This window comes from Winogradskyella sediminis (assembly GCF_003387355.1).
GTDB classification, from domain to species: Bacteria; Bacteroidota; Bacteroidia; order Flavobacteriales; family Flavobacteriaceae; genus Winogradskyella; species Winogradskyella sediminis.
Window position 1 is genome coordinate 173,015 of record NZ_QUNH01000003.1, and the last position, 57,671, is coordinate 230,685.

At 32.9% G+C, this 57,671-nt stretch carries 54 protein-coding genes (2 of these 54 running past the window's edge); 32 read left to right on the plus strand and 22 right to left on the minus strand.

The window, feature by feature from the left end; all coding sequences use genetic code 11:
• The 4 genes from C8N41_RS13500 to C8N41_RS13515 form a co-directional block, all read right to left on the minus strand.
• On the minus strand, positions 1–517 hold the 5' portion of the coding sequence (locus C8N41_RS13500) for a DUF937 domain-containing protein (protein WP_115839660.1). 122 nt of this gene lie to the left of the window's left edge; the window shows 517 of its 639 coding nt (coding positions 1–517); the start codon lies at positions 515–517; the stop codon falls past the left edge of the window.
• A 104-nt stretch (positions 518–621) separates the two neighbouring features.
• Positions 622–1,572: a D-2-hydroxyacid dehydrogenase gene (locus C8N41_RS13505; RefSeq protein WP_115839661.1), complete on the minus strand. Its 951-nt coding sequence runs from the start codon at positions 1,570–1,572 to the stop codon at positions 622–624.
• 74 nt (positions 1,573–1,646) lie between these two features.
• The gene (gene serC, locus C8N41_RS13510) at positions 1,647–2,708 is read right to left on the minus strand and encodes a 3-phosphoserine/phosphohydroxythreonine transaminase (RefSeq protein ID WP_092443180.1); all 1,062 of its coding nucleotides are present in this window, start codon (positions 2,706–2,708) and stop codon (positions 1,647–1,649) included.
• Positions 2,709–2,983: 275 nt separating this feature from the next.
• On the minus strand, positions 2,984–4,045 hold the full coding sequence (locus C8N41_RS13515) for an acyl-CoA reductase (protein ID WP_115839824.1): 1,062 nt from the start codon (positions 4,043–4,045) through the stop codon (positions 2,984–2,986).
• Positions 4,046–4,198: 153 nt separating this feature from the next.
• Here C8N41_RS13515 and C8N41_RS13520 point away from each other — a divergent pair, with 153 nt between their 5' ends.
• Positions 4,199–4,552 (plus strand): 4Fe-4S dicluster domain-containing protein, encoded by a 354-nt coding sequence (locus C8N41_RS13520; RefSeq protein ID WP_092443178.1) that lies wholly within the window; start codon positions 4,199–4,201, stop codon positions 4,550–4,552.
• A 106-nt stretch (positions 4,553–4,658) separates the two neighbouring features.
• Here C8N41_RS13520 and C8N41_RS13525 read toward each other — a convergent pair whose 3' ends face one another.
• Positions 4,659–5,390 (minus strand): NUDIX hydrolase, encoded by a 732-nt coding sequence (locus C8N41_RS13525; protein ID WP_115839662.1) that lies wholly within the window; start codon positions 5,388–5,390, stop codon positions 4,659–4,661.
• A gap of 264 nt (positions 5,391–5,654) precedes the next feature.
• On the opposite strand from C8N41_RS13525, the gene C8N41_RS13530 reads away from it, so the two are divergent.
• The 16 genes from C8N41_RS13530 (at position 5,655) to C8N41_RS13605 (ending at position 22,089) form a co-directional block, all read left to right on the plus strand.
• Positions 5,655–6,533 carry a hypothetical protein gene (locus tag C8N41_RS13530; protein ID WP_249033283.1) on the plus strand — a complete coding sequence of 293 codons (879 nt, stop codon included), beginning with the start codon at positions 5,655–5,657 and terminating at the stop codon, positions 6,531–6,533.
• A gap of 48 nt (positions 6,534–6,581) precedes the next feature.
• Positions 6,582–7,646 (plus strand): substrate-binding domain-containing protein, encoded by a 1,065-nt coding sequence (locus tag C8N41_RS13535; RefSeq protein WP_115839664.1) that lies wholly within the window; start codon positions 6,582–6,584, stop codon positions 7,644–7,646.
• A gap of 17 nt (positions 7,647–7,663) precedes the next feature.
• Positions 7,664–9,184: a sugar ABC transporter ATP-binding protein gene (locus tag C8N41_RS13540; RefSeq protein ID WP_115839665.1), complete on the plus strand. Its 1,521-nt coding sequence runs from the start codon at positions 7,664–7,666 to the stop codon at positions 9,182–9,184.
• 25 nt (positions 9,185–9,209) lie between these two features.
• A complete protein-coding gene (locus tag C8N41_RS13545) occupies positions 9,210–10,178 on the plus strand; it encodes an ABC transporter permease (protein WP_115839666.1) in 969 nt (322 codons plus the stop codon).
• 14 nt (positions 10,179–10,192) lie between these two features.
• Positions 10,193–11,689, plus strand: a complete 1,497-nt coding sequence (locus tag C8N41_RS13550; protein ID WP_115839667.1) for a mannitol dehydrogenase family protein — start codon at positions 10,193–10,195, stop codon at positions 11,687–11,689.
• A gap of 1 nt (position 11,690) precedes the next feature.
• Positions 11,691–12,578 carry a carbohydrate kinase family protein gene (locus C8N41_RS13555; RefSeq protein ID WP_115839668.1) on the plus strand — a complete coding sequence of 296 codons (888 nt, stop codon included), beginning with the start codon at positions 11,691–11,693 and terminating at the stop codon, positions 12,576–12,578.
• Positions 12,579–12,787: 209 nt separating this feature from the next.
• Positions 12,788–14,116 (plus strand): TolC family protein, encoded by a 1,329-nt coding sequence (locus C8N41_RS13560; protein WP_115839669.1) that lies wholly within the window; start codon positions 12,788–12,790, stop codon positions 14,114–14,116.
• Between the two features lie 11 nt (positions 14,117–14,127).
• Positions 14,128–15,333, plus strand: coding sequence for an efflux RND transporter periplasmic adaptor subunit (locus tag C8N41_RS13565; RefSeq protein ID WP_115839670.1), 1,206 nt, complete (start codon positions 14,128–14,130; stop codon positions 15,331–15,333).
• Between the two features lie 5 nt (positions 15,334–15,338).
• Positions 15,339–16,082: an ABC transporter ATP-binding protein gene (locus tag C8N41_RS13570; protein WP_115839671.1), complete on the plus strand. Its 744-nt coding sequence runs from the start codon at positions 15,339–15,341 to the stop codon at positions 16,080–16,082.
• A 2-nt stretch (positions 16,083–16,084) separates the two neighbouring features.
• Positions 16,085–17,305, plus strand: a complete 1,221-nt coding sequence (locus tag C8N41_RS13575; protein WP_115839672.1) for an ABC transporter permease — start codon at positions 16,085–16,087, stop codon at positions 17,303–17,305.
• A gap of 27 nt (positions 17,306–17,332) precedes the next feature.
• Positions 17,333–18,631 carry an Lcl C-terminal domain-containing protein gene (locus C8N41_RS13580; protein WP_115839673.1) on the plus strand — a complete coding sequence of 433 codons (1,299 nt, stop codon included), beginning with the start codon at positions 17,333–17,335 and terminating at the stop codon, positions 18,629–18,631.
• A gap of 4 nt (positions 18,632–18,635) precedes the next feature.
• A complete protein-coding gene (locus tag C8N41_RS13585; RefSeq protein WP_115839825.1) occupies positions 18,636–19,034 on the plus strand; it encodes a DoxX family protein in 399 nt (132 codons plus the stop codon).
• Between the two features lie 14 nt (positions 19,035–19,048).
• On the plus strand, positions 19,049–20,083 hold the full coding sequence (locus C8N41_RS13590) for a sensor histidine kinase (protein ID WP_115839674.1): 1,035 nt from the start codon (positions 19,049–19,051) through the stop codon (positions 20,081–20,083).
• 3 nt (positions 20,084–20,086) lie between these two features.
• Positions 20,087–20,815: a LytR/AlgR family response regulator transcription factor gene (locus C8N41_RS13595; RefSeq protein ID WP_115839675.1), complete on the plus strand. Its 729-nt coding sequence runs from the start codon at positions 20,087–20,089 to the stop codon at positions 20,813–20,815.
• A gap of 131 nt (positions 20,816–20,946) precedes the next feature.
• Positions 20,947–21,246, plus strand: coding sequence for a hypothetical protein (locus C8N41_RS13600; RefSeq protein ID WP_115839676.1), 300 nt, complete (start codon positions 20,947–20,949; stop codon positions 21,244–21,246).
• 237 nt (positions 21,247–21,483) lie between these two features.
• Positions 21,484–22,089 carry a DUF6515 family protein gene (locus tag C8N41_RS13605; RefSeq protein WP_115839677.1) on the plus strand — a complete coding sequence of 202 codons (606 nt, stop codon included), beginning with the start codon at positions 21,484–21,486 and terminating at the stop codon, positions 22,087–22,089.
• 112 nt (positions 22,090–22,201) lie between these two features.
• Here C8N41_RS13605 and C8N41_RS13610 read toward each other — a convergent pair whose 3' ends face one another.
• Entirely contained in the window at positions 22,202–22,474 is a 273-nt protein-coding gene (locus C8N41_RS13610; RefSeq protein WP_249033284.1) for a winged helix-turn-helix transcriptional regulator, read from the minus strand.
• 159 nt (positions 22,475–22,633) lie between these two features.
• Between C8N41_RS13610 and C8N41_RS13615 the strand changes: the two genes are divergently transcribed.
• From C8N41_RS13615 to C8N41_RS13650, 8 genes are all read left to right on the plus strand, one after another.
• Positions 22,634–23,146, plus strand: a complete 513-nt coding sequence (locus C8N41_RS13615; RefSeq protein WP_092443169.1) for a lactoylglutathione lyase family protein — start codon at positions 22,634–22,636, stop codon at positions 23,144–23,146.
• Between the two features lie 144 nt (positions 23,147–23,290).
• Positions 23,291–23,668: a hypothetical protein gene (locus tag C8N41_RS13620; protein ID WP_115839679.1), complete on the plus strand. Its 378-nt coding sequence runs from the start codon at positions 23,291–23,293 to the stop codon at positions 23,666–23,668.
• Between the two features lie 438 nt (positions 23,669–24,106).
• A complete protein-coding gene (gene ychF / locus C8N41_RS13625; RefSeq protein ID WP_115839680.1) occupies positions 24,107–25,201 on the plus strand; it encodes a redox-regulated ATPase YchF in 1,095 nt (364 codons plus the stop codon).
• 9 nt (positions 25,202–25,210) lie between these two features.
• On the plus strand, positions 25,211–26,623 hold the full coding sequence (locus tag C8N41_RS13630; RefSeq protein WP_115839681.1) for a glycosyltransferase family 39 protein: 1,413 nt from the start codon (positions 25,211–25,213) through the stop codon (positions 26,621–26,623).
• Between the two features lie 29 nt (positions 26,624–26,652).
• Positions 26,653–27,129, plus strand: a complete 477-nt coding sequence (locus C8N41_RS13635) for an SRPBCC family protein (RefSeq protein ID WP_115839682.1) — start codon at positions 26,653–26,655, stop codon at positions 27,127–27,129.
• Between the two features lie 251 nt (positions 27,130–27,380).
• Positions 27,381–29,240, plus strand: coding sequence for a DNA topoisomerase IV subunit B (locus C8N41_RS13640; RefSeq protein WP_115839683.1), 1,860 nt, complete (start codon positions 27,381–27,383; stop codon positions 29,238–29,240).
• Positions 29,237–29,713, plus strand: coding sequence for a hypothetical protein (locus tag C8N41_RS13645; protein ID WP_092443160.1), 477 nt, complete (start codon positions 29,237–29,239; stop codon positions 29,711–29,713). The genes C8N41_RS13640 and C8N41_RS13645 overlap by 4 nt, the downstream gene beginning before the upstream one ends.
• Positions 29,714–32,374 (plus strand): DNA gyrase/topoisomerase IV subunit A, encoded by a 2,661-nt coding sequence (locus C8N41_RS13650; RefSeq protein ID WP_092443158.1) that lies wholly within the window; start codon positions 29,714–29,716, stop codon positions 32,372–32,374.
• 136 nt (positions 32,375–32,510) lie between these two features.
• Here C8N41_RS13650 and C8N41_RS13655 read toward each other — a convergent pair whose 3' ends face one another.
• Both C8N41_RS13655 and C8N41_RS13660 read right to left on the minus strand, forming a co-directional pair.
• On the minus strand, positions 32,511–32,897 hold the full coding sequence (locus tag C8N41_RS13655) for a hypothetical protein (protein WP_115839684.1): 387 nt from the start codon (positions 32,895–32,897) through the stop codon (positions 32,511–32,513).
• 41 nt (positions 32,898–32,938) lie between these two features.
• Positions 32,939–33,325: a helix-turn-helix domain-containing protein gene (locus C8N41_RS13660; RefSeq protein ID WP_115839685.1), complete on the minus strand. Its 387-nt coding sequence runs from the start codon at positions 33,323–33,325 to the stop codon at positions 32,939–32,941.
• Positions 33,326–33,629: 304 nt separating this feature from the next.
• On the opposite strand from C8N41_RS13660, the gene C8N41_RS13665 reads away from it, so the two are divergent.
• The 3 genes from C8N41_RS13665 (at position 33,630) to C8N41_RS13675 (ending at position 35,908) form a co-directional block, all read left to right on the plus strand.
• Entirely contained in the window at positions 33,630–34,772 is a 1,143-nt protein-coding gene (locus tag C8N41_RS13665) for a M14 family metallopeptidase (RefSeq protein WP_115839686.1), read from the plus strand.
• A gap of 74 nt (positions 34,773–34,846) precedes the next feature.
• Positions 34,847–35,326 (plus strand): Lrp/AsnC family transcriptional regulator, encoded by a 480-nt coding sequence (locus tag C8N41_RS13670; protein WP_092443151.1) that lies wholly within the window; start codon positions 34,847–34,849, stop codon positions 35,324–35,326.
• Positions 35,327–35,392: 66 nt separating this feature from the next.
• Positions 35,393–35,908, plus strand: coding sequence for a DinB family protein (locus C8N41_RS13675; protein ID WP_115839687.1), 516 nt, complete (start codon positions 35,393–35,395; stop codon positions 35,906–35,908).
• Here C8N41_RS13675 and aroB read toward each other — a convergent pair.
• On the minus strand, positions 35,905–36,975 hold the full coding sequence (gene aroB, locus C8N41_RS13680) for a 3-dehydroquinate synthase (protein WP_115839688.1): 1,071 nt from the start codon (positions 36,973–36,975) through the stop codon (positions 35,905–35,907). The two genes, C8N41_RS13675 and aroB, sit on opposite strands and share 4 nt — an antisense overlap.
• 99 nt (positions 36,976–37,074) lie before the next feature.
• Here aroB and C8N41_RS13685 point away from each other — a divergent pair, with 99 nt between their 5' ends.
• Entirely contained in the window at positions 37,075–38,247 is a 1,173-nt protein-coding gene (locus tag C8N41_RS13685) for a proline dehydrogenase family protein (RefSeq protein ID WP_092443145.1), read from the plus strand.
• A gap of 117 nt (positions 38,248–38,364) precedes the next feature.
• Here the strand turns inward: C8N41_RS13685 and C8N41_RS13690 are convergent, their stop codons facing one another.
• The 4 genes from C8N41_RS13690 to C8N41_RS13705 are packed head-to-tail and all read right to left on the minus strand — an operon-like array spanning position 38,365 to position 44,590.
• Positions 38,365–40,734 (minus strand): GumC family protein, encoded by a 2,370-nt coding sequence (locus tag C8N41_RS13690; protein ID WP_115839689.1) that lies wholly within the window; start codon positions 40,732–40,734, stop codon positions 38,365–38,367.
• A 25-nt stretch (positions 40,735–40,759) separates the two neighbouring features.
• Complete coding sequence (locus C8N41_RS13695) at positions 40,760–41,536, minus strand: polysaccharide biosynthesis/export family protein (protein ID WP_092443141.1); 777 nt, start codon at positions 41,534–41,536, stop codon at positions 40,760–40,762.
• Positions 41,537–41,573: 37 nt separating this feature from the next.
• Complete coding sequence (locus C8N41_RS13700) at positions 41,574–43,469, minus strand: polysaccharide biosynthesis protein (RefSeq protein WP_115839690.1); 1,896 nt, start codon at positions 43,467–43,469, stop codon at positions 41,574–41,576.
• Positions 43,466–44,590 (minus strand): DegT/DnrJ/EryC1/StrS family aminotransferase, encoded by a 1,125-nt coding sequence (locus tag C8N41_RS13705; RefSeq protein WP_115839691.1) that lies wholly within the window; start codon positions 44,588–44,590, stop codon positions 43,466–43,468. The genes C8N41_RS13700 and C8N41_RS13705 overlap by 4 nt, the downstream gene beginning before the upstream one ends.
• A 383-nt stretch (positions 44,591–44,973) precedes the next feature.
• On the opposite strand from C8N41_RS13705, the gene C8N41_RS13710 reads away from it, so the two are divergent.
• Complete coding sequence (locus C8N41_RS13710) at positions 44,974–45,939, plus strand: glycosyltransferase family 2 protein (RefSeq protein ID WP_115839692.1); 966 nt, start codon at positions 44,974–44,976, stop codon at positions 45,937–45,939.
• Between the two features lie 160 nt (positions 45,940–46,099).
• Here the strand turns inward: C8N41_RS13710 and C8N41_RS13715 are convergent, their stop codons facing one another.
• A complete protein-coding gene (locus tag C8N41_RS13715; RefSeq protein WP_115839693.1) occupies positions 46,100–47,110 on the minus strand; it encodes an endonuclease/exonuclease/phosphatase family protein in 1,011 nt (336 codons plus the stop codon).
• Between the two features lie 226 nt (positions 47,111–47,336).
• On the opposite strand from C8N41_RS13715, the gene C8N41_RS13720 reads away from it, so the two are divergent.
• On the plus strand, positions 47,337–48,308 hold the full coding sequence (locus C8N41_RS13720; RefSeq protein WP_115839694.1) for an ATP-grasp domain-containing protein: 972 nt from the start codon (positions 47,337–47,339) through the stop codon (positions 48,306–48,308).
• Entirely contained in the window at positions 48,292–48,948 is a 657-nt protein-coding gene (locus C8N41_RS13725; RefSeq protein WP_115839695.1) for an HAD family hydrolase, read from the plus strand. Before C8N41_RS13720 ends, C8N41_RS13725 begins: the two co-directional genes overlap by 17 nt.
• Here the strand turns inward: C8N41_RS13725 and C8N41_RS13730 are convergent.
• The 8 genes in view from C8N41_RS13730 to C8N41_RS13765 are tightly spaced (at most 24 nt apart) and all read right to left on the minus strand, a layout consistent with a single transcriptional unit that may run on beyond the window.
• Positions 48,935–49,546 (minus strand): sugar transferase, encoded by a 612-nt coding sequence (locus tag C8N41_RS13730; RefSeq protein WP_092447681.1) that lies wholly within the window; start codon positions 49,544–49,546, stop codon positions 48,935–48,937. The genes C8N41_RS13725 and C8N41_RS13730 overlap by 14 nt on opposite strands.
• Positions 49,547–49,558: 12 nt before the next feature.
• Complete coding sequence (locus C8N41_RS13735) at positions 49,559–50,695, minus strand: glycosyltransferase family 4 protein (RefSeq protein WP_115839696.1); 1,137 nt, start codon at positions 50,693–50,695, stop codon at positions 49,559–49,561.
• A 6-nt stretch (positions 50,696–50,701) separates the two neighbouring features.
• The gene (gene asnB, locus C8N41_RS13740; protein WP_115839697.1) at positions 50,702–52,606 is read right to left on the minus strand and encodes an asparagine synthase (glutamine-hydrolyzing); all 1,905 of its coding nucleotides are present in this window, start codon (positions 52,604–52,606) and stop codon (positions 50,702–50,704) included.
• Positions 52,607–52,630: 24 nt separating this feature from the next.
• Complete coding sequence (locus tag C8N41_RS13745) at positions 52,631–53,776, minus strand: glycosyltransferase (protein WP_115839698.1); 1,146 nt, start codon at positions 53,774–53,776, stop codon at positions 52,631–52,633.
• Positions 53,773–54,870 carry a glycosyltransferase gene (locus C8N41_RS13750; protein WP_115839699.1) on the minus strand — a complete coding sequence of 366 codons (1,098 nt, stop codon included), beginning with the start codon at positions 54,868–54,870 and terminating at the stop codon, positions 53,773–53,775. Before C8N41_RS13750 ends, C8N41_RS13745 begins: the two co-directional genes overlap by 4 nt.
• Complete coding sequence (gene asnB / locus C8N41_RS13755) at positions 54,857–56,704, minus strand: asparagine synthase (glutamine-hydrolyzing) (RefSeq protein ID WP_115839700.1); 1,848 nt, start codon at positions 56,702–56,704, stop codon at positions 54,857–54,859. The genes C8N41_RS13750 and asnB (C8N41_RS13755) overlap by 14 nt, the downstream gene beginning before the upstream one ends.
• 3 nt (positions 56,705–56,707) lie before the next feature.
• On the minus strand, positions 56,708–57,655 hold the full coding sequence (locus C8N41_RS13760; protein WP_115839701.1) for a hypothetical protein: 948 nt from the start codon (positions 57,653–57,655) through the stop codon (positions 56,708–56,710).
• Positions 57,656–57,657: 2 nt separating this feature from the next.
• Positions 57,658–57,671, minus strand: the final stretch of a protein-coding gene (locus C8N41_RS13765; protein ID WP_115839702.1) for an MBOAT family O-acyltransferase. It continues 1,420 nt past the right edge of the window; the window shows 14 of its 1,434 coding nt (coding positions 1,421–1,434); the start codon falls outside the window, past its right edge; the stop codon is at positions 57,658–57,660.

The following is a 57,671-nucleotide window of genomic DNA, read 5'->3' on the forward strand; positions in this document are numbered from 1 at the left end:
TTTCTAAGAAACTTTGCTCATTTTGTGTCTTGCTTCCTCCCAGTAAACCACCTAAAAGTCCGCTAATATCAGATTGCGAACTCACATTATTTTGGCTGGCTTGTTTTCCTAAAACTCCCATTAAAATTGGAGCTGCCACTTTTAATATATTAGCTACAGAACTAGAGTCTAAACCTGCTTTTTGTCCTATAACTTGTTCCACTCCTTGTTGTTTACTACCTAACACATGGCTAAGAATTTTGGCTCCATCATCTTTTACATTGTCGTCTACACCACCACCAAATAAACCACCAAGGTTATCTAAGATACTGCCATCGTGCTTGGTATTTAATGCACTCATAAGTCCGGCTGCTCCTTCTGGAGTAGACGCATTGCGTTCCATTGCTTTCATAAGTACAGGTAAAGCCATGGTTAGCACACTACTTGTTTTGCTTTGATCTGTTCCGGTAGATCCAGAAACACCACTAATGATGTTTTTTCCTAAGTCGCTGTTTAATAAGTCTAAAATTCCTGCCATTTTGTTTATTGTATAAAATTAATAATATTAAGTATTTCAAGGTACAAAAAAAGTCCCACAATAGTAGGACTCATTTTATTCAGTTTGGTCACATTTTTTTTATGCTAACCTAATATAGATATAATTTGTTCAGCTAATTCACTACCAATTCTATCTTGTGCTTCGTTGGTTGCAGCACCAGTATGTGGAGTTAATGATAAAGCAGGATTCATTAATAATTGAATTTCTGGTTGTGGTTCTTTTTCAAAAACATCTAAAGCAGCTCTAGAAACTTTACCACTTTGAATAGCTTGTACTAAAGCCACTTCGTTAACTACACCACCACGCGCTGCATTGGCGATAATAACACCATCTTTCATTTGTTTAAATTCAGCTTCGTCAATGACATATTCTTTTTGAGCTGGTACATGTAGAGTTAAAAAATCTGCTTGTTTTAATACCTCTTCTTTTGAAACGGTTTTTATTTCAAAATTTAATTTTTGGCCATCAAAGAAATCGAGTTGAAGGTCTACTTTTTCTATAAATGGGTCGAAAGCTACTACTTTCATTCCTGCTCCGATTGCTACTTTAGCTGTGGCTTGTCCTATACGTCCAAAACCTAAAACACCTAAAGTTTTACCTTTAAGTTCGGTTCCTTTTGCATAAGCTTTCTTTAAGTTTTTAAATTTAGAATCACCTTCTAAAGGCATATCGCGATTAGAGTTGTGTAAATAACGCGCTAAACCATAAAAGTGTCCAAATACCAATTCGGCAACAGAGTGTGAGGATGCGGCAGGTGTATTAATAACACTCAGTCCTTTGCTGCGTGCATAATCTACATCTATATTATCCATGCCAACTCCACCACGACCTATAATTTTTAGGCTAGGGCAGTTGTCAATTAAATCTTTTCGTACAGTTGTGGCACTTCTCACTAACAAAACATCGATGTCATTTTTATTAATGTAGTTTTCTAACTGTTCTTGTGCAACTGTGGTTGTAATGACTTCGTAACCTGCTGCTTCTAATGCATTAATTCCACTTTGAGAAACTCCGTCGTTTGCTAATACTTTCATTGAGAAATATGTTTATCATTTCCGTAGCTACGGAAACTTATTAAATTTTGATATTATTGTTTTTGCTGTGTGACTTAAGCTTTGCTTTCTAGTTCACTCATAACTTCAACCAATGCTTTAACACTGTCTAAAGATAAAGCATTATACATAGAAGCTCTATAGCCACCAACACTTCTATGGCCGTTGATACCATTAATGCCTGCTTCTTTTACCATAGCCTCAAAAGTTTCTTTTAAGTTTTCGTTTTCTAGAGTAAAAGTAGCGTTCATCATAGAACGGTCTTCTTTAACGGAATACCCTTTAAATAATGGGTTTAAATCAATTTCAGAATAGATTAATCTCGCTTTCTTTTCGTTTTCTGCTTCAATAGCTTTAATACCACCAAGATTTTTTAACCACTCTAAAGTTAGCATTGATGTATACACAGCAAATACAGGAGGAGTGTTAAACATACTTCCTTTGCTAATATGTACTTTATAATCCATCATTGATGGGATTTTGCGCGATACTTTTCCTAATATATCTTCTTTAACAACCACTAAGGTTGTTCCTGCAGGTCCCATATTTTTTTGAGCACCAGCATAAATTAAATCGAATTTTGAGAAGTCTAATTGACGCGAAAAGATATCACTACTCATATCACATACCATAGGAACTGGTGAGTCTGGAAAACTTTTCATTTGAGTTCCGAAAATAGTGTTGTTAGATGTACAATGAAAATAATCGTAATCTTCTGGAATCTCGTAACCTTTTGGTATATAATTGTAGTTAGCATTTTTAGATGAGCCTACTTCGTAAATATCATCGTAAATTTTTGCTTCCTTAATGGATTTGTCTGCCCAAGTTCCGGAGTTTAAGTAACCCGCTCTTTTTTCTAGTAAATTTAAAGCTACCATTAAAAATTGAGTACTTGCTCCACCTTGAAGAAACAACGCTTTGTAGCCTTTACCCTCGAGGCCTAACAGTTCTAATGCTAAGGATCGTGCGTTTTCCATCACATCTACAAATGGTTTACTTCTGTGAGAGATTTCTAACAAAGATAACCCGTCGTCAAAGTTTAAAACTGCCGCTGCTGCTTGTTCAATTACCGTTTTTGGTAATACACATGGTCCTGCACTAAAATTATGTTTTTTCATTCTACTATGAATTTAATTCAGAATCTTAACAAATAAATTCTGAATCTATTATTTTTTGATAGCTACAAAGGTGCTAATTAATTGCCTAAAATGTGTTATGAAAATGATAATTTTTAAGCCTTGTTTTGACGATTTTGTTTGAATATTTTCTATATCCTAAAAAATCTTCATTTCGTAATCAGGCTTTATATTTTTACAGGTATTGACAGCAGAAAATAGATAACTGGTTTACCAATATGTTCACTAAAAATGCAATGGTCACTATATATGTGACTTTAAGATAAGCTTAATAAGAAATCAATAGAATCTACATTGTCTGCATAATCCCAAAGTTGAGGATTTTGAGTCTCGCCAAATGCGACCTCATTATTAGAAAAGCCATTAGCAACTACACATTGAATCTTATCTGAATCCGTCTTAAGCTTCTCCTGTAATTCTGCGATATCATTGTATTTTTCGTAAAATAATGTTGCAATAGGTGAGGCATAACTGTCGTCTTCTTTAATCATTAGAAAACCATTTTCTAACATATCAAACTCACTCATTAAATACACAGCCTTATTGTAGTCGTAATTATTAGCGTATTTAGATTCGTTAATAATAGGATGCCATTTGTACACAGCATTAAAAAAAGCATCAAAATTATAATCCTTTGGGACAAAGAATTTTGCTACATTTCTACAGCCTAATCCATAATATCTAAAAATATCATCCGATAGACCTTCTAATTCTTCTTTAGTTTCGTTTCCTTTAAGTACTGCAACAGAATTTCTGTTTTTTCGTATAATCGATGGTTTATTTTTAAAATAGTATTCAAAATAACGTGCTGTATTATCACTTCCGGTTGCAATAACAGCATCGAAGTTTTCCAATCGGTCTTCTGTGAATTTAATTTTACCTTTAAATTCGGGTTCTACTACCTCTAAATATTTTGCTAAAAAAGGTAGTAAATGTTTATCATTAGAAGATTGTTTTACTAACACATGATGACCAGAAATGAGCACACTTAAAAAATCATGAAACCCGACTAACGGAATATTTCCGGCCATAATAATAGCCACTGTTTGAGGTGTTTTTAGATTAAAGTTATAAGCGCTGAGCCATTGGTTTATATTTTTATTGGTAAGTGCGTTAGACCAATTGTTAGTAGCAAAAGTGATGTTCTTTTTTGTAAACCAACCATTGTGTTCTTGTGCCAGTTTTATTTGATGTTTAAAGCCGTCAAAAAACAAATCATTTGCTTGTACGTTATCATTTTTAATATATCCGTCTTTTTGAAATTGATTTAAAAAGGCGCCTAATTTTACAAATGCGTTAATTCTTTGTTGTAAATCCATAATGGGTTTGGTTATGCGATGTTTTGGCTTTATTTTTGCAACTGCAAATTTAAGCAAAGCAAATGAGCAAGAAAAGGTTTGATTTTGATAATAAATTAAATTTTTTAGAATTAAGTAAGACTCATTTTTAATGATCAATAAAAATAGAAATTTATGGCAATTATAATCACTGACGAATGTATAAATTGTGGAGCATGTGAGCCAGAATGTCCAAATACTGCTATTTATGAAGGTGCTGACGATTGGAGATATTCTGATGGTACAAGTTTAAATGGTAAGGTGGTGTTACCAAACGGAGAAGAAGTTGATGCTGATGAAACACAAGAACCAATAAGTGACGAAGTATACTATATTGCGCCAGATAAATGTACGGAATGTGTGGGCTTCCATGAAGAGCCGCAATGTGCTGCTGTTTGTCCGGTAGATTGTTGTGTTCCTGATGAAGACCATGTAGAGTCAGAGGAGACCTTACTAGGAAAGCAACGTTTTATGCATCCTGAGGACTAAGTTCGTCCTTTAAATGACATTAGATAAAAAAATCCTGAGTCTTATAGACTTAGGATTTTTTTGTTGAGACCTTGTGGTCCAAGTATATGTGTTGTGAGAGCGAAGGTTAAATGCTAATGAGATAATTTTTCTGAAACATTTTGTCATAAATATCTTTACTAAACATATAGAGTTGTGCTGGTCGTTTAGATACACCAACTTGTTTTTCGTCTAAGGCAATAATATATTTTTTATTAATGAGTTTGCGCCTAAAATTACGATTGTCTATTTGAATTCCTAAAATGGACTGATATAAATCTTGTACATCATTAATTGTAAATTTGTCAGGCAATAGCTTGAATATGATGGGTTCTGATAAACATTTAATTTTTAAATCTTCATAAGCTTCCTTAATGATTTTTTTATGATCAAAACCTAACTCGGGTAAGTCATTTACAGGAAACCATTGGGCTTTGTGCTTGTTATGTCTAAGATCTACGTCTTCAGTATTAAGTAAGAAATAATAGGCAACCGTAATGGTTCTTAAATTAAATTCTTCATTTTTAATCCATATTAAATCCTTTTCATTAGTGAGACGATTGGGGTTACCAAAGGCCTTAAATTGTTTTTTATACTGGTTGGTTAATCCTGTTAATTCTTTTAAGACACGTGTAGCGGTATCGTCTAATGTTTCGTGATTATACACGTGGTAACCTGTTAATACAAAATCATCAACCAGTACTTTACCTTTAGATTCTAAATAACGAGGAATCAGTAAGATATTTAATGTTTTGGTGTTAACATCATATCCAAATACTACACAATCTACAGAGATATTTAATATTTTTTCGGGCTTCATAAATGATTTCTATTTAGTAATGATGTTCTAATAATACAATAAAATAAATAAAGTTGTTTGTTATTAAACGTCATATTTACATTAGCAATATTAGTAATTTTTATTCAATATTTAGCATAAATATATCAATATAACATACCTAAATGATAAAATAATAAAGATTTATTTGAAAAATATTAGGTTTTTTATAAAATTTTATAATACATTTGAAAAATAAACGTACAAATGACGTTTATAATTTTTATTATTTTTAATCAAGTTATTATGAGAAAAAATCTAAAAATAGAGTTCAATGACAGTTCAAGTAGTTATTCTCGTATAGGGTTATCTAAATCTTATGTAATATTTGCAATTATACTCTTCGGAATGTTTAACTTTAGTGCTGCGCAAGTTGATGGAAAGCAAACTAATAAGGATGAGTATACTCCATTTAGCTTGAGCGCTCATATCAAAAATATGCATACATGGCATGGCTTTGTGGTGCATCCTGGTGCTATGATAGCGAGTAGTTTAGAATACAATTCCCGAAACAAGAAGTTTACATTTGGCTTTTGGGGAGGTGCAAGTTTTTCTACAGTAGACGTTAAAAATGTATCCACCGGTGAAAATGAAAGTGCTTATTATAAAGAGGTGTCTATCTATACTAAATATCGTTTTTCTGATAAATTTTTTATAGAAGCTGTATCGCATAATAATTACACAGGAGTAGAAGAAAGGGGAGATAAGTTAGAGTATTGGAGCTATGATAAAACACAAGGTTACAACTTTGTAGATCTTAATTTTGGCTATAATATAACACCGAATACCTTACTGTATTTTGCTACTATTATAAATGGTGGATCTGGTGATTATGAGATTCAAGAGGATGGGCAATTAAAAGATTCTTGGACCCATTATTTTGAAGTTAATAGTAGGGTCTGGCAAAATACAGATTCTAGTCTGTCATTATTTGCTGGTGGCGCATGGTCATTTATAACAGATAAAACATTTTATACTGAAGGTGCCGGAAATATAATTAAGGTAGGCGCTACTTATAATAAGCAGTTTGACGTATTGCAACACACCATCCCAGTAGATGTCACGCTGATGTGGAACCCAGAACAGGAAAAAACAGTGATACAATTAGACATCACTCTATTCTAAATAAATTAATAAGCAAATTACGAGATCGTAATTATAAAATCTAGAATTATGAAAACACTTAAAATTGAATCCAGTATTCAGAAGCGACTTTTTCAGCTGCTTTTTATGGTATTGATTTTTAATTTCTATAGTTGTGCGGAACAACTTGCCGATTCAGAATCTTCAGCTGAAGCAGCGGGAACCTCTGGTGATGTTATAGAAAGTGAAATTGATCTTCGAGGTAAAAAAATTGGTTATTGTTCTCCAACACTTAATGCTCCATATTATCAGGCTTTATGGCAAAGTATAAAGGCTACTTCAGAAAAAAATGGTATGGAATTTATTTCAGCTGATGGTCAAAATGATATTTCTAAGCAAATCGCAGCTGTAGAAGATTTAATTACAAAAGGAGTAGATGCTTTGTTGTTAAATCCTATAGATCCAGAAGCGTTAGTTGGTGTTACTAAAATGGCTAAAACTGCAGGAATTCCTGTGTTTATTATAGATGGCTCTATAAATCCTTCTGCAGAATATGTAACGACAATACAGGCTAATAATTTGGCTAACGGCAAATTAGCAGGTGAGTGGTTGGCTAAAAAGTTTGGCAAACAACAAATGAATATAGCCTTATTAAGTGGTAATGCTGGTAATCCAGTAGGACTTAAACGCAAACAGGGTTTAATGCTAGGAATTACTGACGAGCAATTACGGACCCAAGGAAAAATTAACTTAAATGTGAAAACACAGGCGTATACAGAATGGTCTTACGCTGGTGGATTAAAAGCTATGGAAGATATTTTGGTAGCGCATCCAGATATTAATGTGGTAATTACAGAATCTGATGTTTGTGTTTTAGGTGCTATTAAAGCAATCGCTCAAGCAGGAAAAACAGATGATATTTTAATCGTCGCAGGTGCTGACGGCCAAAAAGAAGCCATAAAGTATATTATGGAAACTGATTTTTACGGTTGTACTGCAATGAATAGTCCTGTTCAAATAGGAAAGAATGCGGTAAAATACGCTGTTCAGTATATGAATGGTAAGCGCGATTTTGATAAGAATTCTTATACAGCTCCATTATTGATTACCAAGGAGAATGCAGCCAAATATTACAATCCTGAAGCTATATTTTAATAATTAAAACATTTGATATGAAAAATTCAGAATATGAATACCGTCTTGAAATGACAGGAATATCAAAAAGTTTTGGTGTTGTGTCTGTACTTAAAAATGTAAACCTCAAAGTTAAAAAAGGAGAAATACATGCCTTATTAGGAGAAAATGGTGCTGGAAAATCTACATTAATCAAAATATTGAGTGGAGTGCACCAAAAAGATTCGGGTTCAGTGGTTTTAGATGGCACAGAAATTACTCCTAAGAATACACATCAAGGACAGATTTTAGGGATAAATGTCGTTTATCAAGAATTATCGTTGGTAAATGATTTATCTGTAGCCGAAAATATTTACTTGCACAAATTAGGCGCGAACAAAACTTGGATGAACTGGAAAGGCCTAATTCAAGACGCTCAAGAATTATTGGATTCTTTAGGATTTAAAATTGATGCTAGTGTTAAGGTGAAGCAACTGAGTATTGTTCAGAAGCAAGTAGTTGAAATAGCGAAGGCCATATCAGAAGACACAAAGGTTTTAGTTTTAGATGAGCCTACTACGGTATTTGACCCTAACGATATTCAAAAGTTATTTAAAATCCTTTTTAAACTTAAAGCACAAGGAGTTTCTATAATTTATATCTCTCACCATTTAGATGAAGTGTTTACAATTGCAGATGCCGTAACGGTATTAAGAGATGGTGTGGATACAGGTAGTATGCCAATTGCCGAAACCGACAAAGACGGAGTAATTCGCTTAATGATAGGGCGCGAATTAAAAGATTTATATCCAAAAAGAGATGTTAAAATTGGAGATGTACCGGTATTTGAAGTTAAAAATTTAACAGCAAAGGATACCATGGTACATAATGTGTCATTCAATGTAAAACCAGGTGAAGTTCTTGGAATCGCAGGTTTGGGTGGTAGCGGAAGAACAGAAACAGCGAAGCTTATTTTTGGTGCTGATAAAAAGAAATCGGGCACTTTAATTTTAGAAGGTGAAGAAATAAAAACCAATTCACCTGTAGACGCGGCAGGTTATCAAATTGGTTTTGTGTCTGAGGACCGAAAGGAAGAAGGGGTGTTTTTGCCTTTATCCATAAGACGTAATATCAGCGTTACAAGTTTTGATTCTATTTCTAGTAAGCTCGGATTTATTAATATAGAACATGAGTACAAAAAAGTTTTAAACTTAATTGAGAAACTGAATATAAAAACGCCAAACTCGGAAGTTGATGTAAAGAATTTAAGTGGTGGAAATCAACAAAAAGTAGCATTAGCCAAGTGGCTAAGTATTGATAGTAAAGTTATTTTCATTGATGAGCCTACAAGAGGAGTCGATGTTGGTGCTAAAATTGAAATTTATAATCTTATCAATGAGGTCGCTAAAAAAGGTGTGGGTGTTGTAGTGATATCTTCAGATATGCCAGAAATTATGGGTATCTCAGATCGTATTCTCGTAATGCACGAAGGAACGTTATACGGCGAACTCAAAAAAGAACAATTTTCGGAAGAAAACATATTACGCTACTCTATTGGCGAACCTCTAAAAGCAATCTAAACAAACTAATAAAAACAAACATATTATGGCACTAACATTAAAACAACAACTGAGCAGTCCAGGTGGTATTCTAAAGTTTTTAGTGAAATATAATACAATTTTCATATTTATATTACTAGTTATTTTTTCGGCACTAATATCTGATGTGTTTTTTACTTCAGTAAATCTTTCTAACTTATTAAAACAAGTATCTGGTATAGGTATTATTAGTATCGGAATGTTAATCGTTATTCTTACAGGTGGTATTGATTTGTCTGTGGGATCTATGGTAGCTCTGCTTGCCGTGACCTTTGCGATTTTAATTAATATTTTTATAGCTCCAGTAGCTATTTTATTAACTATAGCTATTGGCTTTGGGTTAGGAAGTATTTCTGGTTATCTCGTTGCCTATCAGAAAATGGCGCCATTTGTTGCTACGCTAGCCTTAATGACAATTGCTAGAGGTATGGGTTTTATTTACTCCAAAGGTTCACCTGTAACGTTTACAACGGTTGGTGGTCAATTTATGTCCGACTTTGCAAACAATTCCACTTTAGGTATTCCTAACATCGCTATCGTCTTTTTTTTAATCGTTATTATGGCTATGGTAATGTTGCGTTACAATGTTTTTGGACGATTAATTATAGCGATAGGAAGTAATGAAGAAGCTTCGCGATTATCGGGAATTAAGGTTAATAAGTATAAATTTTTAGTCTATGCTATTTCCGGAGCTTTAGCTGCAACCGCTGCTATTATTGTGGCATCAAGAACCAACTTAGGATCACCTAATATGGGAATGGCATGGGAATTGGATGCTATTGCAGCCGTAGTTATAGGTGGTGCTAGTTTAAATGGAGGAAGAGGTACCGCCATTAATACGCTTATGGGAGTGCTCATTTTAGGCTTAATAGGAAACATTTTAAACTTATTGAACGTGCCTTCTTATCCGCAGCAAGTTGTTAAAGGTGCTATCATCATTTTCGCAGTATTATTACAGAGATTCGAAAGTAAATAAATATAAAAGCAGTTATGAAAAGTTTAAAATTAAATGCTAAAAACCTATCTGCAATTTCAGAAAGAATTGCTACACCAAAATACGATAGATCTGCTCTAAAAACAGGAATTGTTCATGTAGGGATTGGTGGATTTCATAGAGCGCACGAAGCGTTTTATACAGATCAATTGTTACATGATAATAATGTAAAAGATTGGGGGATTTGTGGCGTGGCATTATTAGATTTTGATACCAAAATTTACAATACTCTAAAAGCACAAGATGGTTTATATACTTTAATTGTAAAAGAATTAGATGGCACGCATACCAAACGCGTTATTGGGTCTATTGTAGAGTGTTTATTCGCACCAGAAAACCCTAAAAAAGTCATTGAGAAAATGGCCAGTCCAGAGGTTAAAATTATCACCTTAACCATTACCGAAGGAGGTTATAATTACAATGAAGCAACAAAAGCTTTCGACTTTACAAACCCACTTATTAAGCATGATTTAAAAAATCCAGATCATCCAAAAACCATCTTCGGATATCTCACTCAGGCTTTAAAACTACGACAAGCACGTGGTTTAGCTGGTATAACTATTCAGTCTTGCGATAACATTCAAGGGAATGGTCATATGATTGAGAAAATGTTACTAAGTTATGTGGAGAAAGCTGCTCCCAATTTGGTAGAATGGCTAACGGCTTATGTTGCATTTCCTAATGCTATGGTAGATCGTATTACACCTAAAACTTCAGAAGAAGATATCGCAACTTTAGTCGCAGATTCTGGAATTGAAGATGCTTGGCCTGTTGTTTGCGAACCTTTTAAGCAATGGGTTATTGAAGATCATTTTAGTGCAGGTAGACCTGCTTGGGAAAATGTAGGCGCACAATTTGTTGAAGATGTGGTGCCTTATGAAAAAATGAAACTTAGTTTATTAAATGCAGGGCATTCAGTATTGGGAATTTTAGGAGCATTAATGGGCTACTATACCATTGATGAAGCGGTTAATGACCAAGAACTTAAGACGTTTCTAAAAAATTATATGGATTTTGAAGTAACACCTACCTTAGGTGATTTAGAAGGTATTGATATAGAGGCTTATAAGCAATCGTTATTACAGCGTTTTGGAAACGTAAATATCAAAGACCAAATTGACCGAATTTGTTCTGAAACCTCAGCGAAATATCCCATTTTTATTTTGCCTACTATTAATTCGCAACTAAAACATCAAGGAGTTGTACAGTTAGCAGCTTTTGTAACAGCTGCTTGGGCACTTTACAGTTTGGGGACAGATGAAAGAGGAACGCAACTCAATATCAACGATGTGTTACAAGAGGAATTACATGCCAAAGCCAAAATTGCCGTAAATGAACCTGAAGCATTTCTAGATATAGAATCTGTTTTTGGGGACTTAAAATCTTCGAGCACCTTTGTGTCAGCATATAAAGAGGCTTATAATAACATTACAAATTTGGGTGTGGCAGCAAGTATAGCCTCATATAATCTTAAATCTATAAAACAGTATTAATATGAAAAATATAGTTTGTTTTGGAGAAGTGCTGTGGGATGTTTTTCCTAAGCATAAGAAAATAGGAGGTGCGCCATTGAATGTGGCATTGCTCTTGAAATCATTAAAAAACCAAGTATCTATAATAACGAGAGTTGGACGAGATTCTGATGGGAAAAAAATCGTTTTTCATATTGTAGAACATGGTATTAATACAGAAAACCTTCAAGTAGATGATACACTTAAAACAGGTGAAGTAGAAGTGACTTTGGATAATGCTGGTTCAGCTACTTACGAAATTAAACAGCCAAGAGCGTGGGATAATATTCAACTTACTGAAGAAGTTAAGCTTGTAACGGAAATTGCAGACGTATTTATTTATGGAAGTTTGGTTACAAGAGATGAAACATCGAGACATACCTTGTACAAATTACTAAAATTGGCAAAGTTTAAGATTTTTGATGTCAATTTAAGGGCTCCGTTTTATACCGGTGAAATCTTAAATCACTTAATGAGAGAAGCAAGTTTTATAAAGTTTAATGATGATGAGATTTTTGAAATTTGTAAGAGTTTAAATTTTGACTCAATGTCTTTAGAAGAAAATATAAAGTTCATCGCTAAGCACACCTATACGAAGACCATATGTGTTACAAAAGGAGGTGATGGTGCTATTTTATATTTGGATAATGCATTTTACTATAATGCAGGTTATAAGGTAAATGTTGTAGATACTGTTGGAGCTGGAGACTCATTTTTAGCGACTCTAATAAATAAATTATTGAAGAATGCAGCACCGCAAGAGGCTATAGATTATGCCTGTGCGGTTGGTGCTATAGTTGCAGGAAGTGAAGGTGCTAATCCTGAAATAAAACAAGAAGATATAGGTAAATTTATTAGCTCAGGCTATTAAATTGTACTTGTTTTGATTAATAGCAATTAAAGCCTTATGTTTTTATAAGGCTTTTTTTATGTCCTTTTGTGGTGCTTTATGGGAAATTTGAAAAATCTCATCGATACAATAGGGGTTTTGGTATAGGCAATCAAGCCAAACATATATTGTACTTTATATAATAAGCATATCGTTTCAAATTTGTAGTGTAAAATCATAAACACTCAAACATGAAACGTTTTTTTATCATATTAATCTTATTAATTGTTCAGATTGTTCCGGCACAGGAAACGAATCCGGATACTTCTAATATTTGGAGTTTAGATGATTGTTTAGAATATGCTTTAGAAAATAATATTACTATAAAGGATGCCTCTTTAAATAAGGGTCAAGCCGAAGTAGATTATAGTAAAGCGAAGTCTTCAAGATTGCCCAACCTTTATGGTTCTGCTTCTCAAACATTTTCCAATGGTAATTCTATAGATCCTATTACGAGTGATTTTGTTAGTGAACAAATTCACAGTACAAATGTAAGTTTGAATAGTTCTATGACCATATTTCAAGGTAATCAGATAAATAATCAGATAGCTCAAAACGAGTTATTGCTTAATCAAAGCGTGTTTCTTGAAGAAGAAGTTAAAAATAATATCATTATAAGCATATTAGAAAACTATTTACAAATTCTGTACGCTAAAGAAGGTATTACCATCGCTGAAAATAATTTAGCGGCTTCAGAGAAGGAAGTTGAACGCGCTAAGGCCAGATTAGATGCAGGCTCTATTGCATTAAGCGATTATACCGAAGCTCAAAGTCAAGCAGCGTCTAATAAATACGCCATAATAACAGCGAAAAACACGTACCAACAATATGTTATTGCGTTAAAGCAGTTATTAGAATTAGATCCTACTCAAGATATAGAAATTGAGACCTTAAGTTCTGATTTGGATTATGTGACTATAGAACTCGATAAAATGAAGATTTACAATAATGCGCTGGGCATTCTACCAGAAGTAAATGCAAGTAAAATAGGAGTAGAAGTCAGTGAAAAAGAATTAGAAATTGCTAAAGGTGCTTATTTGCCAACCTTGTCTTTGGTAAGTAGTTTAGGATCTGGTTATACTAGTATTAATGATAATAGCTTTTCGGATCAGTTTGATTTAAACTTTAATCAAAGAATTGGGCTCTCTTTAGATATTCCAATTTTTAATAGAAATCAAACCAAAGCTGCTGTGCAATCAGCCCAGATTAATATTGAAAAAGCACAGATTAGCCAACAACTCGTAGAAAAAGAAGTCTATAAAAAGGTAGAAACAGCATATCAGAATGCGCTCTCTACGCAAGAGCAGTTAGTTGCTGCATTAGCCTCAAAAGATGCTGCGGAACAATCTTATGCTCTAGCTCAAAAGAAATACGAATTAGGCGCTTTAAGTACTACGGATTTGGTTATCAGTCAAAATACATTTACCAATGCACAGCAAAATTATTTACAAGCAAAATACTTGAATATTTTATACCAACAATTATTACAATTTTATCAAGGAAAAGAGATCAAACTTTAATCAAAACACTCATGAAAAATAAAAAGAAACTTATAATCACTAGTCTCGTATTAGTGGTAATTGCAACCATAGCTTTTAGCTTTTTAAAAGGTGAAGACTCCATAATAATAGAGGCTGAAACAGTATTAGCAAAGAAAGCTGATGTCACTACGATGGTGACGGCAACCGGAACCATAGAACCTATAAACCAAGTTGATGTAGGTACACAAGTATCTGGTGTTGTAGAAAAAGTATATGTAGATTATAACTCTGAAGTTAAAGAAGGACAGTTAATTGCTGAGTTAGATAAAACCAATCTAAAAGCTTCACTAACGCAAGCACAAGCAGCTTATGACAATGCGGTAAGTCAGAGAAATTATACGAAAACAATTTACGACAGACAGAAAACTTTATACGATAATCAGGTGATTAGTAAATCAGATTTTGATGATGCTAATTTTAACTACCAAACAGCAAAGGGGACGGTGACGCAACGCCTTTCAGATTTACAATCTGCAAGAACCAATTTAGAATATGCCAATATCTATTCACCTATAGATGGTGTGGTATTATCTAGAGATATTGAAGAAGGCCAAACTGTAGCGGCTAGTTATAGTACACCAACTTTATTTACAATCGCTCAAGATTTAAAAGAAATGCAAGTTGAAGCGGATGTTGACGAAGCTGATATAGGGCAAGTGAAAGAAGGTCAACGTGTAGAATTTACGGTCGATGCGTATATCGGAGAAACGTTTAATGGTGTGGTGACACAAGTACGTTTAGATCCTACAGTGACATCTAACGTTGTGACTTATACAGTAGTTGTTAAAGCAGATAATGAAGATCTTAAATTAAAACCAGGTTTAACGGCGACCATTTCAATTTTTACTTTAGAATTAAATGATGTGCTCACGGTTGAAGCCAAAGCAATTAATTTTAAACCTGAGAGAGAGACTTTAATGGCTTATAATAATCAACATCAGTTGGCCCCTAATAATGAAGAACAGTCATCAAGTGAAACTAGCCTTTGGGTATTAGGAAAAAACGGATCAATCACCCCAAAATCAGTAATTCTCGGAGCTAGTGATGGTGTAAATGTTCAAATATTAAATGGTGTATCAGAGGGGGATAAACTAGTGTATAGTTTAAAAGGTGTTTCTAAATCAGAAGCAGGACCAGCGGACAAAAGTGAAAGTCCGTTTATGCCAAAACCACCAGGAGGAAGTCGAAAAAAATAAAAGCCATGAGTAAAGAAATCATAAAAATACAAGATTTAAAGCGTGAGTTTACCATGGGTACCGAAACGGTTCATGCCTTAAAAGGAATTTCATTTTCTATACAAGAAGGAGAGTTTGTAACCATAATGGGTTCTAGCGGATCTGGTAAAAGTACAATGCTAAATATTTTAGGCTGTTTAGATCAACCCACATCAGGGTTGTATGAAATTGATGGGGTGAGTGTAAAAGATTTAAATAGAAATCAGTTAGCCACCATAAGAAATGAAAAAATTGGATTCATATTTCAATCTTATAATTTATTAGCCAGAACCTCTGCTATAGAAAATGTAGAGCTTCCGCTATTATACAATAGTAAAATAACTTCTGAAGAGCGAAGGGAGAGAGCAATCAAAGCCTTAGAGATGGTTGGTTTAGGCGAACGATTGCATCATACCCCTTCGCAGCTTTCAGGAGGACAACAGCAACGTGTGGCTATAGCAAGATCGCTGGTAAACAATCCGGTAATGATTTTAGCAGATGAAGCCACAGGGAATTTAGATACAAGGACATCATATGAGATTATGTCTTTGTTTCAAGAATTAAATAGAAAAGGGATTACAATCACCTTTGTTACGCACGAGCCAGATATAGCAACATTTAGTAGCAGAACTGTGGTTTTAAAAGATGGAGAGATTATGCAAGATTATAAAAATCATAATATTCAATCTGCCGCTGAAGAATTAGCTAAACTACCTAAACAAGATCATTAATTATGAGAGTTTTAAATTTATTAAAAATAGCAACAAAAGCCATTGTGCTTAATAAAACCCGAACCTTACTAACTATGTTGGGTATTATCATTGGTGTGGCATCTGTTATTGCGATGTTGGCTATTGGAGAAGGCTCTAAAGAAAGTATTAGAAGTACTATTTCTGCAATGGGTTCTAACATGATTACCGTAAGGCCTGGAGCAGACGATAGTGGTCCGGCAAGAGGAAGTGGAGGCGATGTACAAACTTTAGTGTTAGAGGACTACGAAAAAATTAAGAAAGATGCCGATTTGTTAAACGCTATAACTCCGGTAGTAAATAGTGGAGGACAAGTGATCAATGGTTCTAATAACTGGCCAAGTTCAATATATGGTGTTAATCCCGATTATCTAAGTATTAAAGTTGTTGGGTTGCAAAGTGGTAGTATGTTTACGGATGCTGAAGTCAAATCTGCCTCTAAAGTGGCTTTAATTGGACAAACTGTTGTTGATAATGTTTTTCCAAATGGTGAAGAGCCTGTAGGGCAAATGATTAGATTTAATAATATTCCATTTAAAGTCATTGGAGTACTGGAGGAAAAAGGGGAAAATACTTTTGGTCAAGATCAAGACGATATTGTTATTGCACCATTTACCACAGTACAAAAGCGTATTTTAGCTATTGATTATCTCAATCAGATAATGGCTTCGGCGGTAAGTGAAGATGATGCACCGGCAGCTGTAGAACAAGTTACCGAAATTTTACGTGCTCAGCACAAGTTGTTAGATTCTGAAGATGATGATTTTACCGTGCGTTCTATGGAGGAATTGATTTCGACATTTAGTTCTACTAGCGAAATGTTAACCATTTTATTGGTAGCGGTTGCTAGTATTTCGTTGCTAATTGGTGGTATTGGAATTATGAATATTATGTACGTCTCAGTAAAAGAAAGAACGAAAGAAATTGGGCTTAGAATGGCGGTTGGTGCCAAAGGAGCTGATATTTTAATGCAATTTTTAATCGAAGCTATTTTAATCAGTATTACGGGAGGTGTAATCGGCGTGTTATTAGGTCTTGGTGCTACGGTATTTATTGAGGAATTTCTAAATTGGCCTACCAGCGTCGCCTTGTATTCTATAATTATTTCTTTTGCTGTGTGTGCAATAACTGGTATCTTCTTTGGATGGTATCCTGCCAGAAAAGCATCGGCATTAGACCCAATAACGGCATTGCGCTACGAGTAATATAATCGCTAATTTTAATCGAATAATATGAAAATTTACAAAAAAAATTATGTTATATTGAGTTTAATAACTGTTTCTTTAATTGCCACTTCATGCGGAAATAAAACGCATAAAGAAGAAAACACATCTACAAACGAAGTTATTAAAAGCGTAACAGAAAATTTACCAGATGTCAATAACTACCCAATAGTTGGTACTAATCAAACTACGTTTTTTAACAATATCGAAGAAACTGTAAAGCAAGAGTTAGGTGATGATTTTTATGGGCAAAATGCTAATTACTTAGGTAACGAACCTAAATATGTAGATAATGGTGACGGGACAGTGACTGATATGGTTACCGGACTCATGTGGCAACAATCTTTTGATCATAATGGAGATGGACAAATTAAAGTAGATGATAAACTAACATATAAAGAAATATTACAACTTATTGATGAAGGTGTTTCGTTTGCTGGTTATGACGATTGGAGTCTGCCAACAATAAAAGAAATGTATTCCTTAATTTTATACAGTGGTAGAGATATTGCACCAGAAAGTAGATCAGAGGAGAAGCTTATACCTTTTTTGGATAATAGCACGTTTGACTTTGCCTACGGTGATTTAGATGCACGTGAGCGTCTTATTGATATGCAATGTTCTACAACAACCACATATGTAAGTGAAGAAGTTGAGCAACTTATGTTTGGTGTTAACTTTGCAGACGGACGTATTAAAGGGTATGGTTTGCGCGCACCACATGGTCCTGGAGATAAAAAATTTAATTATTTATTTGTAAGAGGGAATAAAAATTATGGTATCAATGATTTTGTAGATAATAATGACGGAACCATAACAGATAAAGCTACAGATTTAATGTGGATGCAAGATGACAATGGAGAAGCGATGTTATGGCAAGATGCTTTAAAATATGCGGAAGGAAAAGAATTTGCTGGTTATGATGACTGGAGATTGCCAGATGCAAAAGAATTGCAAAGTATAGTGGACTATACGCGCTCTCCTGCTACAACAAATTCGGCTGCAATAAACTCAATCTTTAATTGTTCTGAAATTATTAATGAAAAAGGAAATAAAGATTTTCCTTGGTATTATACGAGTACCACACACGCTACCAAAGAAAATGGTACAAAAGCAGTCTATGTCGCCTTTGGTAAAAGTTTAGGTAACATGAATGGAAATGGATGGATAGATGTACATGGTGCTGGTTCTCAACGTAGCGACCCAAAAACTGGTAACCCTGAGGACTATGCGGAAGGTGACGGACCTCAAGGAGATGCCATTCGTATTTATAATTATGTACGTTTAGTAAGAACGATTGAAAAATAGCAAAATGAAAAAGAACACAGACTTAGGATTACTACTATTAAGAATAACAGTAGCAGGATTAATGCTCTTTCATGGAGTGGCAAAATTAGGGCATCTTGATGGCATACAAGGCATGTTGTCAGACATTGGTGTACCTCAAATAGTGGGTTATGGAGTATATGTCACTGAATTAGTGGCACCAATATTAATGATTATAGGTTTTAGAACCCGATTAGCATCTTTGGTATTTTTCTTCGGAATGGTTGTGGCTTTGCTCATGAAACATTCAGGAGATATATTTGCGCTTTCAAGAACAGGAGGGTTAGAGATAGAACTTATTTTGCTGTATGCCTTCGGAGCTTTAGCTTTGTTCTTTACGGGAGCAGGAAAGTACGCCATATCTACCAAAAATATTTGGGATTAAAACATTAAATGATAATGCAAAAAAATATAACGGTAACAATTCTGTCACATGCACTAGTATGGCTTGTGCTTTTATGTATGCCATATATGTTGTCTTATGGACAAGAACAAGATATAAATAGGTTAATAGCACATTTCTGGATTCCTTTGCTGTTTTCAGCTGGTATCTTCTATGGTAACTACTTTTTAATCATCGATCAATATTTATTTACAAAAAAAATGTTGTTATTCATTGGTGTAAATGTTGTATTAATCACTTGTGCTATAGTTTTTAAAGAGTTAATAGAAGGGCTGTATTTTGAGGATCTTATAAAAGGTCGTCCTACTGAAGATGGTGATAAACCACCTTTTAAAATGTTTCTCTATATACAATTGCTTATGTATATGGCGCCTCTGTTATTTTCTATTGCTATAAAAACTACAAAGCGTTGGGTGAGAACGGAAGCAGAGCGTAAGGAAGCGACTAATTTTAAATTAAAATCAGAATTACAGCATCTTCATTACCAACTACAACCGCATTTCTTTTTTAATTCATTAAATAATATTTATGCAATGGTAGATCTATCGCCAGACCAAGCCAAAACATCGATCCATAGCTTAAGTAAATTAATGCGTTACATGTTGTATGAAACGGATGTAGAGTTAATTCTTTTATCTAAAGAAATTGAATTCATGAAAAAGTATATTGACCTTATGAAGCTTCGTGTTTCAGATAAAACGGTTGTGAATTATAGTTTTCCATTGAAAGAAACCGGAATTAAAATTGCACCTTTACTTTTTATTTCATTAATTGAAAATGCGTTTAAACACGGTGTGTCGGCTAGTAATGAAAGCTTAATTACCATTGAGATGACCTGCGAAGACAACACTGTAACCTTCGATATTGAAAATGATAATTATCCTAAACAGACTAATGATCAAAGTGGTTCTGGTATAGGCTTACAGAATCTCATTAAACGTCTAGAGTTATTGTATCCTCAAAAACACAAGTTTAAAACGGCTTTAAATAATAACCGATTTTCAGTACATTTAGAAATTGAAATGAATTAAATAATGAGCACTATTAAAATTTCTTGTATTGTTGTCGATGATGAGCCTATGGCGCTCAATTTGGTAGAAAGTTATGTTGAAAAAACTCCGTTCTTAGATTTTAAAAAGAAATGTAGTAGTGCTATTGAAGCCATGGAATACATAAAATCTAATCCGGTAGATTTATTGTTTTTAGATATCCAAATGCCAGATCTTACTGGTATTGAGTTTTCAAAAATGCTACCAAAGGATACACGTGTTATTTTTACTACTGCCTTTGATCATTATGCTTTAGAAGGGTTTAAAGTAGAAGCCATCGATTATTTATTGAAACCATTTGATTATGCAGAGTTTCTTGCAGCAGCTAATAAGGCGAATACTTGGTTTGAACTCGTAAATGGTAAACGCGAGAGTATATTGTCTGAAGAGAAAGAATTCCTATTCGTTAAATCGGAATACAAACAAATAAGAGTCAAACTAGCAGATGTTCTTTATTTTGAAGGTCTAAAAGATTATATTAAAATATGGTTAAAGGATAACCCTAAACCTATTTTAACCTTGATGAGCTTAAAATCTTTAGAAGAAGAACTTCCGGAAACACAGTTTATGCGTGTTCACCGGTCTTTTATTGTCTCTTTAAATAATATCGATGTTATTGAGCGTAGCCAAATTATAATTAATGAGCAACGCATTACAGTATCGGAGCAGTATAAGCCAAAATTCTTACAGTTTATCAATAATAACTCTCTGTAATATAGTGTTTTATTGTTCGTCTATGAGTTTCGCTTATTGAACGGTGAAATTATCCTATTCGTCTATTTTGCTTTATAAGAAAGTAAAACAGAACTACATTTGTACAACTTTAAATGTATAGCATATCTCTTATGAAGAAAATAGTATTATCACTAGCTGTTGTATTTACCCTGTTGCGTTGTAACAGTGTTAAAAATGTAAATACATCTTCCGTGTCTCAGTCTGCAACGCTATTGAGCTCTTTAAGTTCTAATTCAACCGTTCAGCAAATTGCTAGCTTATTTAGTTTATTGGATACTAATAATGATGAAGCCATAAGTACCTCTGAGGCCATCGGTTCTGTGGCCGATAATTTCAATGTTTTGGATACAGATAATAGTTCAACTTTAAACTTAACTGAGTTAACAGGAATATTGAATTTGTTAAAATAATTCCCCTAGTTTAATAGCTGAAAAAGGTGTCCGGTTTAAATGGATGCCTTTTTTTTTGTATCACACATCAAATTCTACTCGGCTTAAAATCTATAAAAACGTCCTGTTGGTAGATACAATTAAGGGAAGCGTCTATTAGTATTTTATTTCAACATTATTTCAAATACTTTTAAACTATCAATAAGAATTAACGTCTAATTATTGATTGTAAAGTTTAACCTTTTAAAACCGAAGATTATGAAAGTATTTATAAAAGCATTCGTTTTACCATCATTATTTTTGGCATTTGTTTCATCGTCGATATCAGCACAAACGAAACGGGCGAATGCTACAAAAAAAGTTGAAACTACACGGACTGTAACCACAACGCGTAGAACGTCTGGTACAAGCAATAGAGTGTCTAGTAATAAGGTGACTTATAAAAAACCAACACGGAAGGTGGTTTCTGTAAGGTCTGTACCTAATAAAACCGTAGTGAAGCATAAGGGACAAAATTATTACTACGCTAATAATAAGTTTTATACTCAAGCGAGAGGGCGTTATATTGTAATTGCACCAAAAGTTGGATTTAGAATAAAAACCTTACCTGTAGGTTATAAACGTATACGTTATAACGACCATAATTATTACAATGCGCACGGTATTTTTTATATTCAAATTAATAACGAATACGAAGTTGTAGACCCGGAAATAGGCACTGTCGTTTACGAACTACCTGATGATTACGAAAAAGTAACAATTGACGGATTAACTTATTACGAATACGCCAATATACTATACGAAAAAGTTCAAATTGATGGAACAAGAGCTTATGAAGTTGTTGGTATCATTGAAATGGAGTAGATAAGATTGAATTTGATTTGTTTAAATTGATTGATTGGAAGAAAAGGAGGATAGTTATTATAACTATTCTCTTTTTTGATTTAGATAGGGTTGAATGGCATTGGAATTTTTTCTAATTAGAATGCACTAAACCCCATTGGTCTAGGCGTCTTAAAATATCTTCTAGCGACTTACCTTTAGTTGTTAATTTATATTCCGCCTTTGGTGGTACTACAGGAAATACAGTTCTAGTAATTAGGTTGTCCTTTTCTAGCTCTCTTACCGTTTGCGTAAACATTTTATTTGAAATACCTGGTATTTTTTTCTGCAAGACGCCAGAACGCAAACCGCCTTCTAATAAATGAAATAGAATTAAAGGTTTCCATTTTGTTCCTATTAAATTCATAGTGTAATGTAAGGGGCAATTCATTTCTTTCTTCAAAATATGTGTTTTATTCTATTGGTAATCATTGTTTTACTCGTTTTGGTAACTATGGTGTCTTTTGGTAAGTTATTGCTAATAAGGCAAATATAAAGTATTTTTGTAATCTAAAAATTATAAGTTATGACATTAAATAAAGATTATCCAAGATCATTTTCGCATATCGGAATTACAGTGCCAGATATTAAACAAGCTGTAAAGTTTTATTCTGAAGTGATGGGTTGGTATATCATTATGGAACCTTCAACAGTAAAAAAAGAGACAGAAACTGCCATTGGCCAGATGTGTATAGATGTTTTTGGTGATGATTGGGACACGTTTGAAATAGCCCACATGTCTACTTCAGATGGTGTTGGTATAGAGTTGTTTTCTTTTCCTCATGGAATAAAAGAAGCACCAGCGTTTAATCCGTTTAATACTGGTTTGTTTCATTTCTGTGTGCAAGATCCGGATATAGAGGGTTTAACAGAAAAAATAGTAGCGCATGGCGGAAAGCAGCGCATGCCAATTAGAGCGTATTATCCAGATGATAAACCATACAAAATGGTATATGTTGAAGATCCGTTTGGTATTGTGTTTGAAATTTACACCCACAGTTATGAATTAACCTATTCGTCTGGTGCTTATGCAAAATAGACATTTTTAAATCGTGTGAAAGCACGCAAAACGGTAATCCTAAGTCTTATGGCTTAGGATTTTTCTTTTATGGATAAAATTAGGGGCAATTTACTATTAGAATTACTTCAAAATCATTATCATTAACCACACTAAACTATAGTTATGACTTACGAAGATGATTTTAAAGTGTTTTGGCAACATGTAGAAGAAAGTATAAAAGAAGGAACTTTTGCAAAACTAACCATGGCTAAAACCATTGGTAAACCTGAATTAAAAAATATTTTTCTTAGACCTATATATGGAGACGATGGGTTTAAGGTGCTGTTGAAATATAGTTTTAGACCTAAAGACACAGAAGATATAGAAGAGGAAATGACGTTAGTTGAGGCTTTGCCTATTATTAAGTCGCATTTAAAAACGTTTTTTTTAACGGTGCTGTTATTCACCACGGAAAAAGATGTTACGTTTAAAATCAATAAAAAAGGAATTGGTACCTTAACAGAAGGGTATCCTACTTTTAAAAATGTAACACAAGCTTAGATTGTTTTAGGCAGTGAGATGTTCTACGTTTCATATTATATTAGATTCTGAGTTTTTGGCTTGGGATTTTTTTTAGAAGTGTTTCTTTATGCTATTAAATCTGTAATAATATTAGTTTATAGTTGGTATAAAGTCGGTATATATATGGTATAAATATTTAGATTGATAAAAATATTTAAAGCAACTTTTAACGGATAATAAAATTGGTTTTTTATATGTTTAATTGCTTTGCGAATGGTGAGACATTATTTTACAATAGGTGCTTATTTAATAAATTAGAACACTAATCTAATCAGAGATATTTAAAATTATATTTCCTTAAATACAACCGTAAATCATTTCAAAAAATATAATCTAACTATTGCACGAATTAACTACATTTGCACTCGCAAAAAAGAGATTTCCGTTTTGGCGGAAACTATTAAATAAATTTACTCGATGAAAGCCGGAATTGTAGGATTACCAAACGTAGGAAAATCAACCTTATTTAACTGTTTATCTAATGCTAAAGCGCAGAGTGCAAACTTTCCGTTTTGTACCATTGAGCCTAATATAGGTGTGGTAAATGTGCCTGATCCAAGATTAGAGAAATTAGAGGAATTAGTAAAACCAGAGCGTGTATTGCCTGCCACTGTAGAGATTGTGGATATAGCAGGTTTGGTGAAAGGCGCGAGTAAAGGTGAAGGTTTAGGGAACCAATTCTTAGCGAATATTAGAGAAACCGACGCTATTTTGCATGTTTTGCGTTGTTTTGATAACGATAATATAGTGCATGTTGATGGTTCTGTAGATCCGATTAGAGATAAGGAAACTATTGATATGGAATTGCAGCTTAAGGACTTAGAAACGGCTGAAAAGAAGTTAGATAAAGTAAAGCGTGCTGCCAAAACAGGAAATAAAGAAGCGCAAAAAGAAGAAGCAGTGCTCTTAAAAATAAAAGAAAATCTTGAAGCGGGTATTTCTGTGAGAGCTATTGATTTTTCTGAAGAAGATTACGAAGATTACGTAAAGCCTTCACAGTTTATTACAGATAAGCCGGTAATGTATGTGTGTAATGTAGATGAAGGTGCTGCAAATTCTGGTAACGCTTACGTAGATAAGGTGAAAGCAGCTGTAAAAGATGAAAACGCTGAGGTACTAGTTTTAGCAGTAGGAACTGAAGCAGATATAAATGAATTAGACGATTATGAAGAGCGTCAAATGTTTTTAGCGGATATAGGATTAGATGAGCCAGGTTCTGCTAAATTAATACGTTCGGCTTACAAGTTGTTAAATCAGCAAACTTATTTTACCGCTGGTGTTAAAGAGGTGAGAGCTTGGACGGTTAATGTTGGAGCTACTGGTCCACAGGCAGCTGGAGTTATTCATACGGATTTTGAAAAAGGCTTTATTAGAGCTGAGGTTATTGCTTACGATGATTACGTGACTTACGGTAGTGAAGCTAAAGTAAAAGAAGCTGGTAAAATGCGTGTAGAAGGAAAGAATTATGTTGTTAAGGATGGAGATGTGATGCATTTCTTGTTTAATGTGTAACTTGCACAAATGATAAAGGATTTAAAAAAGATAAGCTTTAAACAGATTTTATTTTTTTTGGTGTGTGTTTTAATTGTAGAGTTTCTACTGTTAAAACAGACACCTTTTTTTTGGGATGGCGTTACTAAATCATCGCGTGCGAGTTGGATTTACGCTAATGGTCTTACCGAATTTATTGTGCCTACTGAATATAATTCTGGACATCCTCCATTGTGGATTACCTTATTGGCTTTATTTTGGACCATTTTTGAAAAAGCCCTTTGGTCATCACGCTTATTATTGTTGTTCGTTAATATTGGTGTCGTTTGGCAATTAGTGTTGTTTTGTAAATCTAATTTTTTAAAAACGGTTTCGGTACTTGCAGTTTTATTAGTGTGTTTAGAGCCTACATTTGTAGCGCAAACTACTAATTTAAACAACGATATGTTGCTGTTGTTTTTTACGCTGCTAGGATTAAATGCGCTCATTAAATCTCAACAATTCATTTTTGCGTTGGCATTATCAGGGTTGCTATTTACTAATCTTAGAGGTATTTATGTGGTTGTAGCTATAGCGTTAATTCATGTTGTCTACACACGATTAAAATTAATTAAAAATGCAAAACCCATCTATTTGGGTTACGTGTTTGCGTTCATAAGTTTTGCTATATTTTGTTGGTTTCAATATGAAAAATTAGGCTGGTTTTTAATTTCTCAGAATGAAAACTATAACGCTCATAGGCAATCTGTAGGTTTAAAACAATGGTTTGTTAATAGTGTTGTGTATGCTAAATGCTTTTTGGATTACGGACGCTTTATCATTGCTATATTTTTAGTACCCTTGTTGGTAAAATACTTAAAAGACAAATCAAATAGATCTATTAAAATCGATAGAATAGCTATAGGTTTTTTTGTGTTTGCAATTGTGTTTTTTGTAGGGATGGTTCCTTTTTCTAATCCGTTTGGTGATCGGTATTTTATGATTTGTTATTTGTTGGCCGTGATTTTACTTATCAACTTAATTGCCCATTATAACTTGGCTAAAAAAACATTGCTTTATGCTACAATGGTCTTTATGTTTATTTCTGGTCATTTTTGGATTTATCCTGCAACGATCTCTCAATCTTGGGATAGCTCTTTAGCTTATTTAAATAGTTATACCATCGAAGATCAAATGGAACGTTATATTGATTCTGCTGGAATTAAGCCTTCTACAATAGGAACACGCATTCTATTGAATGCACGTAACTATTCAGAGTTTAAAATGTTGACAGAAGCGGATCGTTATGCGGATTTTAATCCAGCGACTAATGCATTTATATTACTTTCTAATATAGATAATCAGACTAAAGACGAAGAACTTCATGAAATTATGTCGAAATGGGAATTGGTAAAGCGATATTCGCAATTAGGGGTTTTTATGGAATTGTATAAAAGACCATAAGGCATTTTAATACTTTTATTAATAGAATCATGGCTATAATTGAAATTAAAACAATAATCCAAGCTGAAATAAACATGTGTTTTGATTTAGCGCGCAATATTGATTTTCATAAAGATTCGCTCGCGCATTCTAATGAAAAAGCTGTTGCAGGAAAAACGTCGGGTGTTATAGCTTTAGGTGAATCGGTAACTTGGGAAGCTACTCATTTTGGTGTGAAACAGCAGTTGACCTCAAAAATTACAGCTTTTAAAAGACCATACTATTTTGTAGATGAAATGATTTTTGGAGCTTTTAAATCTTTTAAACACGAGCATATTTTTGAAGTACAAACAGATGAGCAATCTAAGAAAAGTTATACTTTAATGACAGATGTTTTTGAGTTTGAGTCGCCTTTAGGTATCTTGGGTAAATTTGTAAATTTCCTATTTTTAAAACGTTATATGAAAAATTTGCTAACGACTAGGAATGCGTATCTAAAGACTGCAGCAGAAAAATTAGCTATTTAAACCATTTTAGATTTAATTAGGTTTTTAGTGCTACTTTATAAGTTTTAAAAACGCTAAGAATATTTATGAGTTTTGAATATAGAATTACTTAAAATTCCTAAATAAACGGACTATTTTACTTCGTTTAGAGTTCTTTTGTAGCTTCATCTTCAATTTCTCATAACTTGTTAATTACTTTACGTCAACCATATTTCATTTTTTAAGCTATAATCTTATATTAGCGTTCCATCATTAAATCCGTCCTAACTACTATGGCAGAACAGTCAAACTATACTGAAGATAACATACGCTCACTCGATTGGAAAGAACACATCCGAATGCGTCCTGGTATGTATATCGGTAAATTGGGTGACGGCTCCTCTCCAGATGATGGTATATACATTTTACTTAAGGAGGTTTTAGACAACTCTATTGATGAGTATGTAATGGGAGCTGGTAAAACTATTGAGATTTCTATTCATGGAGAACGTGTTATTGTGCGCGATTATGGTCGTGGTATTCCTTTAGGAAAAGTAGTAGACGTTGTGTCTAAAATGAATACTGGAGGAAAATACGATTCAAAAGCCTTTAAAAAATCGGTAGGTTTAAATGGTGTGGGTACTAAGGCGGTGAATGCATTGTCTTCTTATTTTAGAGTAGAGTCTACAAGAGATAGTAAGTCGGCCTCTGCAGAATTTGAACAAGGAAATCTTATTAATCAAGAATTATTAGAAGATACTTCTAGAAGAAAGGGAACTAAGGTTTCTTTTATTCCTGATGAAATTATATTTAAAAATTACAAGTACCGCAGTGAATATGTGGTAAAAATGCTTAAAAACTATGTTTATCTAAATCCAGGGTTGACCATTGTTTTTAACGGTGAAAAGTTTTTTAGCGAAAATGGATTAAAGGATTTATTATCTGAAAGTATTAACGAAACAGATATGCTTTATCCTATAATTCACCTTAAAGGTGATGACATTGAAGTGGCGCTCACACATAGTAAAACACAATATAGTGAAGAGTATAGGTCGTTTGTAAACGGACAAAACACCACGCAAGGCGGAACGCACTTAGCTGCATTTAGAGAGTCTTTGGTAAGAACCGTTAGGGAATTTTACGGTAAAAACTATGAAGCTTCAGATATTCGAAAATCAGTAGTGTCTGCGATTGCTATAAAAGTGATGGAACCTGTTTTTGAAAGCCAGACAAAAACAAAATTAGGTTCTACGGATATGGGTGGCGATTTGCCTACGGTAAGAACCTATATAAACGATTTTGTAAAAACATATTTAGATAATTATTTACATAAAAATCCAGATACGGCAGAAAAACTGCAACGTAAAATTCTTCAAGCAGAACGCGAACGAAAAGAATTGTCTGGTATTAGGAAATTAGCAAAAGACAGAGCTAAAAAGGCGAGTTTGCACAATAAGAAGTTGCGCGATTGTCGCGTACACTTTGGTGATACTAAAAAAGATGGGTATTTAGATACTACATTGTTTATCACTGAGGGTGATTCTGCATCTGGTAGTATTACGAAATCTCGAAATGTAAACACTCAAGCGGTATTTAGTTTAAAAGGAAAGCCTTTAAACTGCTACGGTTTAAGTAAGAAAATTGTGTACGAGAATGAGGAGTTTAATTTGCTTCAGGCGGCTTTAAATATTGAGGAATCCTTAGAGGATCTACGTTACAATAATGTGGTGATTGCAACGGATGCCGATGTCGATGGTATGCATATTAGATTACTGCTTATTACATTCTTTTTGCAATTCTTTCCAGAGGTTATTAAAGAAGGGCACCTATATATTTTACAAACCCCTTTATTTAGAGTTCGAAATAAAAAGAAAACCATTTATTGCTACTCGGAGGAAGAACGACGCAATGCTATGGAAGAATTAAAACCAAAACCAGAAATTACGCGATTTAAAGGTTTAGGTGAAATTTCGCCAGATGAGTTTGTGCATTTTATTGGAGATGATATTCGTTTAGATCCGGTAATGTTAGATAAGGATATGTCTATTGAAGAATTACTGTCCTTCTATATGGGGAAAAATACACCAACACGTCAAGAATTTATTATAGATAATCTTAAAGTTGAATTAGATGTTATTGAAGATGAATTATGAGAACAGATAACCGAGAAATAAAAAATACCATAATCTCTATCTATTTTATCTTAATTATCGCAGCCGTTTTACTCGCTACGGTATTCCGATCTTATAATTTAATAGAAGGGAGTTCGCTATATGTAATTATAGGTTTGTTAGTAGCAGTAGTTGTTGTGCATTTTGTCGCGCGATTTTTTGAGTATGATAGTGATGGTGCTAATGTTATTATTACCAACAGCGGATTAATACTTACAGATCATTTTAATTATAGAGAAAATAAAGTAGAGGTCGCAAGACATAAAATTAGTGGTTATAAGATTATTAACTATTATTTTTATAAAAGTTTAATTGTCTATACCACACAAAGTAATGGTAAAGTATCTAGGGAACGTTTTAATATTACACTTTTAAAACATAAAAAAGTAAAATATGTAAGACAGTCTTTAAAGAAGATAATAAAGGAAAATAAAAGCAAAAAGTTGGAGATATAGATGATAGAAGAGCACGACGAGTTGTTAAACGAGGACGATGGTAGCCAAGAAACCATTACCAAGGTTACCGGAATGTATAAAGAATGGTTCTTAGATTATGCATCCTACGTAATTTTAGAACGTGCAGTACCTGCGATTGAAGATGGTTTTAAGCCTGTGCAGCGTCGTATAATGCACTCCATGAAAGACTTAGATGATGGTCGCTATAATAAAGTAGCGAATATTGTAGGGCATACCATGCAATATCATCCTCATGGAGATGCAAGTATTGCAGATGCCATGGTTCAGATAGGGCAAAAAGACTTGTTAATAGATACTCAGGGGAACTGGGGAAATATATTAACAGGTGATCGCGCGGCAGCTTCTCGTTATATTGAAGCACGACTGTCTAAGTTTGCTTTAGATGTGGTGTATAATCCAAAGATTACAGAATGGCAGGCATCTTACGATGGACGACGAAAAGAACCTATTAACTTGCCAGTTATGTTTCCTTTATTACTGGCTCAAGGAGGTGAAGGTATTGCAGTAGGATTGTCTACAAAAATTTTGCCTCATAATTTTATTGAGTTGATAGATGCTTCCGTGAAGCACTTAAAAGGCAAGCGCTTTACGCTATTACCAGATTTTCCAACCGCTGGTATTGCGGACTTTACAAACTACAATGATGGTATGCGTGGTGGTAAAGTAAGAGTGAGAGCTTTAATTTCTCAACGTGATAAGAATACTTTAAAAATTACTGAAATCCCTTATGGTACTACGACATCGTCACTTATAGACTCTATACTTAAGGCGAATGACAAGGGAAAAATAAAAATTAAAAAAATTGAGGATAATACAGCTGCTGAAGTTGAAATTTTAATTCATCTTCCGTCAGGTTTATCTCCGGATAAAACAATTGATGCGCTTTATGCATTTACAAGTTGTGAATCTTCTATTTCTCCATTAGGCTGTGTTATTGAAGATAACAAACCTTATTTTGTAGGGGTTAGTGAAATGCTACGTCGTTCTACAGATAATACGGTTCAGCTTTTAAAGAGTGAATTAGAAATCCGATTGGCAGAATTTCAAGAGCAATGGCATTTTGCTTCACTCGAGCGTATTTTTATTGAAAATAGAATTTATCGCGATATTGAAGAAGAGGAAACTTGGGATGGAGTTATTGCGGCAATCGACAAAGGACTTCAGCCACATATTACACATTTAAAACGCGCCATAACAGTTGATGATATTACGCGATTAACAGAAATTAGAATTAAGCGTATTTCTAAATTCGACATCGATAAGGCACAGCAAAAGATAGATGCTTTAGAAGATCAAATAGCTGAAGTAAAACATCACTTAGCGAATCTAACTGACTATGCTATAGCATATTTTGAACGACTAAAAAAAGATTACGGTGAAGGTAAAGAACGTAAAACAGAAATCAGAATCTTTGATGATGTTGATGCGACAAAAGTGGTTATAAGGAATACAAAACTCTATGTAAATAGAGAGGAAGGTTTTATAGGAACTTCTTTAAAACGCGACGAATATGTTTGCGATTGTAGTGATATTGATGACATCATTGTCTTTACGAAACAAGGCACCATGATGGTGACCAAAGTAGACTCTAAAACCTTTATTGGTAAGAATATTATTCATGTGGCTGTGTTTAAGAAAAAAGACAAGCGTACCATTTACAATATGATTTATCGCGATGGTAAAGGTGGGCCATCGTATGTAAAACGATTTGCTGTAACTAGTATGACACGAGACCGGGAGTACGATTTAACCAATGGTAATAAAGGGTCTATGTTATGGTATTTCTCTGCAAATCCGAACGGAGAAGCAGAAGTTGTGACGATTATGCTTAGACAAGTTGGTAGTATCAAGAAGCTTAAATGGGACTTAGATTTTGCAGATGTCTTGATAAAGGGCAGAACCTCAAAAGGAAATCGAGTTACTAAATACGCCATTAAACGTGTGGAACTTAAAGAAAAAGGAGTGTCAACTTTAAAACCGCGTAAGATTTGGTTTGACGATACTGTTCAGCGTTTAAACGTCGATGGTAGAGGTGAGTTGATTGGTGAGTTTAGAGGAGAAGATCGACTCCTTGTCATTAATCAATCGGGAATTGTAAAAACAATTATACCAGAATTAACAACCCATTTTGATAGTGACATGATTGTCTTAGAAAAGTGGGTCCCTAAAAAGCCTATCTCTGCTATTTACTTTGATGGAGAAAAAGAGCGCTATTATGTGAAGCGTTTTGTTATTGAGCACGAGGGGAAGGAGGAGAGTTTTATTTCCGATCATCAAGATTCGCAGCTAGAGATTGTGTCTACAGACTGGAGGCCTATGGCTGAAGTAGAATTCACAAAAGAACGTGGTAAAGATCGCAAACCAAACATGGAGGTTAATCTTGAAGAATTTATTTCGGTAAAGGGGATTAATGCTCTTGGAAATCAACTTACTAAAGATAAAGTGAATCAGATTAATATAATGGATCCTTTGCCTTATGAAGCACCAGAAGAAGTGCATGCTGATGAGTTGGAGGTAGTTGATGAAGTAACGATTCCTTCTGCAACTTCAGAAGGAGAAGCTCAGTCTAATAACTCGTCTAAAAGTGATGGTGAGGATGATTCTGAAACCGATGGTCAAGGTCAGGTAACACTCTTTTAAAAAATTGTTTTGAGCTGTATATAAGCTGTATAATACTCTTTGTGTTGTGCAGTTTTTTTGTTTGTCTTAACTTGGACGACTTGGTTTTCTTGATATGAGGAAGTAAGTTTTGTTTTAAATGCTATTTGGAAAACATCTAATCAACTTTAGTTGCTACGCCTTTTTCTACCCGAGAAGGTCTGTTTGGGCGTTTTAAGGCCAATTTGTATTCAAAAGTATAGGAATTGTCCGTTGTGGATAAAATCTTCATGTGAATAGCTTCTTTTTCCGAATTGCTGGTTGGGTGTAGTTTTTTTAATATAAACTCACAATCGTTAATCCAGCGAATGGACGAAGAGTCTGCTTTTTCTTCGTGATAATCTATGTTGTAGTCTTCTGTACGTTTAAATCGTGAGGTGTGTTCCTTACCATTTATAACATAAGAAAACTCAAAAGTTCCTGTTTTAAAGTCTGAACAATCGCGTTCTATAGAGTAGCAGCTAGTAAGTAATATTAATAACAATAGAGAGAGCAAAAACTTCATAAAAATCCTTTTTGCAAAGGTAATGAATAGTGTATTTAATACTAAGGCTTGTAGCTTTTAAATGTTCCGTTTTTGTAAAAGATTACAATTTTGTCTATTTCTTGATCTGAGTCAGAATGTGAAGCGATATTTAAATCTGGTTGTGGAGGTGTCGTTTTAGTTTCTGTTGTATTTGAAAGTGGAGATTCTGAAATTTTAGGCTTACTCGGAAAATCACCTTTACCATTCATTAGCCAATATAATTCTACTTCAGGATAGGTGGAAAGTACCTTCATAACAAAGTCTAGACTTGGCTTGTTTCTGCCACTTAAAATATGTGAAATACTAGAGCGTTGTACACCAATTTTTTCTGCAAAACTAGAGGCAGATTCACTGTAGTAATCTATGATTTTTTGTAAACGTTTTGTGAAATCGACGGAGTTTATCATTGTAAACTTTAGTTTTGTAAAAGTATTGATACAAATGTAAACAATAGTATTTAGGTATGAAATGAATTTAACAATTTAATAAAAAAATACATTAAAGTTAATGTTTGATTAAGGGGCTTAATTATCTGAAATTAAGTTAATTGACTAGTAAGCTTAAAGTTTGTTGAATTATTGTCAATTGAAGTTGTATGAAGGTGTGGAAAGTTTTGAAAAACTGTTTACTTCTGTAACAAAACAATTCTATTTTTCTGTTTACAAATGTAACAAAGTAAATGATTACATTTGTAACCAATAATTTAATCATATGAATTTAGAGCTTTTAAACCGTCTCTTTTTAGAGGTTAAAACACCAGAACTTTATGGTCGGTATATTACCAATTCTGACATAGAAAAATGTTTCGACTATTTGTCTAAACCTAAAATTTCTACTGTAGGGTTTTCTGTTGAAAAACGACCAATTTATCATTTAGAATTTGGTAATGGACCTATAAAAATTTTATTATGGTCACAAATGCATGGCAACGAATCGACATCTACAAAAGCGCTTTTTGATTGTTTTCGACTTTTTGAAACAGAAGAAGAACTTGGCAGACAAATTTTAGAAAAATGTACGTTAGTGGTCATTCCTATTTTAAATCCTGATGGTGCTGAACGTTATACACGTGTAAACGCTAATGAAGTGGATTTAAATAGAGATGCACAAGCCTTATCTCAGCCAGAAAGCCAAGTATTACGTCAGGTGTATAACGATTTTCAACCCGATTACTGTTTTAATCTTCATGGTCAGCGTACCATTTTTAGCGCAGGAGATACTAATAAAGTAGCTGCACTATCGTTTTTGTCTCCGGCACAAGATGAAGAACGTCAGTTAACGCGTAATAGAAAAGAAGCAATGGCTATTATTTCAGAAATAAACGCCTTTTTACAATCCGAGATTCCAAATGGTATAGGGCGTTATGATGATGGTTTTAATTTCAATTGTGTGGGAGATACGTTTCAAAGCTTTGGAGTTCCGACGGTGTTGTATGAGTCCGGACACTATAAAACTGATTATAATAGGGAAGAGGTGCGTCGTTTAACTTATATAGCTATTCTAAAAGGAATTGAAACTATAATGAATGGAGTTGAGATGGCGCGGTATAAGAACTATTTTAATATTCCAGAAAATGCGAAATGCTTTTACGATGTCATTATCCGAAATGCTAAAAGTTATTGTAATGACGCTCTGATAGATATAGCTATTCAGTATAAAGAAGTTTTAAAGGATGGTAAACTTGAATTTATACCTACAGTTACGGAAATTTCTGAGCTAAATGACAAATATGGTCATAAAGAAATAGAAGCCAATGGTTTTTTAGTAACAACAGAGGATAATTTGGACTTAAATATAGGCTTCGAAATCGATTTCGTAATGTTAAAAAAAGAAAGAATATCATTAAAACCTTAAAATTATTCAATTTTAATGCAGATTTGTTAATGTAAATGTTTTATTTTTGCATTTAGTTTAAAGATTTTATAAGTATGGCAAAGTTTAAATTAGATGAAGTTGATCACCAAATTCTAGATATGTTGATCGATAATACGCGTATTCCGTTTACAGATATTGCAAAAAAATTGTTGATTTCTGCAGGTACAGTTCATGTACGTGTTAAAAAGATGGAAGAAGCAGGTATTATAATGGGTTCATCTTTAACATTAGATTACCAAAAGCTAGATTATTCATTTATAGCTTATGTTGGTGTTTTTCTTCAAAACACATCGCAAACTAAATTTGTTTTAGAGCGAATTTCAGATATTCCTTATGTGACGGTAGCGCATATAACTACAGGAAAATTTAATATTTTCTGTAAAATTAGAGCAAAAGATACCATGCACGCTAAGGATATTATTTTTATGTTAGATGATATTGACGGAGTGTATAGAACTGAAACTATGATTTCGTTAGAGGAAAGTCTTAATGATAAAAAACGTTTGATGCATACCATTTTTAATGAATTGTAATCAAAATTAAATATATAAACCAAGCCCTGAGTTATTTTAATTTGGGGCTTTTTTAATTTATAGCTTATGAGTTTGAGTCTTATTTCGAAATCTGAGTATAATGTTTTTTATCAACCTTATATAGATGCAGTAAAAGATGTAGGTCTTTTAGAAGGGTTGAAGCTAAGTGGAGAGGCTGTGAATTCATTTTTGTTGTCTATACCTATAGAAAAACATCGTTATGCTTACGCAAAAGGCAAGTGGACAATACATGATGTGTTGCTGCATATAATTGATACTGAGCGTATATTTGCCTATAGAGCTTTAAGAATTGCTAGAGGAGATAAAACGCCATTAGCAGGTTTTGAGCAAGATGATTATGTGATACAAGCTTGTGCTAATAGCCGATCTTTCGAAAGTTTATTAAAGGAGTACAACACTGTGAGGCAAACTACAATAATGTTATTTGAATCCTTTGATGCAGCGACCTTACTTAATATCGGTGAAGCCTCTGGATTTCCGGTGTCGGTTAGAGCCATTGGTTATATCATCTGTGGACATGAAAAACACCATATAAAGATTATTAAAGAGCGCTATCTTTAACGCGCATAATAATCGAATGCTTCAAATATTAACGCATTGCTAACAACACAGTCTAGCTTTGGTTTGCCAATAGCTTCTAATAGTACAAATTTTACAACACCATGACTGTTCTTTTTATCATATTTGAGTAATTCGATAATATGTTCTTGGTCTGCTTTGGTAATTGTAACTTTAGAAAATGTTTTTAAAATACCATTTGTTATCGTTTCTAAGTGGTTTTGACTTAATCCACACATCTTAGTAGATAGATAGGTTTCTAAAATCATGCCTATGGCAATAGCTTCTCCATGGAGTAGTGGTGTTTTGTCGGCATTTTCTAAGAAATAACTTTCAATAGCATGACCCAATGTGTGTCCGAAATTCAATATTTTCCTAAGTCCTTTTTCGGTTGGGTCGGATGTTACAACTTTATTTTTAATATCAATAGAATCGTAAATAAGACGATCTAAGTCTGAAATATCTAAATTTTCGAGATGTGTTAGAGTATTCCAATACGATTCGTCATAAATTAGACCATGTTTAAGCATTTCAGCAAATCCCGATACCATTTCATTTTGAGGGAGTGAATCAAGAAAAGAAGTATCTACACCAACCATTTCTCCTTCATTAATAACACCAACCTGGTTTTTTAAAGTACCTAAATCAACACCTGTTTTACCTCCAACGGATGCATCGACCATAGCTAATAAACTTGTTGGAATATTTATATATGAAATGCCACGCATATAAGTACTCGCCACAAAACCACCTAAATCCGTAACAACGCCACCACCTAAATTGATTAATAAACTTTTGCGATCAGCATTATATTCAGAGAGCGCTTCCCATACTCCAGTACAAATATCAATAGATTTATGTTCTTCGCCATTTGGCATTTCCATCACCTCAACGGCAATTTCACCAGATTCTACACGCTGAAGAAACTTTGGTAAACAATAATCGTGCGTATTAGAGTCTACAAGAACAAAGATCTTAGACGGTTGAACTGTTTTTATATAATCATTTAGTGCTGTGTAAACCTCAGAGTTAAAGTAGACTACAGCGTTTTTTGTTGAAATAGAGTCCATATTAAAAATTGTGTGCAAAATATGACGTGAAAATACTTCCTTTTTAGAAAAAAATGTAAGACTATAATAAATATATTTGCATTTATATTCTTTTTACTAATGATAAATAGGTCACTCTTTGAAGATACGAAAACAGCGTTCACCTTAAAATCTGATTCAGAATTAGATCGTGCGTATTTTTTGTTCAAAATGATTTCGTCCGCACCTTTAGTTCGGATTGGTACAGTAGCTACAAATTTTGCTTTAAAAGCACACTTGCCTGTAGAAAAACTGATTCGAGCTACAGTATTCGATCATTTCTGCGGAGGTGTAAATGAAGACGATTGCTTGCCTGTAATTGATAGGTTGTATACTGAAGGCGTGAGTTCCGTTTTAGATTACTCTGTGGAGGGGAAAGCAGAAGAAAATCAGTTTGATAATGCATTAGAAAAAATATTAAAGATTATTCATTTTTGCGATGATAGAGAAGCAATGCCTATTGTTGTTTTTAAGCCTACCGGATTTGGACGGTTTTTATTATATCAGAAAAAGACAGAAGGAGTTGCATTAACGGAAGAGGAAGAAGCAGAATGGCAAAGAGTTGTTAATCGTTTTGATAAGGTATGTAAACTAGCAAAAGAAAAAGATGTTGAAGTCTTAATTGATGGTGAAGAAAGTTGGATGCAAGATGCTGCTGACGATTTGGTAGAAGAAATGATGTTTCGTTATAATAAAGACGTGACTATAGTTTATAATACATTACAATTATACCGTTGGGATCGTTTAGATTATTTAAAAAGTTTACATGAGCGTGCCAAATCAAAAGGTTTTAAAATAGGTATGAAGATTGTGCGTGGTGCTTATATGGAAAAAGAGCGGGAAAGAGCTTTAGAAAAGGGCTACGATTCTCCAATATGTGAAAATAAAAAAGCTACAGATGATAATTTTGATGGTGCTTTAAACTATATATTACAGAATTTAAAAGACATCTCTGTTTTTATTGGAACACATAATGAGTTAAGTTGCTATTTGGCTATGGAGCTTATGAAAACGCATCATATTTCTAAAGAAGACAACAATGTTTGGTTTGGTCAATTATATGGTATGAGCGATCATATTAGTTTTAATTTGGCAGCTGAAGGCTATAATGTTGCTAAGTACATACCATTTGGACCGGTAAAAGATGTTATGCCTTATTTAATTAGAAGGGCAGAGGAGAATACTTCAGTGGCAGGACAAACGAGTCGCGAATTATCACTACTTAAATCAGAACGACGTAGAAGAAAGTTGTGACCCTTTTTCGGTTGACCTCATTAAGAGAAAAACAATAATTTAAGTAATGATTTAGATAAAGAATCCACTAAATACTATTTAGTGGATTCTTTTTTTTATGCAATTATAATGATGGTATTAAGATTTACTAAACTGGTACCATTTTTTCTTTTTATGAGGGTTGTTGCCGTAGCCGTAACCATAGCCGTATCCCTTTTTGTCAAAATTGGTTCCGTTTAAGAGCATATTCATATTTGGTAATCTGTTGTCTTCATAAAGAGGCTTCGCTACAGCGGCTAATTGTCTTTTATCAACATTATTTGCGCTGACAACATAGATAAAGATATCTGCAAATTTTGATACTAATAAAGTGTCGCTTACTAAACCTACAGCAGATGTGTCAACAATAATATAATCATATTTGCCTTCAAAATAATCAAAGAGATCTTTAATTCTGTCGCTCATTAGTAGCTCAGAAGGGTTTGGTGGTATGGTTCCAGAAGCAATGACATCTAAAAATTTATTGTTTTTTAACTTATTTACAATGTCAAAAGGCTGAAGGTCTTTATTAGCGATGTAGTCTGATAACCCAACTTCTTTATTAGGTTTTTCATTAAGGTATTTCATAATTTTTGGAACCCTGATGTCCATTTCAATTAGTAATACTCTTTTATCAGAAAATGAAATTGAGGTAGCCAAGTTGGTACTTGTATGCGATTTACCTTCTTGTGCTTTGGTAGAAGTTATAAAAACTTTTTTTGTGAGAGAGCTATTGTTTTTTAATAAAAAATCAATGTTAGATCTTATGATTCTAAAGGCTTCAGCTTTAGGAGAGTAGTCCACTTTGTTAATAAGCTTTCGTTTTTTACTCGTTAAAGGGACATCGCCTATGTAAGGAATATTAAGTACCTCTTGTAGATCGTCTTTATCATAGATTTTTGTGTCTAATAGGTCTTTGACATAAATAAAGCCTATGGGAATAGCTAAACCTAAGAGCATCGCTGCCAAATAAGTAATCATTCTGTTTGGAGCCACAGGAATGAATGTAGAATAAGCCTTGTCTATAACTTTTGCATTCGAAGTAAACATGCCAAGCGTTATCGCTGATTCTTCTCTTTTTTCTAATAAATATAGATACAATGATTCTTTAATACTTTGTTGACGCTCTATGCTTCGAAGTTGTTTTTGTTTTGTCGGAGCCGAATAAAGTTGCCCTCTAATTCTTGCATCTTCTTTGTTAAGATTACTCAGTGTGATTTGACTTGATTTTTTTATGGTTTCAAGTGAATTAGATAAGTTTTCTTTTAAAGCATTAATTTGATTGTTTAAGTTAATGACTACAGGATTGCTTTCAGTTGAGTTTTTTAAAAGTTTATCGCGCTCGGCAACTAAGTTATTATGTGTTTGAGTAACTTGACTTATGTTGCCATCCGATATTCCGATATCAACAGGTAAAAGATCAGAGTTCTTATTCTTTTCTTTTATTTCTTGTTGCATGTAGTCAATTAACTGAATATTATTTGTGGTACTGTTAATTAAAGATTCATTTTGTCTTTCACTTTGTAGATAAATATCGGCTTGTGCACCAAGAGCGGTGAGATTGTTTCGTTTTTGAAGCTGTTCTGCGGTAAAATCAACTTCTTCTAATTCTTTAAATACTAATTCTAATCGATTGTTTATAAAATCGGAGGTGACTTTTACTACCTCCTCTTTATCAGTAATAACATCGTTGTTATATTCTTTAATTAATTGATTTAGAAAATTTATAGCTCTTTTAGGAATGTTGTCTTTCAGTCCTAGTTTTACCACACTAGATTTTTCTCCATTGGATATTGAGAGGCTTGACTGATACATGCCAACAACAGAAGAAATACGTCGAATAGATACTCTTAAATTACTGCCCGTTGTTGGACTGTGGTTTCCTATATTTGGAACAATAACAATATCACCAAATCCTGTTTTTATACGATCTCCGAATGAAAAGGTTTTGCCTAAGGCATCATCGCGATCCATAAGCGATTTTCCGTCGTCTTTGAACATTAGAAATTCTGAAGGAGACTTTATTTTAATAAAAAGTGTTGTATCTATTTGATGTACAATAGAATCGTGAGCGAAAAAATTTATTTTTATCGGTGGGTTTTCATAAATTTCATGTTCTTTTATCTTTCCTTGTTTGTAATAAGTGATATTAAGATTTAATTTTTTAACAATATTAGAAATTAAAGACCTCGACGTCATGACGGCGATCTCATCTTCTATACGGTTAGTTTTACCAGATAGAAGATTACTTCCGCTTAGTTCAGCTAAGCTTGGTAGTTTTTGAGATTCTTTATCGTCTTTAATCCTAATAGTAGCGGAAGCTTGGTACAGATTAGTTGAGTAGCGCAAATATGTATAAGCAAGGGCTAATGCGATAATCACAAAAAATGATATTAACTTCCACTTAGATAGGTATAAGTTTATTGTTTTCTTAAGTTGTTTTGTTATTATAATATTTTTAGATTCCATGTAATACTAGATTGTAATTACTAAGTTATTTTATTAAAAATACGGCAATAACGGTGGTTAAGGTTCCAATCGCTGAAATTAACACGCTATTATTTTGATTATAAGTAGAGGATCGGACTCTTGCATTATTTTGCTCCACGTATATAACATCATTTTGTTGTAAATAATATAAAGGAGAGTTAATTGAATTTACGGAAGTTAAGTCTATATTGGCAAATTTCTTTTTACCATCAACTTCTCTAATGAGCTTAATGTTAGTTCTTTTACCATAAATAGTAAGATCATTAGCATAGCCAAGGGCTTCTAATATCGTCACTCTTTCATCTTGCATCGTAAAGGTTCCTGGGCTATTAACTTCTCCTAAAACCGTCACTGTAAAGTTGGCTAGTCTCACATTAACAATAGGATCTTTTGCCATAGTGCTAATACGTTCTACCAATAGATTTGTTAATTCGGTTCTTGTGAGCCCTTCAACCTTTAAAGTTCCAAAGACAGGAAACTCAATATTACCATTTTTATCAACTAAATAAGTTTGTTGAGTTAAACTTCCTTGTGCACTTGTTAAGTCTGAAGTATTATGAGAAACCGCAGGTAAATTAAAAGGCATCACAGTTGCTGGGTCTAACGCTGTAACGTTAATAGTGAGAATATCGTCTGGTTTGTATATTAATTCTGTAGGTTCAGAAGATAAAAGTCCTTTTGAAAGTGGCTCATCTTGAAAGTAGATTAAGTCTTTTCGAGAGCCACATGATGTTGCAGTAATTATTGCTAGTATGCTGATGATTAGAAGGCGCGTTTTCATTATAAAGATTTGTTATAAGTTTAAATAAAAGTATGGATTACTTTTTAGAATCCAACACTTCATATGTTGAATTGTTTGAGATATATTCTGGAATTAATAGCTTAATTGAAGAAACAATTTCTAATGGTTGCGTTAAAGAGTTTATATCGGTAAGTTTATTAATTTGTTTCTCCACATTAATAATATCAACATGTCTAGATTTTGCAATCATAATCTTTTCATGATAGGTTTTTTTAGTGTTTTCACCATCGGCTAAAAGTTCTTCATAGATCTTTTCACCTGGTCTGAGTCCTGTAATTTTAATATCAATATCTTCAGGATATCTTAAGCCTGATAAAATAATCATGTTTGTAGCTAAGTTGAAAATTTTAATAGGCTCTCCCATATCAAAAACAAAAATTTCGCCTCCATTACCCATAGCTGCAGCTTCTAGAACTAATTGACATGCTTCAGGTATCGTCATAAAATAGCGCGTAATATCTTTATGAGTGACGGTTAGTGGCCCTCCTTTTTCTATCTGCTTTTTAAATAGCGGAATCACAGAACCGTTAGATCCTAAGACATTTCCAAATCTGGTGGTAATAAACCTTGTATGTCCTTTACCTTTTAGACACGACACGTATAATTCAGCAATACGTTTTGTGGCTCCCATAACATTGGTTGGGTTAACGGCTTTGTCTGTAGAAATTAATACAAATTTATCAACACTATGTTTAACAGCGATATCTGCAACATTTTTAGTGCCTCCGATATTAACGCTTACTGCTTCAAATGGATTATTTTCCATTAAAGGCACGTGTTTATAAGCTGCTGCGTGGAATATAATTTTGGGTTTGTGTTGGTAAAATATTTGGTCAATTCTGGTTTTATTTCGCACGTCGGCCACAATAGCTTCAATATGCTCTAGACCATTTTGTCTAAATTCTTGTTGAATGTCGTAAAGTGCTGACTCAGCATTATCAACTAAAATTAATTTCTTATAGTTATAGAGGCTTATTTTTCTACATATTTCGCTTCCAATTGAGCCAGCTGCTCCTGTAATAAGAATAACTTTATTGTCGTATTGTTCCTCTAAATCTGGGTTTTTAATATTTATAGGGTCTCTTCCTAAAAGATCTTCAATTTTAACTTCTTTTATCTGCCCGACGCTTAAGTCTCCATCAATCCAACTTTGTACAGGTGGTACGATTTTTACTTTAAGTCCTAGTGAAAAAAGGCTACCAGTAATTTGAAGTAACCTAGTAGGATCTATATTTTGAATAGAAATTATAACATCTTCAATCTTATTGTGTTTAATAAATTTTTCATTTATTGAATCTAGGTTATATACTTTTACAAGGTTTATTTTTTTTCCAATTTTACGTTCGTCATCATCAATAAAACCTACAACTTCGAAACCGTTTTTAGTATCGTTTTGAATAGCATCGTACGTTAGCATTCCAGAGTTTCCTGCTCCAAAAATTAATACATTAGAAGTAGATTGAAAGTCTCGTGTGATGTGATTATATACAGATTTTATAAACAGTTTAGCTCCAATGAGAAACAATATGTTTAACAACAAATGAATATAGATAATAGATCCGGAAATATTAAATAGGCTAGAAGTACCTAATGTTTTTCTGCTTAAAAAGGTACAGATAATTAAAATAGTAGCCAAAATATTAGCACCAATAATAACATTAATAATGTCCTTAAACCCTGTAAATCTTACGACTCCTTTGTATGATCCAACAGCAATAAAACTTATCGCAGCAATAATTGCCACGTATGGTACTTGATTGAGTAGATTGATAAAATCAAAATCAATTTGAAAATTAAAACGAATAAGATATGCCAAGAAGAATGCAGCAATAACTATGACAACGTCAAATAATAGAACAAGCCATTTTGAAGCATATTTTTCAGATATCCTATTTAGTATCTTAACTATCATGTTACAAAATACGCATTTATTGCAGAAATAATTCTATCTAATTCATTTTTAGTTAAATTAGATCCGCTAGGTAAACATAATCCTCTATTAAAAAGTTCATCAGATACACCATTTGTATAACTAGGATATTCTTTAAAAACGGGCTGCTGGTGCATTGGTTTCCACAAAGGTCTAGATTCAATGTTTTCTTTTTCTAAGGCTAGTCTTAAGCCTTCACGAGTTTCTTTAGAGTCTAAAAGGATACACGATAGCCATCGATTAGAGAAATACCCTTTTGGTTCTTGAAGAAAGGTGATTTTCTCGTTATTCTTAAGAGACTCGACATAGAATTTATAATTAGAACGACGTTTTGCAACATGATTATCTAATATTGTCATTTGTCCTCGACCTATACCTGCCACTATATTAGACATTCGATAGTTATATCCAATTTCCGAGTGTAGGTAATGCGGTGCGCTATCTCTGGCTTGTGTTGCTAAGAATACAGCTTTTTCTTTAAGTTTAAGTGTTTTAGTAATTAAAGCACCTCCTCCAGAGGTTGTTATAATTTTATTGCCGTTAAATGATAAGATGGAGAAGTCCCCAAACGTACCGCAGTTTTTATTTTTATATTGGCTTCCAAGTGACTCTGCGCTATCTTCGACCACAGGAATATTGTATTTTACTGCAATTTTGTTAATCTCATCTACCTTATAAGGCATACCGTATAAATGTACTGCAATAATAGCTTTAGGTGTCTTTCCTTTAGCGATTCTGTCTTTAATAGCAATTTCAAGTTGCACAGGACACATGTTCCAAGTGTCCTTTTCGCTATCTATAAAAATAGGTGAAGCTCCTTGATAAACTATAGGGTTGGCAGATGCTGAAAATGTTTTACTCTGACAAATGACTTCGTCACCTTGACTAACACCCAATAAGATTAAGCTTAAATGCAATGCGGAAGTTCCAGAAGCTAATGCAGCAACATGTCGGTCCTCGTTAAGGTAAGTTTGAATGTCGTTTTCAAAGCCATTGACATTTGGACCTAGTGGAGCGACCCAATTTGTGTCGAATGCTTCTGTTATGTATTTAAGTTCATTACCACTCATATGTGGTGATGATAGCCATATTTTAGGGTTCATAAGTAAAATTGTTAAGTAATTAATTAGGGATTACTATTCAATTTCATGTCATTTAGAGGGATTTGGGACACAATTTAAATTATATGATAAATATCTGTTATTATGTTGAAACCCATAGAATAAAACGATAAAAAGCAGATATTTACGTTTTGAATAGTCACCATTAGTTGAAAGGTTCTTTTTTTCTTTATTAATGAGGACGGATAATTGTAACTAATTTAAAATGATTTGATTTCGTTATATTTTGAAGTTTATAGACAATGTAATTTTTTCGACCTAAATTATTGACTTTATAACGTAACAATATAAAGGGTTCTGTTAACAATATTATATTTAGGCATATTTATTAAAGTAATATCATATTGAACATAGACTTGTGAATTATGGAAAATACAATGAACTTTAAGGATTTAATGCCTTTTTATAAAGAACTGAAGCCTAGATCATACTCATATAGGTTTACAGTGTTTACACCTGTTTTTAATTGTGAAAAGTCCATTCTTAAAGTACACGAATCACTGTTAAACCAAACCTTTAAGGATTTTGAATGGTTGGTGATTAATGATGCATCGACAGATAAATCACATGAGGTGATTACCAAGTTAGTGGCTTCTTCACCGCTTAAAGTTAGGTATATTAATAACCTAGAGAATAAACATAAAATGAGTTGTTTTCTTCAAGCTATAGCATTGGCTGAGGGTGAATTTTTACTTCCGTTTGATGGGGACGATGAATGCTATCCACACGCTCTTGAAGTATTTAATAATGAGTACGAGGGTATTTCAGAGAATTTAAAGCCTAAAGTAGGAGCTGTAACGGTGTTGTGTAATGACCAATACGGTAATCTAATAGGTGAACCTTTTCCAGAAAACCCTTTATATTGTCACACCTTTGAAGCGAAATTGAATAAGCAAATTATTGGAGAAAAATGGGGCTTTACAAAAACGGATATATTAAAAGATATTGTGGTTAATCCAGATATACTAGGACGCGGATATATTTTTGAAAGTATAATATGGAATACAGTCGCAAGAAGTGGTTTTTTAACGAAGTGTGTCAACCAAAAGCTTCGTATTTATAATGTCGGAGTTGAGGGGTCAATAATGAACACAGCGATGACATCTAAGAATGCTTTTGGTCCAGTTTTAAATGGCTTATCGGAACTCAATTGGTTTTTTAAAGACTATTTTTTTAAATCGCCAATATACTTTTTAAAAACATTGTATATCACTCTTCGGTCTTCTACGTTGCTTAATTACCCGTTGAAGGCTTATTTAAAGGCAGTTGATTCGTTTATTTTAAAGATTTTGATTGTAGTGGTTTGGCCCTTTAGAGGGTTTATGAAGTAAATTTCTACTCAAAAGGTTTGTTTAATAACCATGAATATGAGGAGAATATTTAATCGTAGATAATACATATTAAAATAAGAAATAAAAAGTGTCTCATCACTTTAATGCAAAATTATGCAGAAAGAATGTGTGATTATTTATTTGTGCAATTATATTGTTATTAGTGCTTTAAGGTGTCTTGTTTAATTTTGAACTTTATTGAAATGGGTTCGTGGTCTGATAAGTTGACATCGTAATTATAATGATTTATAACATTTATATTACCGCTACTAAGAAAATAATCTAATCGTAATGGATAATATAGACGGGAGTAAGTTTCACCAAAACCATTTCCAGAGCTCAAGTATGAGTCTTTAAAGTTTTTTTTCAAAATTCTATAAGTTTGACTATATGGAGTTGCGTTAAAGTCTCCACAAATTATAACATTATTATTCGTTTTATTGGCATGATGCTTTATAAGTTTGGCTTGTTCTACTTGTTTTTTGATTTTAGAATTTAAGCTTTTCCAATATGAAAAATCACTGTATTTCTGAGTAAGAATATATGGTGAAATAACGTAAGACTGTAGATGAGCGTTGTACACTCTTAGCGTGTCTTCATTTATTTTTATATCAGCATATATGGCATTATTCTTTGAGTTAGGGAAGTCTATAAAGCCCTTATTAATTATTGGATACTTTGAGTATATGGTAAGTAAAGATTTATCAATGTGTGCTCTATATCCTAAGAAGTGATATGGATAGCCTTGAACATTCCTGCTATCTTTATATGAGGACTCTTGGAAAACTACAATATCTGCGCCTAAGGAGTCAATGAATTTTATAATTTCAGTTGAAGCATTTTTATTTTTACTAATATATTGCTGAAATGCTCTTACATTATAAGAAAGAATACTAACGGTATTATTGTCTTTGTCTTTAGGTGTATAAGATACTTGAAAAAAGAAAGTGAAACAAAATAAATAGAGTAATGTTCCGGTAATGTAAAAGTATTTTTTTTTAAATAATCCGTAAATAGCTAGAAGTGTATTACACAAAAATAGAAGCGGCATAATAACGCTAAAAAAAACGGACAAGATGCCTAAATTGATATAAGAACTTATCACTCCAATAAATATTGCGAACGTAAAACCAATAGAAATTTTGTCTATGATGTCGAATTTTAATTTCATTTCAATAATTAACAACTTATAGATTGTATGCTCATGTTTTCACCTTGATTTTAGGAGTAAACATAATGATTTTTTAATAATTGAAGATACGCGCTGATATGGTATATTTGTATTTTACAACCTAATACTGGGTTTTATGTTGTTTCAATAAAAGGTATTGTTTTAACAATGCTATATTTATAAACTTTTAAGTTGTAATTGCTTAAAGTAAAACTAAATTAGAAGCATGAATATATTAATAACTTCTGCAGGAAGAAGAGTCTCTCTTGTAAGATCCTTTCAAAAAGAGTTAAAAACTATTTTCCCACATGGTAAAGTGTTTGCTGCAGACGCTAGTCCTATATTGTCAGCAGCTTGTCAAATTGCAGATGGTTTTTTTAAAGTAGCGCGGTTAGATGATCCTAATTATATTGAAGATTTAATTGGATTTTGTAAACTTCACGATATTAAGTTGGTTATACCAACAATTGACACAGAACTTCTTGAACTCGCTAAAAACAAAGAAATTTTTACACAAGAAGGTATTGAAGTTGTTATTTCATCGACTGATTTTGTGTCTAAATGTAGAAATAAACGTGTAATTCATGAGTTTTTTATAGAACATAACGTAAATGTAGCTAAGGAATACGCTAAAGATAATTATGAATTACCACTTTTTATTAAGCCTATAGATGGGAGTAGAAGTGTGGATACTTATATTATTAAAGCTGAAGAAGAGCTAATAGACTATCATTTTACTAATGATAAATTAATGTTTTTAGAATATTTAGATCATGATGATTTTGATGAATTTACATGTGATTTATATTTTAGTAAGGATCATAATTTGAGGTGTGTAGTGCCTCGTAAACGATTAGAAGTGAGAGATGGTGAAGTGTATAAAGCTTTGACTTCTAATAATGTATTGGTGTCTTATTTAAAGAAAAACTTAAAGTATATTACAGGAGCTGTTGGCTGCCTAACCGCTCAGTTTTTTGTTCACAAAAATAATTCTGAAAAAATTTATGCTATAGAAATTAACCCAAGATTTGGAGGAGGATATCCGTTGTCATATCTATCTGGGGCTAATTTTTCTAAATGGATTATTGAAGAGTATCTTCTCAAAAATACAATAGGAGATCAATTTGAGAGTTGGGAAAGTGATTTATTAATGATTCGTTATGATGATGAAGTTTTAGTGCATGGATATAAAGGTTGATACACATACGGTAGTTGTCTTTGACTTAGATGATACTTTATATAACGAATTAGATTTTTTAAAATCCGCATACAGATCAATAGCTAAGTTTTTAGACTTAGACAACTGGAAACCATTGTATTCAAAGATGTTTTCGTTGTATCGCTGTAAAATAAATGTGTTTAAAACTCTTGCAGAATCGCATAATATTGAGTTAAGCGTATTAGTGGACTTGTATAGAAATCATCAGCCAGAAATTGAGTTGTTTGAAGGAGTTCTTGATATTTTTGAAGCAATAAAGTCTAAAGGTGGTAACATAGCGATAATTACCGATGGTAGATCAAAAACGCAAAGGGCTAAATTAAAGAGTTTAGGTATTTTAAATGATTTAGATTTCATTGTTATTTCTGAAGAAATTGGTACAGAAAAACCCGATTTAGCTAATTTTAAGGCTATTGAACAAGCATTTTCAGGAGTGCAATATTACTACATCGCAGATAATCTAAAGAAGGATTTTGTTGCTCCTAACACTTTAGGATGGAAAAGCGTAGCACTCATTGATAATGGCAAAAATATCCATTTTGAATCTCATAAATTTTCGAATGTAGAATGTGCACCGAACGATTATATTCTAGATTTTAAAGATATTAAGATTCTGTAGAGCCTTTAAATTCAGGCATATCTATATTATCTGAATTGTTTATATCCTTTCTATTAATCACCTTGTCAATAGTTTTCAGTATAATTTTTAAATCTAAGGCAAACGACTGATGATCTACATAGTAGACATCATATTCAAATTTTTGTTCCCAACTTATGGCATTTCTTCCATTGACTTGAGCCCAACCCGTGATTCCTGGTAGTACCTCATGTCTTCTATTTTGAGTTTTACTATACCGTTCTAAATATTCTGGTAATAAGGGTCTTGGGCCAATTAAACTCATGTCTCCTTTTATGATATTGATAAGTTGAGGCAATTCATCTAGCGATAATTTTCTGCAAATACTTCCAACCTTAGTAACGCGTTCCATGGCAGGTAAGAGGTTGCCTTCGTTGTCGGTTTTATCGGTCATAGTTTTAAACTTAATAATTGTAAAGAGCTTTCCGTTTTTTCCAGCACGTAGTTGGTAGAAAAAAGGTTTTCCATTATTTAGTATTAAAAGACTTATAACAAGAAATATAAACAAAGGAGAAATCATTAAAAGTCCGATGAATGCCGCTAAAAAATCGAAAATACGTTTGATGAGTGTCTTATAAATATTCATAATGTGTTATGATTTAAAAGCTGCTTTTATCAATTGTAACAAATCGTTGTTTATTATGGTAACGTCAAATCGTTCCTCGGCATACGTTCTGCTATTCCTACCCATTTCCTTGATTTTTTCTGGATGTGTAATAAAAAATTCCATCGGTTTAATTAAGGCTTCTAAATTTTGAGGCTGAATTAAAAATCCGTTAACTCCTTCTTTTACAGATTCTCTACAGCCTACTGAGTCCGTTGTGATAATAGGGTTTCCACAAGCACACGCTTCTAAGGTCGTTCTTGGTAAACCTTCTCTATAGTAGCTTGGTAATACAAAAATATCATTATTATGAAGGTGTTCAGAGATATTGCTTTGTTCACCATGAAATACGATAATACCATCTTTGTGCAGTGTATTTAGTTCGTCTACGCTAATTGCGGAAGGAGACGTTTCGGGTGAACCAATTAAATGAAATTCTGTTTTAGGATATTTAGCTTTTAATATTTTAGCTGCATCCATGTAAAATGCTATACCTTTTTCTTTTATTAGCCTTGCGACTAATAGAAAGCTAACATGCTCTGACGGTTGTTTTTCCTTAAAACTAAATCGATTAAGATTAACGCCAGAGCCACTTACAAACGCCACTTTTTGATTCTTAGATATAATTTTTCTATCTAAAAATAATTGGTAGTCATCTTTGTTTTGGAAGACAATAACTTTATTTTTTCGAATAGAAAGCTTGTATAAGGTTTCATTGAATCGTTGTAATAATCGAGCTTTCGTAGATAAACCAGTAAAAGCGTATCCTAAACCTGTGATTAAAGAAATAACAGGGACATTACATTGATTAGCCGCAATTGAGCCATAAATAACGGGTTTCACGGTATAAGGAAATACCAGATCTATATGGTGCTTTTTAATAAGAGCTTTTAGTTCCTTTATAGATTGAAGATCTTTGATAGGGTTAAGGCCTGTTCTATTTAAATTGAATTCGACAGGAATTGCACCTAATTCTTTTAGTTTAGTTTGTATATCAACTGGATGCTCTGGTGCAGCTGCAAAAACTTGAAACCCTTGGTCTACCATACTTTTAATAAAGTCTCCTCTAAAATTTATTAAAGAACCCGATAGAGATGCTATAAGTAATATTCTTTTTTTATCCATCTTTAACTAGGCTTGTTTTAAGAAATTAAATTTGTACCATTTCTGGAAACAGTAATAAGACCAAACTCTAAACGTGCTATCTTTTTTGCTTTCTAAATGATCTGTAACTAATTTAGTGATCACGTCAGCATTAAATATACCTTGAGATTTTAATAACTGTGGTTCAATATAACTTTCTAATTCTTTTCTAAGGCTTTGTCTTAACCAATCTCCTGTAGGACTACCAAATCCACTTTTACCTTTTTCAAGAAAATCTTTTGGGAACTGATCTCTAAAAGCTTCTTTTAAAATGTGTTTTTTATTCCAGCCTTTCATTAAATAGTGTTCTGGCAAGGTATTTGTAAATTCCCACAATTTTTTGTTTAAAAAAGGAGCTCTACATTCTAAAGAAGTTAACATGCTTGTTCTATCGACTTTAGCTAACATACCACCTTCTAAACTCAGTATTTTGTCAACAAGCCTAAAATCGGTTAAGGTTTCAATTTTTTGTTTTCCTAAGACTGCTTTGTATTCTTTAAAAATATTGGATTCAAAATAATCTGGAGACATAATTTCCTCTAATTGCTTACTTGTATTCGCTAAAGAAACTATATTCCAATAGAACTCGCCGTCATAGTCAATAGAGTTTAAGAGTTTATTAATTTGAAATTTTCTACCACGCGTATCATCCTTATTAATGAGGTATTTGTTACTTAAACCTGCAATAGATTTATGAAGTCCTTTTGGAATAACACTAGTGTATTTTTTATTCATTTTACCAATGTAATACTTATTGTAGCCACCAAATACTTCATCACCACCATCACCAGTTAGGGCAACAGTAACATGTTCTCTTGTTTTTTCAGACAATAGGTGAGTAGGCAGAGCAGCGGTATCAGAGAAAGGTTCATCAAAATTTATTAAAATTTCATGAATGTTATTTTTAAGATCATTCTCATCGATTATAAATTCGTGATGATTACTTTTTAATTGTTTGGCTACTATTCTCGATTTATCAGTCTCATCATAGGATGCTTTTTTAAATCCGATAGAAAACGTATCAATTTTTTTATCTGTGGTTTGCGCCAAACACAACGAAATAATAGAGGAATCTACACCACCAGATAAAAATGTACCTAAACCAACATCTGCTATAGATCTGCTATCTACACTTTTATATACGAGGTCTTTAGTTTTGGCTTTAGCATCCTCGAAAGAAATGTTAGACGCTTTAGGTTTAGGTTCAGCGTTTATTTTATGAATTGTAGTATCATGCGACGTTAAATCATATGCGATATAATGATTAGCTTCAAGTTTAAAAATATTCTCGTAAATGGTGTGTGGTGCTGGGATATACGTTAGTCTAAAATAAAGATTCAAGCCTTTTTTTGAAATGTTAGGTCTGAAGTCTAATGTATTAATTATAGATTTTAATTCTGACGCCCAAATAAATTCCTTGTCAGTATGCGTGTAATACAATGGTTTTTCTCCAAAGAAATCGCGTGCAATAAATAGTTTGTTAAGATTTTTATCATAGATGCTAAAACCGTACATGCCATCTAGCCATTGAAAGGATTCTACTCCGTATTTTTCATAGGCTTTTAAGATGACTTCGGTATCACTAGATGTTTCAAAAGTAACGCCTTCGGATTCTAATTTCGATTTTAAGACTTTGTAATTATAGATTTCGCCATTGAATACAATAACAATTTGTTGATCATCTGAAAAGATAGGTTGTTGACCTGATGATAAATCAATAATAGACAACCTACGCATTGCCATACCAACTGTGAATTGGTCGTTTTCTTCAGAAAATACGCCGTCTTCATCCGGTCCTCTATGAATAATGAGGTCATTCATGGAGTTAAGGATGGAGGTGATATCGTCTTTTTTTCTGTTCGTTTTGGCAATTATGCCGTTAATTCCACACATATTTAAAATGTTTATTTGGTATGCTTAGGTTGTGGTTTTGATTAAGTCTATGTATTCTTTTAAAATTTTATCTTTTTTGAAATCCTTAACTCGACTTATATTATTTTGTTTACAATGCAATGTATAATCTGGGTGATCTACAAAATATTTAATGCCCTTAGTCATTAATGCTATATTTTTAATTGGGACTAAAATGCCATAATCTGTAATCATTAAATCTTCTTTAAAAGTTTCTAATTTCATAATTTCACTAGGGCCAGATTGACAATTGGTTGTTAAAATAGGTAGTTCGCATGCCATTGCTTCAAGTATAACATTAGGGAAACCTTCGTGGTTGGATCCAAATATAAATAAATTTGCGGCTTTTAGGTATTGATAAGGGTTTGGGTCAAAGCCCATTAGAATAATTTGGTTAGTAAGTTTTAGTTGCGCAATGAGTTGTTCTAACTCAAGTAGCATATCGCCAACTCCAAAAATGTATAAACGTATTAAAGGATTTTGTAATTGATGTACTGCTTTAATTAATAATTCGTGATTTTTTCCTTTGTCTAATCGACCGACTGTAATCATATTAAATAAAGTAGTGTCAAAAAAAGATGTTTTTGTATTTATAGCCCTAATTTTTTCTAAATCTATAGGGTTATGAATGACTTTTAATTTTTCCTTAGGTACTTCGAAATTGTCTAATAAATCTTTAGCATTTTCAAATGAATTTGAAATAACTAAATCAGATTTCTTATATAGAGATTTTATAAGGGTTTTATTAAAAGTAGATTGAAAGCCTTTGTAACTATATTGAAGGCTAGGAAAAGCCCTTTCGTTGGTGATAACTTTAAAATTATAGAATGATAATTTACGAGCCAGAATATTAATAAATGAAGGTCTTGTTAAGAAACTTAAACTATGTGTTAGTTTTAATTTTTTGACAAGTCTTGAGTATTTATACGCTAAAATAGGGATTTTTATGGCTTTCATAATGCCGTTTTCATTCCCTTGAGATTTTTCTATGAAATGAATTTTGAGGCCTACAGGTAGTTCAAATTCTATATTAGTATTCATTAATATCAATTCTACATCAATATTATTTTTAAAACAATATGAAGTTAAGTGAGATACTACACGTTCTGCACCACCTCCTGACAATGAGTATATAAGAATGCCTAATTTCACCTTTTACTAAATCTTTGGTCGTAAACGTTTGTAAATAAATCTTCGTATTTTGATAAAATAGTTTCACGACTATATCTATCACTTACTGTAGCACTAACAGCTTTTGCATTAAATATGAAATTAGAGTTGATATTTTCTAACTCTGAAACAAATTCACCGACATTAGATACTATTTTACCATTTACATCTGGATAAATTATTTCATTAATTCCGCCTGGTGCATCAATGGCTAGCACAGGTGTACCAACCATACAGCTTTCTATAATAGAGTTAGGAAATCCTTCTGTGTATGAGGCTTGTAAATATAAATCACTTTCGGCTAAATATTTTTCAACTTCTTTAGTGAAAGGGATATGAGATATTTTCTCTTTTAAATTATAGAGGTGAATTAATTTAAAAATATCGTCATAAAGTACTCCTTTTCCAATTAGAGTGTAGTGGAAGTCAAAGTTGACTTGTGATAAAGCTTCTAGTATTCTGTGGTGGCCTTTTTCCAAGTCAAATCTGGCGACAGTAATAAATCGTATAGGCTCATTCTTACTTTTTTGATTTTTAACTTTAAAATTATCTGTAATGGGATTGTTAATTACAACGAGCTTATTTTTTTTAATATTAAAGTTTTTATGAAAGTCATCTAGCATATCTTGAGATTGACAAATCACTTTATTGAAAAAATTGAACCGCTTTTCTGAGATAAAATCAAAAGGAGAAGATTTACCTTGGTTTTCGTAGTTGGCTAAGACACTTAAAACATTAACCTCTCTTGCAATAAAAATGGTTTTGGGAAAGATTAAGGAAAAATAAGCTGTAACCGTGTTTAAGTGACCAATGGCGCTAACTAAGATGTCTGGTTTGTGATTTTGAATGTATTTAAATAATGCTACAACACCTTTAGATACTCTTGGTTTTTCTAAAAATACAACATCAATGTTTTTAATATCATATGAGGCATCTTTTGAGTAACCCACAATAAGTAGTGTTGATTTAAATTTTCTAGAATCAATGTTTTGAGCGATATATGACATAACGCGCTCAGCACCACCAGGTAATAAATTGGGAAGAGCAAATGTGATATTTATCTTATCTGATTTCATAACCTTTGTTGTTTTTTAACCATTGCTTTAGCACTAATAATTTCCAAATTAAATCATAGTTATTAGCGCTTCCATTCATATGTTTGGTTATACGATTAGTAACGTCACTCACATTAATGCCAGGTATTTCTTGTAGGCCTTCTTTACTAAGCTCAGTCAGTACGTAATCTTTTAAATCGGTTCTAAACCAATTTTCAAAAGGAATGGCAAAACCAGCCTTAGGTCGATCAAAATACTGTTTTGGTACAAATTGGTATAAAACATCTTTTAGAATTCTCTTTTGATTGTTTCGTTTAAATTTGAATTCTGTTGGTAAAGAACGTGCAAACTCTACAATTCTATAATCCATTAATGGTGCTCTGGCTTCTAGAGAATAAGCCATTGAAGCTCTGTCTACTTTTGTGTTTATGTCCCAATTTAAATAAGTCTTTAGATCAAAATCAGATACTCTTTCTAATAAGTTTTTGTTTTTATTTATAAGATATTTGAGTTCATTTACTTCAATAAGACTTTTATTGTCTTCGCGAGTAGAAAGGCTATAATCTGTCATTGAATCTATATATATGGATTCAATGGATCTAAAAGCCATGTATTCTGAAATTATTTTTAATCTATAATGAGGAGCAAGTGCTGTTAACTTAGATAATATGAGTCTAACAGGATAGGGTATATGCATAAACATTGCCCCTTGATTAATCCAATTGTAACGATGATAACCAGAAAAACTTTCGTCACCTGCATCTCCTGAAATTGCAACCGTAACCTGTTTTTTAGTGTGTTTAGCTAATAACATTGAAGGAATTGCGGAAGAATCAGCAAAAGGTTCATCATAATAATGATGGAAGTTATCAATTAAGTCTAGGCCTTCATTATAATTACATTCTATAATATTATGTTCTGTCTGTAAGTGGTTAGCAACTTTTGCAGCATATACACTTTCATCAAAACCTTTGTCATTAAACTTTACCGAGAATGTTTTTATTTTTCCTTCGTAGGTGTTTGCTGCCATAGCAGCAACGATTGAAGAGTCTACGCCACCTGAAAGAAAGACTCCAACGGGTACGTCGGCAAACATCCTAATTTTAACCGCATTAGACAGTAGTTTTTTGAGTTCTGTTTGGGCCTCATTGTAACTTCCAGTAAACTTGTTTTTATTAGTAGTGTCAATGTCCCAATATCGCTTTGACTTAAAATCGCCTGTTTTTAAATCATATATAAACGAATAGCCTGGTAATAGTTTATGTATTTTATTAAAAATAGATAAGGGGTCTGGTATAGTGCCCCAAGTTAAATAGGTGTGTATAGCATGTTCAGAAATACTTAAATCGTTATTGTATAACTGAATTGATGATACTTGACTAGCAAATTCAAAATCTTTGCCATTATGGTAATAATAAAAAGGTTTTTGACCAAGTCTGTCTCGAGCACCAAAAAATTGATGTTTTATTTTGTCGTAAATCACAAAGGCAAACATGCCATTAAAATGATTAACACAGTCCTCTCCATATTCTAAATATGCAGCACATATAACTTCGGTATCGCTTGTTGTTTTAAAAGTATATCCCTTTTTATGAAGACTCTCTTTAATGTCTTTAAAATTATAAATTTCACCATTAAAAACGATTTCAATATGTTCTAAGTATGAGAGTGGCTGATTAGATCTAGCGTCTAAATCTATAATAGATAGCCTGTTGTGTCCAAGGGCAATCGCGTAATGATCTGATTTATAAAATTGACTTCCCATTTGGTCAGGACCTCTAAAAGCTGTGCGTTGTAGTTTATCTTTAACTTGAGATTCTGTATATAATATTGTACTTCCGTAAATTCCGCACATAATTTATTTCTTAATAATATTAAAGTTATTTAAAATCCCTTGATTATTACTGTTTAAGAGGTGATTGCTTATTTGTTCAGCAGCTCTTTTGTGTCCATAACAGGTCCAATGACTATCATAATCAAAAGTCCAAGAGTCATCATTACTAGAATCTAAAAGGATGGTGTTGAAACCTGCAGATTTACAAATCTCAATAAATGATTTTTTTGAGTTAGGATGAAATACTAATGTTTTGTTTATAGTGACGTAATTTTGTTTTACATAATCAATTAATTTAATGACTTCTGTTGTAAATTCTGGTTCTTTTACCTTAGAATTATCGTTTAATGTTTCTGGTTGAAATAAACTTCCTAATGAAAATCTATTATAGAAATAATACATTAACTTCCATGTGTATAATATTTTTTTTAAACCTGGGGATTTCATTTCACCATATTTAATGGTATTTGTTTCTATATCTAATTGAGTGATATCGCTCATAGGTTTTATTTGTGTTATACTCTCATAGAAATCGTCATCATCTAGATAAATTAAAGAATGAATTGGGTTTAATGAATCCATTTGTTTTGTTATTTCCATCGCTTCAATAAAGGATACTCCCGAACGACTCGCTTCCATAAAATTATAATCATTCATGTTACTTTTTAAGTAAGCAGATTGATGACATTCGTTAGGGTTCATAAAATTTTCAATAAATGAATCGCCAATTACCATGATAAGATTTTTATTGCTCTCTGGTAATACGCCAGGCCATCCCAATTTGTTAATTAACCATTTGTGATCACCTCCTTTCCAATAACCCTCTTGGTTAGGAATATATTTTTGAATGCCATGTTCGTCTATAGTTCTTTGCGGAATATCTGACATAGCATGTGTAACTCTTACCACGATTTCACCAATAATAATGGCAATAAGAAAGAACAGACTTATATTTATTAGTAATTTTCTCATAGTTAAAACTGAAAAT

Coding starts and splice junctions, on each gene's coding strand:
- C8N41_RS13645 (WP_092443160.1), top strand. CDS start 29,237: ATGAGAACAGATAACCGAGAAATAAAAAATACCATAATCTCTATCTAT.
- asnB (WP_115839700.1), bottom strand. CDS start 56,704: ATGTGCGGAATTTACGGAAGTACAATATTATATACAGAATCTCAAGTT.
- ychF (WP_115839680.1), top strand. CDS start 24,107: ATGAAAGCCGGAATTGTAGGATTACCAAACGTAGGAAAATCAACCTTA.
- C8N41_RS13715 (WP_115839693.1), bottom strand. CDS start 47,110: ATGAAATTAAAATTCGACATCATAGACAAAATTTCTATTGGTTTTACG.
- C8N41_RS13735 (WP_115839696.1), bottom strand. CDS start 50,695: ATGGATAAAAAAAGAATATTACTTATAGCATCTCTATCGGGTTCTTTA.
- C8N41_RS13720 (WP_115839694.1), top strand. CDS start 47,337: ATGAATATATTAATAACTTCTGCAGGAAGAAGAGTCTCTCTTGTAAGA.
- C8N41_RS13505 (WP_115839661.1), bottom strand. CDS start 1,572: ATGAAAGTATTAGCAAACGACGGAGTTTCTCAAAGTGGAATTAATGCA.
- C8N41_RS13640 (WP_115839683.1), top strand. CDS start 27,381: ATGGCAGAACAGTCAAACTATACTGAAGATAACATACGCTCACTCGAT.
- C8N41_RS13760 (WP_115839701.1), bottom strand. CDS start 57,655: ATGAGAAAATTACTAATAAATATAAGTCTGTTCTTTCTTATTGCCATT.
- C8N41_RS13635 (WP_115839682.1), top strand. CDS start 26,653: ATGGCTATAATTGAAATTAAAACAATAATCCAAGCTGAAATAAACATG.
- C8N41_RS13660 (WP_115839685.1), bottom strand. CDS start 33,325: ATGATAAACTCCGTCGATTTCACAAAACGTTTACAAAAAATCATAGAT.
- C8N41_RS13545 (WP_115839666.1), top strand. CDS start 9,210: ATGGCACTAACATTAAAACAACAACTGAGCAGTCCAGGTGGTATTCTA.
- C8N41_RS13725 (WP_115839695.1), top strand. CDS start 48,292: ATGGATATAAAGGTTGATACACATACGGTAGTTGTCTTTGACTTAGAT.
- C8N41_RS13700 (WP_115839690.1), bottom strand. CDS start 43,469: ATGATAGTTAAGATACTAAATAGGATATCTGAAAAATATGCTTCAAAA.
- C8N41_RS13535 (WP_115839664.1), top strand. CDS start 6,582: ATGAAAACACTTAAAATTGAATCCAGTATTCAGAAGCGACTTTTTCAG.
- C8N41_RS13655 (WP_115839684.1), bottom strand. CDS start 32,897: ATGAAGTTTTTGCTCTCTCTATTGTTATTAATATTACTTACTAGCTGC.
- C8N41_RS13590 (WP_115839674.1), top strand. CDS start 19,049: ATGCAAAAAAATATAACGGTAACAATTCTGTCACATGCACTAGTATGG.
- C8N41_RS13515 (WP_115839824.1), bottom strand. CDS start 4,045: ATGGATTTACAACAAAGAATTAACGCATTTGTAAAATTAGGCGCCTTT.
- C8N41_RS13525 (WP_115839662.1), bottom strand. CDS start 5,390: ATGAAGCCCGAAAAAATATTAAATATCTCTGTAGATTGTGTAGTATTT.
- serC (WP_092443180.1), bottom strand. CDS start 2,708: ATGAAAAAACATAATTTTAGTGCAGGACCATGTGTATTACCAAAAACG.
- C8N41_RS13520 (WP_092443178.1), top strand. CDS start 4,199: ATGGCAATTATAATCACTGACGAATGTATAAATTGTGGAGCATGTGAG.
- C8N41_RS13570 (WP_115839671.1), top strand. CDS start 15,339: ATGAGTAAAGAAATCATAAAAATACAAGATTTAAAGCGTGAGTTTACC.
- C8N41_RS13705 (WP_115839691.1), bottom strand. CDS start 44,590: ATGAACCCTAAAATATGGCTATCATCACCACATATGAGTGGTAATGAA.
- C8N41_RS13550 (WP_115839667.1), top strand. CDS start 10,193: ATGAAAAGTTTAAAATTAAATGCTAAAAACCTATCTGCAATTTCAGAA.
- C8N41_RS13560 (WP_115839669.1), top strand. CDS start 12,788: ATGAAACGTTTTTTTATCATATTAATCTTATTAATTGTTCAGATTGTT.
- C8N41_RS13630 (WP_115839681.1), top strand. CDS start 25,211: ATGATAAAGGATTTAAAAAAGATAAGCTTTAAACAGATTTTATTTTTT.
- C8N41_RS13615 (WP_092443169.1), top strand. CDS start 22,634: ATGACATTAAATAAAGATTATCCAAGATCATTTTCGCATATCGGAATT.
- C8N41_RS13665 (WP_115839686.1), top strand. CDS start 33,630: ATGAATTTAGAGCTTTTAAACCGTCTCTTTTTAGAGGTTAAAACACCA.
- C8N41_RS13565 (WP_115839670.1), top strand. CDS start 14,128: ATGAAAAATAAAAAGAAACTTATAATCACTAGTCTCGTATTAGTGGTA.
- C8N41_RS13750 (WP_115839699.1), bottom strand. CDS start 54,870: ATGAAATCAGATAAGATAAATATCACATTTGCTCTTCCCAATTTATTA.
- C8N41_RS13670 (WP_092443151.1), top strand. CDS start 34,847: ATGGCAAAGTTTAAATTAGATGAAGTTGATCACCAAATTCTAGATATG.
- C8N41_RS13530 (WP_249033283.1), top strand. CDS start 5,655: ATGAGAAAAAATCTAAAAATAGAGTTCAATGACAGTTCAAGTAGTTAT.
- C8N41_RS13605 (WP_115839677.1), top strand. CDS start 21,484: ATGAAAGTATTTATAAAAGCATTCGTTTTACCATCATTATTTTTGGCA.
- C8N41_RS13685 (WP_092443145.1), top strand. CDS start 37,075: ATGATAAATAGGTCACTCTTTGAAGATACGAAAACAGCGTTCACCTTA.
- asnB (WP_115839697.1), bottom strand. CDS start 52,606: ATGTGTGGAATTAACGGCATAATTGCCAAAACGAACAGAAAAAAAGAC.
- C8N41_RS13650 (WP_092443158.1), top strand. CDS start 29,714: ATGATAGAAGAGCACGACGAGTTGTTAAACGAGGACGATGGTAGCCAA.
- C8N41_RS13690 (WP_115839689.1), bottom strand. CDS start 40,734: ATGGAATCTAAAAATATTATAATAACAAAACAACTTAAGAAAACAATA.
- C8N41_RS13610 (WP_249033284.1), bottom strand. CDS start 22,474: ATGAATTTAATAGGAACAAAATGGAAACCTTTAATTCTATTTCATTTA.
- C8N41_RS13595 (WP_115839675.1), top strand. CDS start 20,087: ATGAGCACTATTAAAATTTCTTGTATTGTTGTCGATGATGAGCCTATG.
- C8N41_RS13580 (WP_115839673.1), top strand. CDS start 17,333: ATGAAAATTTACAAAAAAAATTATGTTATATTGAGTTTAATAACTGTT.
- C8N41_RS13540 (WP_115839665.1), top strand. CDS start 7,664: ATGAAAAATTCAGAATATGAATACCGTCTTGAAATGACAGGAATATCA.
- C8N41_RS13575 (WP_115839672.1), top strand. CDS start 16,085: ATGAGAGTTTTAAATTTATTAAAAATAGCAACAAAAGCCATTGTGCTT.
- C8N41_RS13600 (WP_115839676.1), top strand. CDS start 20,947: ATGAAGAAAATAGTATTATCACTAGCTGTTGTATTTACCCTGTTGCGT.
- C8N41_RS13675 (WP_115839687.1), top strand. CDS start 35,393: ATGAGTTTGAGTCTTATTTCGAAATCTGAGTATAATGTTTTTTATCAA.
- aroB (WP_115839688.1), bottom strand. CDS start 36,975: ATGGACTCTATTTCAACAAAAAACGCTGTAGTCTACTTTAACTCTGAG.
- C8N41_RS13555 (WP_115839668.1), top strand. CDS start 11,691: ATGAAAAATATAGTTTGTTTTGGAGAAGTGCTGTGGGATGTTTTTCCT.
- C8N41_RS13585 (WP_115839825.1), top strand. CDS start 18,636: ATGAAAAAGAACACAGACTTAGGATTACTACTATTAAGAATAACAGTA.
- C8N41_RS13620 (WP_115839679.1), top strand. CDS start 23,291: ATGACTTACGAAGATGATTTTAAAGTGTTTTGGCAACATGTAGAAGAA.
- C8N41_RS13710 (WP_115839692.1), top strand. CDS start 44,974: ATGGAAAATACAATGAACTTTAAGGATTTAATGCCTTTTTATAAAGAA.
- C8N41_RS13695 (WP_092443141.1), bottom strand. CDS start 41,536: ATGAAAACGCGCCTTCTAATCATCAGCATACTAGCAATAATTACTGCA.